52 protein-coding genes (1 of these 52 running past the window's edge) are annotated in these 56,384 nt (G+C 63.7%); 24 read left to right on the forward strand and 28 right to left on the reverse strand.

The genetic code is table 11. The annotated features are described in order from the left end of the window. The 4 genes in view from AC07UC_RS30615 to scpA are tightly spaced (at most 6 nt apart) and all read left to right on the forward strand, a layout consistent with a single transcriptional unit that may run on beyond the window. Positions 1–1,529: the 3' portion of an acyl-CoA carboxylase subunit beta gene (locus tag AC07UC_RS30615; protein ID WP_494908458.1), read on the forward strand. It extends 4 nt beyond the left edge of the window; 1,529 of the gene's 1,533 nt are visible here — the last part of the coding sequence; the start codon falls outside the window, past its left edge; the stop codon is at positions 1,527–1,529. 6 nt (positions 1,530–1,535) lie between these two features. Next, positions 1,536–1,748: a hypothetical protein gene (locus AC07UC_RS30620; protein WP_140774966.1), complete on the forward strand. Its 213-nt coding sequence runs from the start codon at positions 1,536–1,538 to the stop codon at positions 1,746–1,748. Next, on the forward strand, positions 1,748–3,751 hold the full coding sequence (locus AC07UC_RS30625; RefSeq protein ID WP_494908459.1) for an acetyl-CoA carboxylase biotin carboxylase subunit: 2,004 nt from the start codon (positions 1,748–1,750) through the stop codon (positions 3,749–3,751). The genes AC07UC_RS30620 and AC07UC_RS30625 overlap by 1 nt, the downstream gene beginning before the upstream one ends. Then, positions 3,748–5,886, forward strand: a complete 2,139-nt coding sequence (gene scpA / locus AC07UC_RS30630) for a methylmalonyl-CoA mutase (RefSeq protein ID WP_494908460.1) — start codon at positions 3,748–3,750, stop codon at positions 5,884–5,886. The genes AC07UC_RS30625 and scpA overlap by 4 nt, the downstream gene beginning before the upstream one ends. Positions 5,887–5,894: 8 nt before the next feature. Here scpA and AC07UC_RS30635 read toward each other — a convergent pair whose 3' ends face one another. Beyond that, complete coding sequence (locus AC07UC_RS30635) at positions 5,895–6,374, reverse strand: Lrp/AsnC family transcriptional regulator (protein ID WP_140775224.1); 480 nt, start codon at positions 6,372–6,374, stop codon at positions 5,895–5,897. 122 nt (positions 6,375–6,496) lie between these two features. Between AC07UC_RS30635 and AC07UC_RS30640 the strand changes: the two genes are divergently transcribed. Further along, positions 6,497–8,890: a thiamine pyrophosphate-binding protein gene (locus AC07UC_RS30640; RefSeq protein WP_494908461.1), complete on the forward strand. Its 2,394-nt coding sequence runs from the start codon at positions 6,497–6,499 to the stop codon at positions 8,888–8,890. Between the two features lie 114 nt (positions 8,891–9,004). Here the strand turns inward: AC07UC_RS30640 and guaA are convergent, their stop codons facing one another. The 5 genes from guaA to AC07UC_RS30665 all read right to left on the reverse strand — a co-directional run bounded on the left by guaA (position 9,005) and on the right by AC07UC_RS30665 (position 13,661). Beyond that, positions 9,005–10,567, reverse strand: coding sequence for a glutamine-hydrolyzing GMP synthase (guaA, locus tag AC07UC_RS30645; protein WP_056565210.1), 1,563 nt, complete (start codon positions 10,565–10,567; stop codon positions 9,005–9,007). Positions 10,568–10,622: 55 nt separating this feature from the next. Further along, positions 10,623–11,288 (reverse strand): 5'-methylthioadenosine/S-adenosylhomocysteine nucleosidase, encoded by a 666-nt coding sequence (locus AC07UC_RS30650; protein WP_494908462.1) that lies wholly within the window; start codon positions 11,286–11,288, stop codon positions 10,623–10,625. Continuing rightward, positions 11,288–11,746, reverse strand: coding sequence for a PaaI family thioesterase (locus AC07UC_RS30655; protein WP_023686843.1), 459 nt, complete (start codon positions 11,744–11,746; stop codon positions 11,288–11,290). Before AC07UC_RS30655 ends, AC07UC_RS30650 begins: the two co-directional genes overlap by 1 nt. A 98-nt stretch (positions 11,747–11,844) precedes the next feature. Next, a complete protein-coding gene (locus tag AC07UC_RS30660) occupies positions 11,845–12,297 on the reverse strand; it encodes a TspO/MBR family protein (RefSeq protein WP_202323824.1) in 453 nt (150 codons plus the stop codon). 74 nt (positions 12,298–12,371) lie between these two features. Further along, complete coding sequence (locus AC07UC_RS30665) at positions 12,372–13,661, reverse strand: RsmB/NOP family class I SAM-dependent RNA methyltransferase (protein WP_494908463.1); 1,290 nt, start codon at positions 13,659–13,661, stop codon at positions 12,372–12,374. A 302-nt stretch (positions 13,662–13,963) separates the two neighbouring features. On the opposite strand from AC07UC_RS30665, the gene AC07UC_RS30670 reads away from it, so the two are divergent. Continuing rightward, positions 13,964–14,641, forward strand: coding sequence for an MIP family channel protein (locus AC07UC_RS30670; RefSeq protein WP_140774951.1), 678 nt, complete (start codon positions 13,964–13,966; stop codon positions 14,639–14,641). Positions 14,642–14,713: 72 nt separating this feature from the next. Here AC07UC_RS30670 and katG read toward each other — a convergent pair whose 3' ends face one another. Next, entirely contained in the window at positions 14,714–16,912 is a 2,199-nt protein-coding gene (katG, locus tag AC07UC_RS30675; protein WP_140774950.1) for a catalase/peroxidase HPI, read from the reverse strand. A 162-nt stretch (positions 16,913–17,074) separates the two neighbouring features. Here katG and AC07UC_RS30680 point away from each other — a divergent pair, with 162 nt between their 5' ends. Further along, on the forward strand, positions 17,075–17,983 hold the full coding sequence (locus tag AC07UC_RS30680; RefSeq protein ID WP_202323827.1) for a hydrogen peroxide-inducible genes activator: 909 nt from the start codon (positions 17,075–17,077) through the stop codon (positions 17,981–17,983). A gap of 9 nt (positions 17,984–17,992) precedes the next feature. Here AC07UC_RS30680 and AC07UC_RS30685 read toward each other — a convergent pair whose 3' ends face one another. The 4 genes from AC07UC_RS30685 to AC07UC_RS30700 all read right to left on the reverse strand — a co-directional run bounded on the left by AC07UC_RS30685 (position 17,993) and on the right by AC07UC_RS30700 (position 21,757). Further along, positions 17,993–18,799, reverse strand: coding sequence for an amino acid ABC transporter ATP-binding protein (locus AC07UC_RS30685; protein ID WP_274609142.1), 807 nt, complete (start codon positions 18,797–18,799; stop codon positions 17,993–17,995). Next, the gene (locus AC07UC_RS30690) at positions 18,796–19,737 is read right to left on the reverse strand and encodes an amino acid ABC transporter permease (protein ID WP_494908464.1); all 942 of its coding nucleotides are present in this window, start codon (positions 19,735–19,737) and stop codon (positions 18,796–18,798) included. Before AC07UC_RS30690 ends, AC07UC_RS30685 begins: the two co-directional genes overlap by 4 nt. 57 nt (positions 19,738–19,794) lie before the next feature. Beyond that, positions 19,795–20,652, reverse strand: coding sequence for an ABC transporter substrate-binding protein (locus AC07UC_RS30695; RefSeq protein ID WP_494908465.1), 858 nt, complete (start codon positions 20,650–20,652; stop codon positions 19,795–19,797). A gap of 91 nt (positions 20,653–20,743) precedes the next feature. Beyond that, positions 20,744–21,757: an isopenicillin N synthase family dioxygenase gene (locus AC07UC_RS30700; protein WP_494908466.1), complete on the reverse strand. Its 1,014-nt coding sequence runs from the start codon at positions 21,755–21,757 to the stop codon at positions 20,744–20,746. A gap of 103 nt (positions 21,758–21,860) precedes the next feature. Between AC07UC_RS30700 and AC07UC_RS30705 the strand changes: the two genes are divergently transcribed. Next, entirely contained in the window at positions 21,861–22,805 is a 945-nt protein-coding gene (locus tag AC07UC_RS30705) for a nucleoside hydrolase (protein ID WP_494908467.1), read from the forward strand. 103 nt (positions 22,806–22,908) lie between these two features. After that, entirely contained in the window at positions 22,909–23,595 is a 687-nt protein-coding gene (locus AC07UC_RS30710) for a TetR/AcrR family transcriptional regulator (RefSeq protein ID WP_140774943.1), read from the forward strand. Positions 23,596–23,636: 41 nt separating this feature from the next. Here AC07UC_RS30710 and AC07UC_RS30715 read toward each other — a convergent pair whose 3' ends face one another. Then, positions 23,637–24,161, reverse strand: coding sequence for a DUF8737 domain-containing protein (locus AC07UC_RS30715; RefSeq protein WP_494908468.1), 525 nt, complete (start codon positions 24,159–24,161; stop codon positions 23,637–23,639). A gap of 12 nt (positions 24,162–24,173) precedes the next feature. Further along, complete coding sequence (locus AC07UC_RS30720; protein ID WP_494908469.1) at positions 24,174–25,004, reverse strand: class I SAM-dependent methyltransferase; 831 nt, start codon at positions 25,002–25,004, stop codon at positions 24,174–24,176. A 78-nt stretch (positions 25,005–25,082) separates the two neighbouring features. Here AC07UC_RS30720 and AC07UC_RS30725 point away from each other — a divergent pair, with 78 nt between their 5' ends. Further along, entirely contained in the window at positions 25,083–25,991 is a 909-nt protein-coding gene (locus tag AC07UC_RS30725; protein ID WP_494908470.1) for a LysR family transcriptional regulator, read from the forward strand. A gap of 48 nt (positions 25,992–26,039) precedes the next feature. Here AC07UC_RS30725 and AC07UC_RS30730 read toward each other — a convergent pair whose 3' ends face one another. From AC07UC_RS30730 to hisS, 5 genes are all read right to left on the reverse strand, one after another. Then, on the reverse strand, positions 26,040–27,143 hold the full coding sequence (locus AC07UC_RS30730) for a calcium:cation antiporter (RefSeq protein ID WP_494908472.1): 1,104 nt from the start codon (positions 27,141–27,143) through the stop codon (positions 26,040–26,042). A gap of 70 nt (positions 27,144–27,213) precedes the next feature. Beyond that, positions 27,214–28,986 carry an AMP-binding protein gene (locus tag AC07UC_RS30735; protein WP_494908473.1) on the reverse strand — a complete coding sequence of 591 codons (1,773 nt, stop codon included), beginning with the start codon at positions 28,984–28,986 and terminating at the stop codon, positions 27,214–27,216. A 103-nt stretch (positions 28,987–29,089) separates the two neighbouring features. Further along, the gene (gene hisG / locus AC07UC_RS30740; protein ID WP_494908474.1) at positions 29,090–29,788 is read right to left on the reverse strand and encodes an ATP phosphoribosyltransferase; all 699 of its coding nucleotides are present in this window, start codon (positions 29,786–29,788) and stop codon (positions 29,090–29,092) included. Continuing rightward, entirely contained in the window at positions 29,785–30,906 is a 1,122-nt protein-coding gene (locus tag AC07UC_RS30745; RefSeq protein ID WP_494908475.1) for an ATP phosphoribosyltransferase regulatory subunit, read from the reverse strand. The genes hisG and AC07UC_RS30745 overlap by 4 nt, the downstream gene beginning before the upstream one ends. A gap of 11 nt (positions 30,907–30,917) precedes the next feature. After that, positions 30,918–32,414: a histidine--tRNA ligase gene (hisS, locus tag AC07UC_RS30750; RefSeq protein ID WP_494908476.1), complete on the reverse strand. Its 1,497-nt coding sequence runs from the start codon at positions 32,412–32,414 to the stop codon at positions 30,918–30,920. A gap of 253 nt (positions 32,415–32,667) precedes the next feature. Between hisS and AC07UC_RS30755 the strand changes: the two genes are divergently transcribed. Both AC07UC_RS30755 and AC07UC_RS30760 read left to right on the forward strand, forming a co-directional pair. Continuing rightward, positions 32,668–32,919 (forward strand): hypothetical protein, encoded by a 252-nt coding sequence (locus AC07UC_RS30755; RefSeq protein WP_140774934.1) that lies wholly within the window; start codon positions 32,668–32,670, stop codon positions 32,917–32,919. Positions 32,920–32,975: 56 nt separating this feature from the next. After that, positions 32,976–33,365, forward strand: coding sequence for a hypothetical protein (locus AC07UC_RS30760; protein WP_494908477.1), 390 nt, complete (start codon positions 32,976–32,978; stop codon positions 33,363–33,365). A gap of 171 nt (positions 33,366–33,536) precedes the next feature. Here the strand turns inward: AC07UC_RS30760 and AC07UC_RS30765 are convergent, their stop codons facing one another. Continuing rightward, positions 33,537–34,175, reverse strand: a complete 639-nt coding sequence (locus AC07UC_RS30765; RefSeq protein ID WP_494908478.1) for a DNA-3-methyladenine glycosylase I — start codon at positions 34,173–34,175, stop codon at positions 33,537–33,539. A gap of 213 nt (positions 34,176–34,388) precedes the next feature. Here AC07UC_RS30765 and AC07UC_RS30770 point away from each other — a divergent pair, with 213 nt between their 5' ends. Next, entirely contained in the window at positions 34,389–35,132 is a 744-nt protein-coding gene (locus AC07UC_RS30770; RefSeq protein ID WP_494908479.1) for a L,D-transpeptidase, read from the forward strand. Positions 35,133–35,393: 261 nt separating this feature from the next. Beyond that, positions 35,394–36,314 (forward strand): bifunctional 5,10-methylenetetrahydrofolate dehydrogenase/5,10-methenyltetrahydrofolate cyclohydrolase, encoded by a 921-nt coding sequence (locus AC07UC_RS30775; protein WP_494908480.1) that lies wholly within the window; start codon positions 35,394–35,396, stop codon positions 36,312–36,314. A gap of 10 nt (positions 36,315–36,324) precedes the next feature. Here AC07UC_RS30775 and glcF read toward each other — a convergent pair whose 3' ends face one another. From glcF to AC07UC_RS30795, 4 genes are all read right to left on the reverse strand, one after another. After that, positions 36,325–37,650, reverse strand: a complete 1,326-nt coding sequence (glcF, locus tag AC07UC_RS30780; RefSeq protein ID WP_494908481.1) for a glycolate oxidase subunit GlcF — start codon at positions 37,648–37,650, stop codon at positions 36,325–36,327. Positions 37,651–37,715: 65 nt separating this feature from the next. After that, positions 37,716–38,921, reverse strand: coding sequence for an FAD-binding protein (locus AC07UC_RS30785; RefSeq protein ID WP_494908482.1), 1,206 nt, complete (start codon positions 38,919–38,921; stop codon positions 37,716–37,718). Between the two features lie 64 nt (positions 38,922–38,985). Continuing rightward, positions 38,986–40,482, reverse strand: a complete 1,497-nt coding sequence (locus tag AC07UC_RS30790; protein WP_202323842.1) for an FAD-linked oxidase C-terminal domain-containing protein — start codon at positions 40,480–40,482, stop codon at positions 38,986–38,988. A 124-nt stretch (positions 40,483–40,606) separates the two neighbouring features. After that, positions 40,607–41,929, reverse strand: a complete 1,323-nt coding sequence (locus AC07UC_RS30795; RefSeq protein ID WP_140774926.1) for a DUF3422 family protein — start codon at positions 41,927–41,929, stop codon at positions 40,607–40,609. A gap of 225 nt (positions 41,930–42,154) precedes the next feature. Between AC07UC_RS30795 and AC07UC_RS30800 the strand changes: the two genes are divergently transcribed. From AC07UC_RS30800 to AC07UC_RS30810, 3 genes are read left to right on the forward strand one after another with little or no spacing between them, the layout of a single operon-like run. After that, entirely contained in the window at positions 42,155–42,958 is an 804-nt protein-coding gene (locus AC07UC_RS30800; RefSeq protein WP_140774925.1) for an FCD domain-containing protein, read from the forward strand. A 25-nt stretch (positions 42,959–42,983) separates the two neighbouring features. Then, the gene (locus AC07UC_RS30805; RefSeq protein WP_140774924.1) at positions 42,984–44,120 is read left to right on the forward strand and encodes an alpha-hydroxy acid oxidase; all 1,137 of its coding nucleotides are present in this window, start codon (positions 42,984–42,986) and stop codon (positions 44,118–44,120) included. 37 nt (positions 44,121–44,157) lie between these two features. Beyond that, positions 44,158–44,925: a metallophosphoesterase family protein gene (locus AC07UC_RS30810; protein ID WP_494908484.1), complete on the forward strand. Its 768-nt coding sequence runs from the start codon at positions 44,158–44,160 to the stop codon at positions 44,923–44,925. A 35-nt stretch (positions 44,926–44,960) separates the two neighbouring features. Here the strand turns inward: AC07UC_RS30810 and AC07UC_RS30815 are convergent, their stop codons facing one another. Continuing rightward, positions 44,961–45,092 (reverse strand): hypothetical protein, encoded by a 132-nt coding sequence (locus tag AC07UC_RS30815; protein ID WP_013893872.1) that lies wholly within the window; start codon positions 45,090–45,092, stop codon positions 44,961–44,963. A 324-nt stretch (positions 45,093–45,416) separates the two neighbouring features. Next, the gene (locus AC07UC_RS30820) at positions 45,417–46,115 is read right to left on the reverse strand and encodes a type 1 glutamine amidotransferase (RefSeq protein WP_202323846.1); all 699 of its coding nucleotides are present in this window, start codon (positions 46,113–46,115) and stop codon (positions 45,417–45,419) included. Positions 46,116–46,203: 88 nt separating this feature from the next. On the opposite strand from AC07UC_RS30820, the gene AC07UC_RS30825 reads away from it, so the two are divergent. From AC07UC_RS30825 to AC07UC_RS30840, 4 genes are all read left to right on the forward strand, one after another. Beyond that, on the forward strand, positions 46,204–46,851 hold the full coding sequence (locus tag AC07UC_RS30825) for a hypothetical protein (protein WP_494908485.1): 648 nt from the start codon (positions 46,204–46,206) through the stop codon (positions 46,849–46,851). A gap of 31 nt (positions 46,852–46,882) precedes the next feature. Continuing rightward, positions 46,883–47,617, forward strand: a complete 735-nt coding sequence (locus AC07UC_RS30830; protein WP_494909011.1) for a 16S rRNA (uracil(1498)-N(3))-methyltransferase — start codon at positions 46,883–46,885, stop codon at positions 47,615–47,617. 144 nt (positions 47,618–47,761) lie between these two features. Beyond that, a complete protein-coding gene (locus AC07UC_RS30835; protein ID WP_494908486.1) occupies positions 47,762–49,135 on the forward strand; it encodes a glutamate--cysteine ligase in 1,374 nt (457 codons plus the stop codon). Between the two features lie 89 nt (positions 49,136–49,224). Further along, positions 49,225–50,223, forward strand: coding sequence for a DUF937 domain-containing protein (locus AC07UC_RS30840; RefSeq protein WP_202323849.1), 999 nt, complete (start codon positions 49,225–49,227; stop codon positions 50,221–50,223). 216 nt (positions 50,224–50,439) lie between these two features. Here AC07UC_RS30840 and AC07UC_RS30845 read toward each other — a convergent pair whose 3' ends face one another. Continuing rightward, positions 50,440–50,730, reverse strand: coding sequence for a DUF1127 domain-containing protein (locus AC07UC_RS30845; protein WP_056565295.1), 291 nt, complete (start codon positions 50,728–50,730; stop codon positions 50,440–50,442). Between the two features lie 234 nt (positions 50,731–50,964). Between AC07UC_RS30845 and AC07UC_RS30850 the strand changes: the two genes are divergently transcribed. The 3 genes from AC07UC_RS30850 to AC07UC_RS30860 all read left to right on the forward strand — a co-directional run bounded on the left by AC07UC_RS30850 (position 50,965) and on the right by AC07UC_RS30860 (position 54,717). Continuing rightward, the gene (locus AC07UC_RS30850; protein ID WP_056565299.1) at positions 50,965–51,921 is read left to right on the forward strand and encodes a LysR substrate-binding domain-containing protein; all 957 of its coding nucleotides are present in this window, start codon (positions 50,965–50,967) and stop codon (positions 51,919–51,921) included. Positions 51,922–52,012: 91 nt separating this feature from the next. After that, positions 52,013–53,578, forward strand: coding sequence for an exodeoxyribonuclease VII large subunit (xseA, locus tag AC07UC_RS30855; protein WP_494908487.1), 1,566 nt, complete (start codon positions 52,013–52,015; stop codon positions 53,576–53,578). 2 nt (positions 53,579–53,580) lie between these two features. Further along, positions 53,581–54,717 (forward strand): DmpA family aminopeptidase, encoded by a 1,137-nt coding sequence (locus AC07UC_RS30860; RefSeq protein WP_494908488.1) that lies wholly within the window; start codon positions 53,581–53,583, stop codon positions 54,715–54,717. 54 nt (positions 54,718–54,771) lie between these two features. Here the strand turns inward: AC07UC_RS30860 and AC07UC_RS30865 are convergent, their stop codons facing one another. Further along, positions 54,772–55,023, reverse strand: a complete 252-nt coding sequence (locus AC07UC_RS30865) for a DUF768 domain-containing protein (RefSeq protein ID WP_056565310.1) — start codon at positions 55,021–55,023, stop codon at positions 54,772–54,774. A gap of 396 nt (positions 55,024–55,419) precedes the next feature. After that, positions 55,420–56,109 carry an SDR family NAD(P)-dependent oxidoreductase gene (locus tag AC07UC_RS30870; RefSeq protein ID WP_494908489.1) on the reverse strand — a complete coding sequence of 230 codons (690 nt, stop codon included), beginning with the start codon at positions 56,107–56,109 and terminating at the stop codon, positions 55,420–55,422. Positions 56,110–56,384: the final 275 nt, after the last annotated feature.

Raw genomic sequence — 56,384 nt, forward strand, 5'->3', positions numbered from 1 at the left:
GCGCCGTTCTCGAACAGCTTGAAGCGCGCCGCGGCGAGGCCCGTCTCGGCGGTGGGCAGAAGCGCATCGATGCGCAGCATGCCAAGGGCAAGCTGACGGCGCGCGAACGCCTCGACGTTCTCCTCGATGAGGGGTCGTTCGAAGAATACGACATGTATGTCACCCATCGTGCGGTCGATTTCGGCATGGCCGGCCAGAAGGTGGCGGGCGACGGCGTCGTCACCGGTTGGGGCACGATCAACGGCCGGCTGGTCTATGTCTTCTCACAGGATTTTACAGTCCTTGGCGGCTCGCTGTCGGAGACCCACGCGCAGAAGATCTGCAAGATCATGGACATGGCGGTGCGCAACGGCGCCCCGGTGATCGGGCTCAACGACAGCGGCGGCGCGCGCATCCAGGAGGGTGTCGCTTCGCTCGCCGGTTATGCGGACGTGTTCAAGCGCAATGCCGATGCCTCCGGCGTCGTGCCGCAGATCTCGGTGATCATGGGCCCTTGCGCGGGCGGCGCGGTCTATTCGCCGGCCATGACCGACTTCATCTTCATGGTTCGTGACTCGTCGTACATGTTCGTCACCGGCCCTGACGTGGTGAAGACAGTCACCAACGAGGTTGTCACCGCCGAAGAGCTGGGCGGCGCGCGCACGCACACAACCAGATCGTCGGTTGCCGACGGCGCCTATGACAACGACATCGAAACGCTGGAGCGGGTTCGCGCCCTGTTCGACTTCCTGCCGCTCAACAATCGCGAAAGGCCTCCGGTCCGCCCCTTCCACGACGATCCGTCGCGGCTCGAAATGCGGCTCGACACGCTGGTGCCGGACAGCGCCGCCAAGCCCTACGACATGCGCGAGCTGATCCTGGCCATCGCCGACGAGGGCGATTTCTTCGAGATCCAGGAAGCCTTCGCCAGGAACATCCTCACCGGCTTCCTGCGCATCGAGGGCCAGACGGTCGGTGTTGTCGCCAACCAGCCGATGGTGCTGGCGGGCTGCCTGGACATAGACTCCTCACGCAAGGCGGCGCGGTTCGTGCGCTTCTGCGATGCTTTCTCGATTCCGATCCTGACTCTGGTCGACGTCCCCGGTTTCCTGCCCGGCACGGCGCAGGAATATGGCGGCGTCATCAAGCATGGGGCGAAGCTGTTGTTTGCCTACAGCCAGGCGACGGTGCCGATGGTGACGTTGATCACGCGCAAAGCCTATGGCGGAGCCTATGACGTCATGGCTTCGAAGCACATCGGCGCGGACGTCAACTATGCCTGGCCGACGGCCGAGATCGCAGTGATGGGCGCCAAGGGCGCGACCGAAATCCTCTACCGCTCCGAACTCGGCGACAAGGACAAGATTGCCGCGCGCACCAAGGACTACGAAGCTCGCTTCGCCAATCCCTTCGTCGCCGCCGAGCGCGGCTTCATCGACGAGGTGATCATGCCGCATTCATCGCGCAAGCGGATCGCGCGCGCCTTCGCGGCACTGCGCGGCAAGAACCTTGAGCCGCGCTGGAAGAAGCACGACACCATGCCGCTGTGAGGGCCCATGTGCACGCAGGTCCAAATTGACGGAATTCTCTGTTCGACCCCGCGGCAGCTGGCCGCCCGGCTTGGCGCCGAAGGACTGCTCGAATGGGTGGATCACCAAGGCGAGATGGACTGGTGCCTGTGCGTGATCGACGTGCCCAGGACATTGGAGCGTTCGGCGCTGAAATGGATACGCGAAGGGGAGTCGGAAATGTTTGTGGTCGAGCGATAATGTTCAGGAAAATCCTCATTGCCAATCGGGGCGAGATCGCCTGCCGTGTCATCCGCACGGCCCGCAAGCTCGGCATAGCGACAGTGGCGGTCTATTCGGATGCCGATCGCGACGCGCTGCATGTGAAGATGGCCGATGAGGCGGTCCACATCGGGCCATCGCCGTCGAGCCAATCCTACATCGCTATCGCCAAGGTCGTGGACGCGGCGAAGGCCGTGGGTGCCGATGCGGTGCATCCAGGCTATGGCTTCCTGTCGGAAAACGCCAATTTCGCCGGAGCCCTCAAGGACGCCGGCATAACCTTCATCGGCCCGCCGGTGGTGGCGATCGAGGCGATGGGTGACAAGATCACCTCCAAGCGCATCGCCGCCGCGGCCGGCGTTTCCACCGTGCCCGGTCATATGGACCTGATCGAGGATGCGGACGAAGCCGTGCGCATCGCAGCATTGATCGGCTATCCGGTGATGATCAAGGCGTCCGCCGGCGGCGGCGGCAAGGGCATGCGCATCGCCTGGAATGACCGCGAGGCGCGTGAGGGGTTCCAGTCATCAAGGAACGAGGCCAAGGCCTCCTTCGGCGACGACCGTATCTTTATCGAAAAGTTCGTCACCGAGCCGCGTCATATCGAGATCCAGGTGCTGGGCGACCAGCACCGCAACATCGTCTATCTCGGCGAGCGCGAATGCTCGATCCAGCGGCGCAACCAGAAGGTCATCGAGGAAGCACCGTCGCCGTTCCTCGACAAAGCCACCCGCAAGGCCATGGGCGAGCAGGCTGTCGCGCTGGCGCGCGAGGTCGGCTATTTCTCGGCCGGTACGGTCGAGTTCATCGTCGACGGCAAGAAGAACTTCTATTTCCTGGAGATGAACACCCGCCTTCAGGTCGAGCATCCCGTGACGGAGCTGGTGACCGGCCTCGATCTGGTGGAAGAGATGATACGCATCGCCGCCGGCGAAAGGCTGCGCTTTGGCCAGGACGACGTGAAGCTCGACGGCTGGGCGATCGAAAGCCGGCTCTATGCCGAGGATCCGTACCGTAATTTCCTGCCCTCCATCGGGCGCCTGACCCGCTACCGGCCGCCGGTCGAAGGGCGGCACGAGGACGGCACGGTCGTGCGCAACGACACCGGCGTGTTCGAGGGCGGCGAGATCTCGATGTACTACGATCCGATGATCGCCAAGCTCTGTGCCTGGGCGCCGGAGCGTGGCGGGGCGATAGATGCAATGGCGCGCGCGCTCGACGACTTCGAAGTGGAAGGTATTGGTCACAACCTGCCGTTCCTGTCGGCGGTGATGGCGCAGCCGCGCTTCCGCGAGGGCCGGCTGACCACGGCCTACATCGCGGAAGAGTTCCCGGACGGTTTTCAGGGCGTCGAGCCGAACGATACCCAGGCGCGTCTGCTGGCGGCCGTTGCCGCCTTCATCAATGCGAGGATCGTTCGCCGGTCGGCGCAGATTTCGGGTACGCTTGCCAACCATCCGCGCAGCATCGGCAAGGACTGGGTTGCGACGGTGGCCGATCGTGAATTCGCGCTCGTCATCGTTCAGGATGAAGCCAGCGACGTCATCGCCTTTGCCGATGGGCCGGGCCTGGCGGTGTCCAGCGACTGGCTGCCGGGCGACAGCCACGCAACCTTCGTCGTGGACGGCAAAGCGGCGGGCGTGAAGGTGTCGCTCAACGGCTCCGGCCTGCGCCTGCGCTGGCGGGGCATCGACGTCACCGCATTCGTGCGCTCGCCCCGCGTGGCCGAGCTTGCCCGGCTGATGCCGGTGAAAACGCCGCCCGACACGTCGAAGATGCTGCTGTGCCCCATGCCCGGCATCATCACCTCGCTCGCCGTGCAGGTGGGCGATACGGTCGAGGCCGGGCAGACGCTGGCGACTGTCGAGGCCATGAAGATGGAGAACGTGCTGCGTGCCGAGCGTCGGGCGGTGGTGAAGGCGCTCGCGACAAGAGCCGGCGCCAGCCTCGCCGTCGACGAACTCATCATGGAGTTCGAATGATGGCGGACGAGCTGGAACAGTGGCGCGCCCTCGCCGGGAGGGAAGTCAAGGCCGGCCCGGACACGCTTGTCTGGCGCACACCGGAAGGCATCGACGTCAAGCCTCTCTACACAGCACAGGATCTTGAGGGGAACGACTATCTCGGCGGCTTGCCGGGGCATAAACCGTTCCTGCGCGGGCCGCGCGCAACCATGTATGCCGGCCGTCCGTGGACCATCCGGCAATATGCGGGCTTCTCGACGGCGGAGGCCTCCAACGCCTTCTATCGCAAGGTGCTCGCCGCCGGCCAGCAAGGCGTGTCGGTGGCCTTCGACCTTGCCACCCACCGCGGCTATGACAGCGATCACCCGCGTGTCGAGGGCGATGTCGGCAAGGCGGGCGTTGCCATCGATTCCGTCGAAGACATGAAGATCCTGTTCGACGGAATCCCGCTCGACAAGGTGTCGGTGTCGATGACCATGAACGGCGCGGTGATCCCGATCCTGGCCAGCTTCATTGTCGCGGGCGAGGAACAGGGCGTACCGCGAGGGCTGCTTTCGGGAACCATCCAGAACGACATCCTCAAGGAGTTCATGGTCCGCAACACCTACATCTATCCGCCGGATCCCTCGATGCGGATCGTCGCCGACATCATCGAATACACGGCGAAGGAGATGCCTAAGTTCAACTCGATTTCGATCTCCGGCTATCACATGCAGGAGGCAGGAGCGACGCTGGTACAGGAGTTGGCCTTCACGCTCGCCGACGGGCGAGAATATGTCCGGGCGGCGCTGAAGAAGGGCCTCGACGTCGACGACTTCGCCGGCCGGCTGTCCTTCTTCTTCGCGATCGGCATGAACTTCTTCATGGAGGCGGCCAAGTTGCGGGCGGCCCGATTGTTGTGGACACGCATCATGGAGGAGTTCCGGCCGAGGAAAGCCTCTTCGCTCATGCTGCGCACGCACTGTCAGACATCCGGCGTGTCGTTGCAGGAGCAAGACCCTTACAACAACATCGTACGCACCGCTTTCGAGGCGATGAGCGCAGTGCTTGGCGGCACGCAGAGCCTGCATACTAATTCCTTCGACGAGGCGATCGCCCTGCCGACCGAGTTCTCGGCCCGCATCGCGCGCAACACGCAGCTGATCCTTCAGCACGAGACGGGCGTCACCAAGGTCGTCGATCCACTCGCCGGCTCCTACTATGTAGAGAACCTGACCAAAGAACTCGCCGACGCGGCATGGAAGCTGATCGAGGAGATCGAAGCGAAGGGCGGTATGACTAATGCTGTCATCGAGGGATTGCCCAAGCGCTTGATCGAAGAAGCGGCGACACGCAGGCAGGCGGCGGTCGACCGCGGCGATGAGGTGATCGTTGGCGTCAACCGGTACCGGCTCGACAACGAGGACAAGATCGACGTCCTCGACATCGACAACAAGGCGGTGCGCGGGGCGCAGGTGAAGCGCCTGGACCGGGTTCGCCGGCAGCGAGATTCCAGCCGGGTCGAAGCGGCGCTCGCCCAGCTGGAGAAGGTCGCCGTCACCGGCAAGGGCAACATGCTTGAAGCCGCAGTGGAAGCGGTGCGTGTTCGTGCAACGGTGGGCGAGATTTCCGATGTCTTGCGCGGGGCCTTTGGCGACCATGCGGCGACGCCCAAGGTCGTGCGCGGCGTCTACGGCCCGTCCTATGCCGGCGAACCGGAATTCACCACGCTGGTTGCGCGCCTGCAGGAGGTCTCGGCCTCGCTCGGCTCAAGGCCGAGGATCATGGTCGCGAAGCTCGGCCAGGATGGGCATGATCGTGGTGCGAAGATCATCGCCTCGGCCTTCGGCGATATAGGCTTCGAGGTCGTCACCGGCCCCCTGTTCCAGACGCCGGGCGAGGCGGCCGACCTGGCCATGGCCTCGAAGGTGCATGTCGTCGGCGTGTCTTCGCTGGCGGCCGGCCACAAGACGTTGCTGCCGCAGCTTGTCGAACTGCTGAAGCAAAGGGGCGCGCAGAACATTATCGTCGTCTGCGGCGGGGTCGTGCCGCGTCAGGATTATCAGTACTTGTTCGACCACGGGGTCGCGGCCGTGTTTGGTCCAGGCACCAATGTGCTGGATGCAGCGCGCGCCATCCTCGACCTGATGGAAGGAAAGCGCAGCAACATTTGATTTTGAATTTATCCGTGTTCGCTTATGGGAAGCGCCTGGGAGTGTTTCACCTGCCCTAGCGCAAAGCTCGACTCGATTGACGCAACTCCCTCCAAGCGTGTCAGCTTTTGCTTGAGAAAGCTCTCGTAGGCCTCGAGATCCTTCACAACGATCCGGAGCAGATAGTCTCGCTGCCCGGTCATGAGATAGCACTCGACAATCTCTGGCCAACGCATGACGGCCTTTGCGAACCGATCCAGTTCCTCTTCCCTTTGCCTTTCAAGTTTTATCGATGCGAACACGCTGATCGGCAGCCCAACTTTCACCTGATCGACAACCGCCACATAGCTCTTGATCACACCCGAGGCCTCGAGGTTACGAACCCGGCGCGCGCATGGTGACGGCGATAGTCCCACAATCTCGCTTAGCTTTTCGCTTGTCGCATGAGCATCGGATTGGAGAACTCCAAGGATTTTTCGGTCGATTTCGTCAATTTCTGCTTTTGACATATTCTGCCATTTTTTGAATGTAAATCGCTCAACCAGCCAATTTTACCAAAGCATCCGACCATATTTGGTCACACTCTGCTCATGTCGTCCAGTAGCTTATGTGCATTCGAAAGCGAGGGGCCATGGACAAACGGCGCTTGGAATTCCTGACGGAATTGGAGAAGAAGGTCCTGTGGCTGGCGACGTGGACGATCCATAACGCCAACCACCTTCGCTCGAGCGATGACGGGCTCAAGGTCGGTGGCCACCAGGCTTCGTCCGCGTCCTTGGCGACGATCATGACGGCGCTCTATTTCGCGATTCTGCGTCCCGAAGACAGGGTCGCCGTGAAGCCCCATGCAAGTCCCATCTTCCACGCTATCCAGTATCTGTTCGGCAACCAGACCCGCGAGAAACTCGAGGCCTTTCGCGCGTACAAGGGCGCACAGTCCTACCCATCCCGCACCAAAGACATTGATGACGTCGACTTCTCCACCGGCTCTGTCGGTTTGGGCGTCGCACAGACGCTGTTTTCATCGCTGGTACAGGACTATCTGCACGCGAAGGGCATGGCAGCGGATCTACCCGATGGAAAGATGGTGGCGCTTATCGGCGACGCCGAGATGGACGAAGGCAACATCTTCGAGGCGCTCCTTGAAGGATGGAAGCATGGGCTCCGCAACACGTGGTGGATCGTCGACTACAACCGCCAGAGTCTCGATGCCGTCGTCCGTGAAGGTCTGTGGGAACGATTCGAATCCCTTTTCCGGAATTTCGGATGGGACGTCGTCATTCTCAAATACGGCAGGCTGCTCGATGCCGCGTTCGCCGAACCCGGCGGCGAGGCGCTCCGACACTGGGTCGATACATGCCCAAACCAGCTCTATTCCGCGCTGACATTCCAGGGGGGCGCATCCTGGAGAAAGCGGCTTCTGGATGATATCGGGGATCAGGGCCCGGTATCGAAACTGATCGAAAGCCGTTCGGACGAAGAACTGGCACAGCTCATGGCCAATCTGGGCGGACATGATCTGCCGGCATTGCTCGACGCTTTCGAGGAAGCACGAACGCATGATCGGCCGGTGTGCTTCATCGCGTACACGATCAAGGGATTCGGGCTTCCGCTCGCCGGCCACAAGGACAACCACGCCGGCCTCATGACGGCGACGCAGGTCGAAGGATTGCGCGCCAGCCTCGGTGTGACACCTGGCCGTGAGTGGGAACCGTTCGAAGGCTTGTCATTGCCGGAAAGAGATCTGGTCGAATTCATAAAAACGGCGCCGTTCAACAGCCGCGGAACCCGTCGCTTTCAGGCGGCCAAGGTTGCCGTTCCGGAGAAGCTGCCAGCGCCGTCGCAGCCGTCCATGTCCACACAACAGGGCTTCGGACTGCTGATGCACGAGATTGCCAAGAGCGATACAGATCTTGCCGGCCGCATCGTCACCACGTCACCGGACGTCACCGTATCCACCAATCTCGGTGCATGGGTAAATCGCCGCGGGCTGTTTGCACGCGAGGAAATGGTCGATCTCTTCAGGAAGGAACGGATACCGTCCACCTTCAACTGGGAATTTTCGCCCAAGGGCCAACACATGGAACTTGGCATCGCCGAGATGAACCTGTTCATCATGCTGTCCGCTTTGGGACTGTCCCATTCTATTTTCGGCGAGCGGCTGCTGCCGGTAGGCACGCTCTATGATCCGTTTATCGAGCGCGGTCTCGACGCTCTCAACTATGCCTGTTACCAGGATGCCCGCTTCATCGTGGCGGCGACCCCTTCGGGCGTGACGCTTGCACCGGAGGGTGGCGCGCATCAATCCATCGCAACACCCCTGATCGGCATGGCGCAGGACGGCTTGGCCAGTTTCGAGCCAGCCTTTGTCGATGAACTCGCCACGATCCTGCGTTTCTCGTTCGATTATATGCAGCGATCCGGGGACAGCGAGCCAGACGCTGTGACATGGTTGCGGGATGCCGTTGGCGGGTCCGTCTACCTCAGGCTATCGACACGGTCGATCGAGCAACCGAAGCGTGAGGTCGATGGTGAACTTGCCGAAGCTATCGTCAATGGCGGTTATTGGATGCGCAGGCCTGGGCCCAATGCGCAGGCGGTCATAATCTATTCCGGCGCCGTGGCGCCTGAAGCGATCGAAGCTGTCGGGTTGATCGCCGAGGACCGGCGCGACGTCGGCCTGCTCGCTGTCACCTCGGCCGATCGACTGAATGCGGGCTGGACAGCGGCTCAACGCGCCCGCGAGCGCGGACTGATCCACGCACAGAGTCACGTTGAGCGTTTGCTGGCACCCGTGCCGGGACATTGCGGCCTCGTCACTGTGATTGACGGTCATCCGGCAACGCTGGCGTGGCTGGGCTCGGTTCATGGTCACCGAACCCGTTCGCTGGGCGTCGAGCATTTCGGGCAGACGGGCACGATCGCGGACCTCTATCGCCACTACGGCATCGATGCACAAGGTATAGCGACCGCGGCTCAAGCCATCGTACCAGGCAAGCCGATCAGACACATCCACGTGGTATAGCTGACCTGCCTGATCAGGGAGCTCGCTTTCCAAGCCGAGTGGCCCGCATTTACGATGCTGGCCACTCAAGGCACGAGAACGGCGCATCTCGGGTGGCGTTTGGGTGGGCTCAAATCACTCCCACTCGATCGTACCCGGCGGCTTCGACGTCACGTCGTAGACGACGCGGTTGATGCCTCGGACCTCGTTGATGATGCGCGTGGCGGCGGCGCCCAGGAAGGCCATGTCATAGTGATAGAAGTCCGCCGTCATGCCGTCGACCGAGGTGACGGCGCGCAACGCGCAGACGAATTCGTAGGTGCGGCCGTCGCCCATAACGCCGACGGTCTGCACCGGCAAGAGCACGGCAAAGGCCTGCCAGATGGCATCGTAGAGGCCAGCCTTGCGGATCTCGTCGAGATAGATGGCGTCGGCTTCGCGCAGGATCTCCAGCTTTTCGCGCGTGATGCCGCCCGGGCAGCGGATGGCAAGGCCAGGACCCGGGAACGGATGGCGGCCGATAAAGCTCTCGGGCAGGCCGAGTTCCTTGCCGAGCGCCCTCACCTCATCCTTGAACAGTTCGCGCAGCGGCTCGACCAGCTTCATGTTCATGCGCTCGGGCAGGCCGCCGACATTGTGGTGCGACTTGATGGTCACCGACGGACCGCCGGTGAAGGAGACGCTTTCGATGACGTCGGGATAGAGCGTGCCTTGCGCCAGGAAGTCGGCGCCGCCAAGTTTCTTGGCCTCTTCCTCGAACACTTCGATGAACAGCCGGCCGATGGTCTTGCGCTTCTTTTCGGGATCGACCTCGCCTTCCAGCGCCGAGATGAATTTTTCCGAGGCATCTACCAGGATCAGCGGCAGATTGTAGTGCTGGCGGAACATCGCCACCACGCCTGCCGCCTCGTCCTTGCGCATCAGGCCGTGGTCGACGAGTATGCAGGTGAGCTGGTCGCCGACCGCCTCGTGGATCAGCAGTGCCGCGACCGAGGAGTCCACGCCGCCCGACAGCGCGCAGATGACCTTGCCCTTGCCAACCTGCTTGCGGATCGCCTCGACCGCGTGCTCGCGGTAGGCGCGCATCGTCCAGTCGCCCTCGATGCCGGCGATGTTGTGGACGAAGTTCCTGAGCAGCCTCGCGCCATCGGGCGTATGCACAACCTCGGGATGGAACATGATGCCGTACATGCGGCGCTCGACGTTGCCGAAGATGGCGAAGGGCGAACTTTCCGACTTGCCGAAGACCTGAAAACCCGGCGGCAGGGCGATGACGCGGTCGCCATGGCTCATCCAGACCTGGTGCCGCTGGCCCGTCGCCCACAGGCCCTCGAACAGCGGGCTGTCCTTCTCGATCTCGACGAAGGCGCGGCCGAATTCGCGATGGTTGGAACTTTCGGCGACACCGCCCATCTGCACGCACATCGCCATCTGGCCGTAGCAGATGCCAAGCACCGGCACGCCGGCATCGAAGACGATCTGCGGCGCGCGCGGGCTGCCGATATCCGATGTCGAGGCCGGACCGCCGGACAGGATCACGGCTTTGGGATTGATGCGCTTGAACGCGGCTTCGGCCGACTGGAACGGCACGATCTCGGAAAACACGCCGGCCTCGCGGATGCGGCGGGCGATGAGCTGCGTAAACTGGCTGCCGAAATCGACAATCAGGACGGTGTCGGGGTGATTGGCTGTTGTCATGGCGAGCGTTTAGAGAAAGAAATGAGTCTGCGCAATGGGTTGCGTAGCCTGACTTTCAGACGGGTCTGGCCTGGTCGTTGGATGGAGCAGTCCGCAACAAGCCCGACCCGATCGCCTGTTCGAGGCGCATGACGGCCTCGGCCAGCTTCTCGTCGATGACGTGCAGATATTCCGTCCAGTCGCCGACATGCCTGAGATCAGCCGCGCCGTCTGAAATGCCGCGCAGCCCGATCAGGGGCAAATCGAACAGTTGGCAGGCGCGCAGGCAGGCGAAGGTTTCCATGTCGACCATGTCGGCCGCGATCGTGTCGTAGGCCGCACCGGTGATGATCGCGCCGCCGGTGGACAGCGTGGCTTGCCTGATTTCGGGTATCCGCAGCGGCAGCGGCACGATGACCGGCAGGTCGAGGAACGGCGTCGCGCCTTTCTCGAAACCCAAGGGCGAAGCATCGATGTCGCGATAACCGACCGAGACGGCCTGATAGATTTCCGTCTGTTCCAGGGTCCGGCTGCCGGCCGAGCCGAGCGACACGACGAGGTCCGGCAACGCCTTTTCCGACTTCAGCCAGGACAGCTCGGCGCCGAGCCGGACGGCGGCCTCGACAGGGCCGACACCCGTCATCAGCGGCGTGAACAGTTTTTGCAGATGGGGGCCATATTCGGCCTGCGCCGCCATGACGAAGAGGACATCCTTGCCGCCAATTCGCGTAACATTAGCCATCAGCCCGCAATCCCATCGCGGCCTACCACCGTCATCATCGTCCCCGTCATGGTCGCGATCAGCTTGGCTTCGCCGTCGGCGGCAAAGGCATAGGCCTGGCCATCGGCGACGATGATGGTGCGGCCAGGCTTGGTCACCGAGCCGCGAAACAGGAAGCGCTCGCCCCTGCCCGGCGCCAAAAGGTTGACCTTGAATTCGATGGTGAGCACGCCGGAATTTTCCGGCATCAGGGAAAAGGCCGCATAGCCGCAAGCCGAATCCAGCGCCGTCGAGATGACGCCGGCATGCAGGAAGCCGTGCTGCTGGGTCAATGCCGCCGAATAGGGCATCTCGATTTCGATGATGCCGGGCGTCACCAGTGTCAGTTCGGCGCCGATCGTGGCCATCGCCTGCTGGCGCGCGAAAGACGCCCTGACGCGATCCTCATAGTCCGGAGCCGGTACGATCTTTGCTGCCATCGCAATTGCCTTCAGTTTTGCCGGAGAAGCTTATCGCAGAGGCACGGGCGGCAGGCAAATGCTTTTGCTGCACTGCAACAAAACGACATTGGAGGGGCCTAGTTCAACCAGACAAGCGAGGCGTTGAGCACGGTGGCGAAGGCCACCCATGCCGCATAAGGCACGAACAGCCAGCCCGAAAGCCGGTCGCGGTTCCAGGCTCTCACGATGAACAGCACGATGCTGGCGAGAAGAAGCATGATGACGACCAAGGCGGGTCCCATCATCCTTGCTCCGAAGAAGGTTGGCGACCACAGGAAATTCAGGGCGAGCTGGACGCCCCAGATCTTCATCGCCGCTCCCGCCGGTGCTCGCTCCCACGTTCGCCAGCCGGCCACCGCGATCAGCACGTAGAGCAGTGTCCAGACGGGCGCGAAAACCCAGTTGGGCGGATTGAAGGGCGGTTTGACCAGCGATGCATACCAAGCGCCCGGCAACGTCGCATAGCCGATCAGCAAGCCTCCACCGATCACCAGGACAAGGAAAGGCAGCAGCGACAGATATTTTTTCAAGAATCCCACCCCAGAGCGACACGGCGCCGCGCATCTGCAACTGGGGCACTAGCGCTCCTTGTCAACGGCAGCGTTCAACTCGCCTTGCGCATGGCGCAGAAGTAAAACCCGTCAGTGCCGCTCAGTGCCGGTGACAGCGAAATATCCTCGCCAGTGCCGACCCGCGCTGCAGCCTCGTGCCCCGGAAAATGGCCACCCCACAAAGCGCGGTGATCGAGCGGGGCAAAGCCGCTGTTGCGCTCGCGAAACGCGGCGACCTGTTCGCCGTTCTCCTCGTCGAACACCGAGCAGGTGATGTAGACCAGCAGGCCGCCGGGTTTCACATACGCCTTGGCCGCATCGAGGATCGCCGACTGCTCACCCTTGCGGGCGTCGAGCTGCCTTTGCGTCAGCCGCCATTTCGCATCGGGACGGCGCCGCCAGGTGCCGCTGCCGGTGCAGGGCGCGTCGACCAGCACGACATCCATATGGCCAGAGAGCGGAGCGAGTTCGGCCGGCTTGGTGACGACCTGCACATTGCGGTTTTCCGAGCGGCGGATGCGGTCGAAGATCGGCGCCAGCCGCGCCTTTTCGGCATCATGGGCAAAGATCTGGCCTGTATTGCCCATCGATGCCGACAGCGCCAGTGTCTTGCCGCCGGCGCCGGCGCAGAAGTCCAGCACCTGCATGCCGGCCTCGGCGCCGGCAAGCGCGGCCGCTATTTGCGAGCCCTCGTCCTGCACCTCGAACCAGCCTTTCTGGAAGGCCGGCTCGGACTGTACGTTCGGGTGCCTGCCGTCGCCATCGATCGGCGGAATGCGGATGCCGAGCGGCGCGATCCGCGCGGCCCGCGCCCCGGTATCGGTCAGCTCCTTGAGGACCTTGGCACGATCGGCCTGCAGCGTGTTGACCCTGATGTCGAGCGGCGGGCGGGTCGCCAGCGCCGCGCCCTCCCCGACCCATGCCTCGCCAAAGGCCCGTTCGAAAAGCGGTTCGCACCAATCGGGTATGTCGGCCTGCACCGCAGGTGGGGCATCGGCAAGCCGGCGACCGGCGATCGTCTGCAGCTCGGTGGTGCTGAGCAGCGGAGGTGCGAACTTGTCACCGTCGAGCGCGTCGTTGAGCGACTGCGCCGTCTGGCTCCATTCGAGCAGCAATGCGCCGAAGCCGATGGCGCGCGGCGTGTCTTCGCCGAGCAGCCAGCCGGCGGAGCGTTTGTGGCGCAGCGCGTCGTAGACGATGTTGCCGATGGCCGCGCGATCACCGCCGCCAGCGAAGCGATGTGACAGGCCCCAATCCTTCAGCGCATCGGCCACCGGCCGGTGACGCCGGCCAATGTCCTCCAGCACTTCGATGGCCGCAGCCAGCCGTCCGCCCAGTCGCATCGGTCATTCCATCAAATCGTGATCTATCGCCTGCTCTTAGAGCCTTTCGCGTCCGGATTGAACCCCGCTCCGTCTCGCGACGAAGAGGCAGCCTGAAATCCGTCCGATCAATACATCTCGCGGACCGGCAACAGCAGATCGATCAATAAATGCAAGGTGTCTAATGTTCGTAACTGCCGACTGCAAGCACGACCTGTGGGGCAACCGCTCTGCTTTCCAAGTTTTTCGGTTGGTAATACTCTTCACACCATGATTCGCGGCGTGGAAAACGCGGACCGGCGGATCGCTACGAGGAGAGGGCAATGAAAACTTATTTGGCGGAAGTTCTAGGCACATTTCTGTTGGTGTTCATCGGTACGGCATCGGTGGTGACGGGCGGCTTCGGCGGCGCGCTGCCGCTCGGCCAGGAAGGCATCGGTCTGGCATTCGGCATCGGCCTCATCGCCGCTGCCTACGCGATCGGCCCGATTTCGGGCGCGCATCTCAATCCGGCGGTGACGCTCGGCGTCTTCCTCGCCGGCCGGCTGCCGGCCAAGGACGTCATCCCCTACTGGATCGCGCAGGTCATCGGCGCCATCCTGGCTTCGCTGGCACTGTGGATCATCGTTTCCGGCAAGACCAGCGAACCCATCACCAACTTTGGCGCCAATGGCTGGGACGTGGCGAAATGGGGCATGAGCTCGGCCTTCCTGTGGGAGCTGATCGGCACCTTCACCTTCGTCACGGTGATCCTGGGCGTTACGGCTGAAAAGCACTCGACGGCGTTTGCCGGCCTGGTCATCGGCCTGACGCTGGCCGGCATCCACTTCGCCATGATCCCGGTCACCGGCACCTCGGTCAATCCGGCCCGCTCCATCGGCCCGGCGCTGTTCACCGGCGGTGCCGCGCTCAGCCAGCTCTGGCTGTTCATCGTCGCCCCGCTGATCGGCGGCGCCATCGCCGGCGTCGTCGCCAAGGCGCGCGTCTTCGAGAAGGATTGATCTCAAGAGCTTGAATGCAAAAGGCGCGGGCCATGGCCCGCGCCTTTTTTGTTGGATAGAGCTCTTTCCGGATCAGCCGGCGATGTCGAAGCGGTCGGCGTTCATCACCTTGGTCCATGCCACGACGAAGTCTTTCGCGAACTTCGCCTTGGCGTCCGCGGTCGCATAGACTTCGGCAAGAGCGCGCAGCTGCGAGTGTGAGCCGAAGATGAGGTCGGCACGGGTGCCGGTCCACTTGACTTCACCGGTCTTGCGGTCGCGGCCTTCGAACACGTCCTTGGCATCGGACGTCGCCTTCCATTCCGTGCCCATGTCGAGCAGGTTGACGAAGAAGTCGTTGCTCAGCGTCTCTGGCTGTTTGGTGAAGACACCATGCTTGGACTGCCCGGCATTGGCGCCGAGAACGCGCAGTCCACCGACGAGGACGGTCAATTCCGGCGCCGTCAGCGTCAGCAACTGCGCACGGTCGACCAGCGCCTCCTCGACGGTCAGCCGCTGCTTGCCGCTGACATAATTGCGGAAACCGTCAACGGTCGGTTCCAGCGGCGCGAAGGAGTGGATGTCGGTCTGCTCCTGCGAGGCGTCCATGCGGCCCGGCCAGAAGGGAACGTCCACATTGTGGCCGGCGGCCTTCGCGGCTTTCTCGATTGCCGCGTTGCCGCCGAGAACGATCAGGTCGGCAAGCGAGACCTTCTTGCCGCCGGTCTGTGCGGCGTTGAAGTCCTTGGCGACCGCTCCGAGCTTGTCGAGCACCTTGGCGAGCTCGGCAGGCTGGTTGACGGCCCAGTCCTTCTGCGGGCTGAGGCGGATGCGCGCGCCATTGGCGCCGCCGCGCTTGTCGGAACCACGGAAGGTCGAGGCCGAAGCCCACGCCGCCGAGACCAGCTGCGACACCGACAGGCCGGAGGCCAGGATCCTGGCCTTGAGCGCTTCGGCATCCTGCTCGTCGATCAGCACATGATCGACCGCCGGGATGATGTCCTGCCAGGGCAGCTCTTCCTTGGGGACGAGCGGGCCGAGATAGCGCGCGACCGGGCCCATGTCGCGGTGGGTCAGCTTGTACCAGGCGCGGGCGAATGCGTCGGCGAACTGATCCGGGTTCTCGTGGAAGCGCCGCGAGATCGTCTCGTAAGACGGATCGAAGCGCAAAGCGAGGTCGGTGGTCAGCATGGAGGGCGCGTGGCGCTTGGCCGAATTGTGCGCGTCCGGCACCGTGCCGGCGCCCGCGCCACCCTTCGGCGTCCACTGATGCGCGCCGGCCGGGCTCTTGGTCAGCTCCCATTCGAAGCCGAACAGATTGTCGAAGAAGTTGTTGCTCCATTTGGTCGGCGTCGTCGTCCAGATGACTTCCAGACCGCTGCCGATGGCGTCACCGCCCTTGCCGGTGCCGAATTTGCTCGCCCAGCCAAGACCCTGCTGCTCGATGTCGGCACCTTCCGGCTCGACGCCGACAAGTGCCGCATCGCCAGCGCCATGGGTCTTGCCGAATGTGTGGCCACCGGCGATGAGCGCGACGGTTTCCTCATCGTTCATCGCCATGCGGGCGAAGGTGTCCCTGATATCGCGCGCCGAAGCCAGCGGATCGGGCTTGCCGTTCGGCCCTTCCGGGTTGACGTAGATCAGGCCCATCTGCACGGCACCGAGCGGGTTCTGCAGGTCACGGTCGCCGCTGTAGCGCTCGTCTGCCAGCCACTTGCCTTCGGGGCCCCAGTAGACGTCCTGCTCGGGCTCCCACACATCGGCGCGGCCGCCAGCAAAGCCAAAGGTCTTGAAGCCCATCGATTCCAGCGCGACGTTGCCGGTCAGGATCAGAAGGTCGGCCCAGGAGATCTTGCGGCCATATTTCTGCTTGATCGGCCACAGGAGCCGGCGGGCCTTGTCGAGGTTGACGTTATCCGGCCAGCTGTTCAGCGGCGCGAAACGCTGCTGGCCGGCTCCGGCGCCGCCGCGGCCGTCGGCGATGCGGTAGGTGCCCGCGCTGTGCCACGCCATGCGGATGAACAGCGGCCCGTAATGGCCGAAGTCGGCCGGCCACCATTCCTGCGAATCCGTCATCAACGCATGCAGATCCTTGATGACAGCGTCGAGGTCGAGGCTCTTGAATTCCTCGGCATAGTCGAACGCCTCGCCCATCGGGTCGGACAGAGACGATTGCTGATGCAGGATCTGGACATTCAGCTGGTTCGGCCACCAGTCACGGTTGGTCCGGCCGGCGGATCCATGCGCCACAGGGCATTTGCCCGCGCTGTTGTCGTCGGTTTTCGCGTCCATCTTACTGCTCCGATTTTGCCGAGGTTTGACTTTGCCGAGGTTGATTTTTGCCAAGATCTTGGGGCCGGCCAGCGACCGCACCAATCTGGAACGATTCCAGACTAGGCCGCATTGCTGATAAAAACAAATTGCCTTTCCTGTTCATTTCGATAGGCTTTTCTTATGATAGGCTTGACTGTCCGACAGATGCACTATTTCGACGCGCTGGCGCAGACGCTGCATTTCGGACGCGCGGCAAAACTCGCCGGTGTCAGCCAGCCGGCGCTGTCCTCTCAGATCGCGGAGATGGAGCAACGGCTGAACTGCCGGCTGTTCGAGCGCGGCGGCAAGTCGGTCCGAATGACCGACGAGGCGGTCGCCCTTTTGCCGCGTATCGAACGCATCCTGGCCGACATACGCGACGTCGAAACGACAGCCCGGCGCGGCCGCACGGCCATGGAGGGGCGCTTCCGGTTGGGCATCATCCCGACTGTCGCGCCCTATCTTCTGCCGCGCGCCCTGCCCGAACTGAAGAAGCATTTTCCGGCCTTGCTGCTCGAATTGCGCGAGGCCGTCACAACCTCCCTGGTCGAGGACACCGCATCGCGCAAGCTCGACGCTTTCATCGCGGCACTTCCGCTCGATCATCCTGGCCTGACCACCGAGGCACTGTTTCCCGACCGGTTTTTCCTCGCCGTGCCAGCTGGCGATCCGGCCTTCGCCTCGCCGCCGGTTCCGCCTGAAAGCCCGGCACTGGAGCGGCTGATGCTGCTGGAGGAAGGGCATTGCCTGCGCGAACAGGCGCTGGCGGTCTGCGGCAATGTGCGTCCGGTGGCGATGGCAAGCTACGGCGCCACCAGCCTGACCACGCTGTTGCAGATGGTGGCGCATGGCCTCGGCGTCACGCTCATCCCCGAAATGGCGGCCGGACCCGCCGGCACCATCCCCGACCTCAAGATCGTGCCGTTCCAGGAGCCGATGCCGCAACGCATGATCTGCCTTGCCTGGCGGCGCAACAATGCAAGGCATGGGGAGTGCGTCGAACTCGCCAAGATCATCCGCAGTCTCGGCACGGCGGTGTTGGCCGCATGAAGCCAGGCGTCACAGAACCCGGGACAGGAACTCGCGGGTGCGCGGCGATTTCGGGCTGGCGATCATCTCGCGCGGCGCGCCGCGCTCGACGATCACGCCGCCATCCATGAAGACGAGCTGATCGCCGATCTCGCGGGCAAAGCCGATCTCGTGGGTGACGACGACCATCGTCATGCCGCTCTCGGCCAGATCACGCATCACCTGCAGCACCTCGCCGACAAGTTCGGGGTCAAGCGCCGATGTCGGCTCGTCGAACAAAAGCACCTTCGGCTTCATCGCCATGGCACGCGCGATCGCCACGCGCTGCTGCTGGCCGCCGGACAGTTCGCGCGGATAGCGGTCGACCTTGTCGGCAAGGCCGACGCGGCGCAGCAGCACTTCCGCCTCGGCCGTGGCCTGGTCGACGGGGATGCGCCGCACCTGTGTCGGCGCCTCGATCAGGTTCTCCATCACCGTCATGTGCGAGAACAGGTTGAACGACTGGAACAGCATGCCGATCTCGGCCCGGCGCTGACACAGGAGATCGTCCTTGACCTCGTAGAGCTTGTCGCCCTGGAGGTCGTAGCCGACGAACTGGCTGTCCACCAACAGGATGCCGCCGCTGAGTTTTTCCAGATGGTTGATGCAACGCAGGAACGTGCTCTTGCCGGATCCCGACGGACCGATGATGCAGGCCACCGTTCCCTCGGCGACGTCGAAGTCGACGCCCTTGAGCACTTCAAGCTGGCCATAGGTTTTGCGCACGCCGCGCGCGAACACCATGGAATCAGCCGGGACGCCGAAGCGGGCGCGATTTTCGGACTTCACGTCGCTCATCGGGCAACGCCGCGCAGGCTGATCAAGTTGCGCAAGGCGCGCATCGTCAGGGGATCCCGGCGCGTGTCGCTGCGGCCGAAATGGCGCTCCAGGAAATGCTGTCCGACCGACATGATGCTGACCACGGCGAGGTACCAGAAGGCGACCACGATCAGGAGCGGGATCGTCTCGAAGGTACGGGCATAGATGCTTTGCGCCGTATAGAACAGGTCATCAACGGCGATGAACGTCACCAGCGAGGTCATCTTCAGGAGGTTGATCGCCTCGTTGCCGGTCGGCGGCAGCACGAAGCGCATGGCTTGCGGCAGGGTGATGCGCTTCAGGATCATGCGGTAAGGCATGCCGAGCGCGCTCGCCGCTTCCGACTGGCCCGACGGCACGGACTTGATGCCGGCGCGGATGATCTCGGCCATGTAGCCGGCCTCGCACAGCGAAAGCGCAACGACAGCGGAGAAGAACGGGGTCATGAAATCATTGGTGCGTACGGAAAACAGCGTGCCCAGGAAAGGCAGAGTGAGCGAAATTTCGCGCACCAGCAGCGACAGGTTGAACCAGAAGATCAGCTGGATCAGGGCCGGGACACCCCGGAAGAACCAGACATAGACGCCCGCGAAGGCGCGCAGCACCTGACTTGGCGATACCCGCATGATGGCGATGACAGTGCCGACCACGATCGCCAACACCATGATGATGACGGTGAGCACCAGCGTGTTGCCAAGGCCACGCATGATCGAGGGGTGGAAGAGATAGCCGCCGGCCGTGCTCCAGGCGAAGGCCGGATTGCTGGCGAAGGCGCGAATGATGAGGAACGCCAGCAGCAAGGCGAACGCCGTGCCGATCCAGATGCCATAACGGCGCTGCGGCACGACGGTCAGTCGTGACACGGCAGCGGCAACGCCCGGCTCGACGCCGATCTCGGTCGGGTGGGCCACGCCCATCAATCGTCTCCTGATTGCTGGCCGGCGCCTGACCGACGGTCAGGCGCCGGGTCGTTTCTATTCGGCGCGCAGCGCGTCCATGGTCCCGACGAAGTAGGGTTCCTTGATGGCGTAAGCGCCCATGCCGTATTTGTCGAGGATAGCCTTGTAAGTGCCGTTCTTGAACAGCTCGGCGAGCGCGCCCACCATCATGTCGGCGGTTTCCTTGTCGTCCTTGGCGATCGCCATGCCGAGCGGCGCGACCTCGTAAAGCGTCGGCAACACCACCAGCTGACCCTTGCTCGTCACCTCGAAATAGCTCGACGCGGTCGCATCGTCCATGCGGGCGTCGACACGGTCGGACAGCACGGCCTGGACGATATCGGTCGAGGAGTTGAAGACCGACTTCTCGATGGCCGCCTGGCCCTTGTCGGTGCACTCCTTGCCGAGCTTGTCGACCAGGAAGTCGGAGGCGCTGCCGGCCGAAACGCCGATCCGCTTGCCGCAGAGCGGCGTGTCGCTGCTGAAGCTCGCCTTCTTGTCGGGCGACGTCGATACGGCAAGGCCGGCCTTCAGGAACATGACGAAATCGACCTGTTTCAGCCGTTCGGGCGTGGCCGAGAACGTCTCCCAGGCGATCTTGAAGCGGCCTGCGGCCAGGCCGGGGATCATCGAGGGGAATGGCGTGCGCTGAACATCAAGCTTGGCGTCGACCAGCTTGGCCACCTCGCCCGCGAGTTCGATGATGATGCCGGTCTGCTTGCCGTCGGCATCGAGATATTCAAACGGCGCATAGTCCAGCGTGTTGGCGACAGCGAGCGTGCCGCTCTGCTTGACGTCGGTCGATTTCGCAACCTCGGCGGCCCGGGAAACCCCGCCCCAGGCCATGGTGGATATCGCCAGCGCAAGGCTGGCCGTTCGCAGATATGCATTCATTGCTGTTCCCCTTTCTTGCTTGTTTGCAGTCTTCACCAGGCAAAGCCCGAGCCGGCCTCCGTTCTGGGACCGGCTCGGGCTCGACATTCGCTTACACGCCTGCCGCTTCGGCCGCCTTCTTCTTGCGATAGTGGTAGTTCTTGTCGATGCGCTCCATCAGATAGTCGCCGTAAAGCACCGGTGCGTATTTCGGCTGCGTGCCGGCCGGCACGCAGACCGGCAGCGCTTCGATCGTCTCGTCCATGGAGGGATCGAAGAAGAAGGGTTGCGAATAGCGCTCGCGTCCCGACCGGTTGATGACGCGGTGCGGCGTCGAGACAAACTGGTCGTTGGACCAGCGCGCAAGGATGTCGCCGACATTCATCACGAAGGAATCCGGGACCGGAGGCGCCGGAACCCAATCGCCCGCCTTGTTCTTGACCTCGAGGCCGCCGACATTGTCCTGAGCCAGCAAGGTGATGAAGCCATAGTCTGTATGCGGCGCCGAACCGAAGAGCCCTTCTTCCTGAGGCTGGGTCGGATAGTGCAGCAGCCGCAGGAAGGTCGTCGGCCGCTCGAAATAGCGGTCGAGGCTGTCGGAAGGCAGTCCCAGCGAGAGTGCGATGGCGCGGACCATCTTGCGGGCTAGCGTGCCCATCTCATCGACATAGCGCTCGATCGTCTGCCTGAAGCCCGCCACGGTGGCCTCGTCCGGCCACTGGTTGGGGCCTTGCAGCGGCTTCTCGGCCAGGGCCCTGGGATCGTCGGCGCCGACCTCGTGCATGAAGAAGATCGATTCGCTCTGGTTCGGCTTGCTGACGGTCGCCACCGACGAGGTCACGATGGTCGAGCCGGCAAAGGGCAGGAAGCCGCGGAAATTCTTGTCGATCTTGAGCTTCGCCTTTTCCTCCTCGGGCAAGGCAAAGAAGCGCTTGGAGGCTTCGCGGACGGCTTCGACGTCGGCGCGCGGAATGGGATGGCCGGTCACGTAGAGGAAGCCGATCGTCTCGAGATAGCGGCGCAGCGTCGCGGCCGTTGCCCGGATCGCGCCTTCGTCGTCGCCATAGAGCGCCGAAACGTCGAGGATCGGAATTTCGGAAAAATCACCGCGCTCTTGTGCATCCATTTTCGAACACCCTGTCTTGAACATAAGATACAGTACTGTATTTCTACACATCCGAACGGCCTCATCAATAGGCTTTCGACGGCAAAAGGAGAGTCGCGGCATCATGGCACCACGCAAGATCATCATCGACACCGATCCGGGCCAGGACGACGCGTTCGCCATCCTTTTCGCACTGGGCTCTCCGGCCGAGCTCGACGTGGTCGGCATCACCACGGTCGGTGGCAATGTGCCGCTGGCCCTGACGTCGAAGAATGCACTCAAGGTCGTCGAGCTTGCCGGGCGCGCGGACGTGCCGGTCCATGCCGGATGCCCGGCGCCGATGGTGCGCAAGCTGATCACGGCCGAGTATGTCCATGGCGAAACCGGTCTCGACGGCGCCGACCTCCCCGAACCGGTGACGCCGCTGCAGGACGAACACGCCATCAACTACATGGTGCGCACCATCATGGATGCGCCGGAGGGCGAGTTGACCGTCTGCACGCTCGGGCCGATGACCAATCTCGCCATGGCCATGACCATGGAGCCGAGAATTGTGCCCCGGCTGCGCGAAGTCGTGCTGATGGGCGGTGGCTTCTTCCAGGGCGGCAACGCCACACCCGCGGCCGAGTTCAACATCTTCGTCGACCCGCATGCGGCGCACAAGGTTTTCGACAGCGGCGTGCCGGTGACCATGGCGGGCATAGACTGCACCTACACCGCGCTGATGACGCCCGAGTGGCTCGATCGCCTGCGCGCCACCGGCAGCCGCGCCGCGATCGAGGCCGCCAACCTGGCCGACTTCTTCCGCCAGTACGGCACGCACAAATTCGAGACGCCGGCGCGCCCCATCCACGACGCCTGCGTCACCGGCTATCTGCTGGCGCCGCAGATCTATGAGCAGCGCCAGTGCGCGGTGACGGTCGACATCGTCTCGCCGGAGACGATCGGCATGACCGTCGTCGACTGGTGGCACGTGACCGGCCGGCGCAAGAACTGCAACGTGCTGCGGCGCATCGACCCGGCGCCGTTCTTCGAACTCATGCTGGAGCGGATCAGCGCATTGCCCTGAGCCCGGCGTTCCGCGATAGATGGACACTCGAAGAGTCGCGAAGCGCATCGGAGCCGGCAAACAGATTGCAGGCGTTGGGCATGGCGATGAAGGTCTTGATCAGATGAAAGCGGACAGCACCCCTGCCAGAGGCAAGAGACCGTCCAAAGCCGCCCCGCCTGCGAAGGCGGCGCGGCAGACGCTGAGCCGCGAGGCCTGGATCGCGGCGGCGCGCAAGGTGCTGGAAAAGCGCGGCATCGGCGAGGTCAAGATCGACCGCCTCGCCCAACAGTTCAAGGTGACGCGCGGCTCCTTCTACTTCCACTTCGCCAGCCTGGCCGACCTTCGCGACAGCCTGCTGCAGGAATGGCGCAACACCAATTGCGCGCCGTTCTGGGCGATGCGCGACATGCACGACATAGACGGCCTGCAGTTCTTCACCGACATCGTGCATGTCTGGGTGGACGAAGCGCCGTTCAGCCCTCTGCTTGATCTGGCCGTACGCGACTGGTCGCGCACGTCGAAGAAACTGACGCAGGAGGTGAAGGACATGGACGACCTGCGCATCGCGCTCTTGATCCGCTCCTTCCGCGCCATGGGCTATCCCGAGGATGAAAGCCTGGTCAGGGCGCGCATCACCTATTTCCACCAGATCGGCCAGTACGCGCTGTCCTTCAAGGAGGATCCGGCGGTGCGCAGAAGCTACCAGCCGCTGTTCGGAGAGGTGCTGCTTGGACCGCTCGTGCAGGAGCCGGGTTCGGCGCCGCGACCGAGCGAAATGCGGACCGGCCGTCGCCAGCAAGGGGCGTAGCGGCGGCAGGTTGCGGGACGCCCAGCCGATCTCCAAACAATCTACGAAGCAGTCGCCTCGTTGGCGATGGCGCGTGTCGCGTTCTGGTGCGGGCGCAGCAGAAAATAGAATGCGGTGATGTGCGTGATCATCAGCAGCGGCACGTAGATGACGGGGATGGCATAGGTGGCGCCAAACAATCCCGCATGGGCCGGGAGGTTGGCCTGGATGGCTTGGTAATAATCGACGATGAGGTCGACCATCCCGATAATATTGAAGGCGACGACGAACGGCCAGAAGAGCTGGCGTATCCGTACCGTGAGCATCGCCAGCATGGCCAGCACACCCGTTGCGAAGTCGCCATAAGCGGCGAAGGTGGCAAAGCTGGCGGGCAGATCTGGGCTGACGACGCCCGGAAGGATGAAGACGAGCCCGAAGAAGCGGAAACTGTGCAGTGTGGCGATCGCGCGTTGCGCCGCGACGCGGTCCATCGAGCTCAGCCAGGGCCAGATATACGCAACGAAGCAAAGCAGCCATGCGACATAGCCCAGGACGAGATGGGTCTGGAAAAGGATTTCCGTCGACATTGCGGTCTCCTGTCAGCTGTTGGTGGATGCGGCCTCGAACACCGCGGTCAGGATGCCGAGCCGGCCTTCCATGAGATTTCGCCCCAGATTGGCTGCAAGCTCGGCAAAGTCCGGTCCCATCACTACGCCGAGATTTGGCGACGGCGGCGGACCCGACGCACGCAACTGCCCGAACCAGGTCTTGGCGGCCTCCGTGTCGTCTTGCCATGCCAGCATATGGAAGCCGGCCGGTTCGATCGCCTCGCGCGTCGCGTCGCTTGTCAGGAGGAAGCTCGTCGCCGGTGTTCGCGCCCAGGGAAGCGGATAGTGCGGCGGGCCGCTCCCCAACACGACATCGAAAGTTGCAAACCTGCCGCCTGACTTCAGCACGCGCCGAATCTCGCGGTAGAGCCGCGCCCGGTCGGAGATGTTCATCGCCACATGCTGCAGCAGCACGACGTCGAAGCGGCCATCATCGAACGGAAGCTCCAGGGCACTGGCGGTCTGGAACGACAACTGCCCGCCCTGCCCCGTGCGCCCGGTCAGATAGCGCGCGGCATCCACGAAAGGCTCGCTGAGATCCACGCCGATAACCCGGCAGCCATAGGTCGCAGCCAGGAAGCGCGCCGGCCCGCCGACGCCCGAGCCGACGTCCAGAACCGACATGCCGGCGGTGATGTCAGCCAATTGGGCAAGCTCGGCCGTCGCGGCAAGCCCACGGGTGTGAAACTGGTCGAGGGCGCCGAGCTGCTGCGGAGTGAGAAGCTGATCCTCCGGGCCGAGGTCGGCCAGCACCGCCTTCAGCCGCTCGGTCAGGCCAGTCGCGCGATAGTGGTCGCGCACTCCATCAAGTTCATCGGTCATGGCAAGATGCTCCTGTCTCGGGCCTCTTACCTAAACCTGCTTCCATCGTTCGACTATCCGCTATAATCATAACAACCCATGAAGCAGAACTACACAATCCGGCACGGAGCGCTGGAGGGCGTCGAGGTGTTCCTGGCTGTCGCCAGGCGCCGCAACTTCCGCCGCGCCGCCGCCGATCTCGGCGTGACGCCGTCGGCCGTTAGCCAGGCGGTACGCGCGCTGGAAGCGCGGCTCGGTGCGGCGCTGTTTGTCCGCACGACACGAAGCGTCGGCCTGACCGAGGCCGGCCAGCGGTTCCTCGACCGTGCCGGCCCTGCCTTCGAGGAGATCGTCGCGGCCGGCGAGGCGGCGCGTGATGTCGGCCAGCGGCCGACCGGCCTGCTGCGCCTGTCCGTGCCGCGCGCCGTCGTGCCGTTGATCCTGGAGCCGGTGATCGCGTCGTTCTGCCAGGCCTATCCCGAAGTCGAACTGGAGATCGCCGCGAGCGACGAGATGGTCGATCTGGCGACCGGCGGGTTCGATGCCGGTATCCGCCTCGGGCAGTTCATCGCAACCGACATGGTCGCGGTGCGGCTGACCCCGTCGTTCTCGTTCGTCGTCGTCGGCAGTCCTGACTATCTCGCCCGCCATGGCCGCCCCGAGCGTGTCGACGATTTGCGCCACCACGCCTGTCTGCGCCTGCGCCGTTCGAACGGCGCCATCGCGCCCTGGTCCTTCGTCGACGGCAATGAAGCGATCGAGGCCATGGTCTCAGGCCCGCTGATCGCACATGACTACCCGACATTGCTGGGAGCCGCGATGCGCGGGATTGGCTTGGCGCAGATCCCTAGACCTGTCGCCGAAGCTTCGATTGCCCAGGGAAAACTCGAGCCCGTGCTGGACACCATCGCGGCAACGACGCCGGGCATCTTCCTCTATCATCCCGGCAAGCGCCAGATCCTGCCGAAGCTGCGCGCCTTCATCGACCACTTGAAATCCGGGATCTGAGATAGCGAAGGATCTCGGAGCCTTGGCGCTTCGCTTGCACCAAAGCGCTCACGGTATAAATATCAGAAATACATAAGTAAAAAATACCACGAGATGGACCATTCCGGTCAGGAACGTCGTTCTTTCGGTGCTGAAGCTTACATTGCATATGAAAAGCGCCAGGACCAAAAGGACCGCATTGGCGGCCGGCAGCCCCAGGGTCAGTCCTCTCCCCGTCAGCAGGCTGGCGGCTGCGACTCCCGGTATGGTCAGGCCGATCGTGGCGCAAGCCGACCCCATCGCCACATTCAAGCCGCGCTGCAACTCGTTGTTGAGTGAAGCGCGCACCGCCGAAATGGCCTCTGGCATCAACACCAGCCCCGCGATCATCGCCCCCACAATGCCGTCGGCCTGGGTCACCTGATAGGCAACGAGCGTATCTTCGACGCTGGCCGCGACCTGCTCGGCGAGCATGACAATTCCGATCAGCCCGGCCATCAGCAGCAGAGCGCTGGCAGAGATGTTCTCTTGAGGGGCAGCGCGCACCGAAACGTCGTGTGGTTGTCCCTGGGTAAAGTCTTCCCGGTGCCGGACGGTCTGCGCGAACACGAAGCTTGCATAGAGCAGCACTGAAAGGACGCTGACGAAACCAAGTTGGGCTGCCGAAAACGTGCCGGGGTCCGTGGTCTGGGTGTAGGTCGGCAGAATAAGTGTCATGACGGTCAGCGCGATCAGAACCGCCAGATAGGCACTGGTCCCTTGCCGCACGATGGCCTGCTTGCGATGACGCCAGCCGCCAAGCGCGAGACACATGCCGACAACGCCGGTGGATGTGATCATCACGGTGGAGAAGACGGACTCCCGTGCCAGCGTCGGGTTGTTCTCTCCATGCAGCATCATGGAAACAATGATCGACACTTCGATTGCCGTGACGGCGAACGTCAGCACCAGCGTGCCGTACGGCTCTCCTACCCGCCGAGCCACCGCCTCGGCGTGGTCGAGCACCACGAAAATGGTGACGAACATGATCGCACACGACAGCGCACCGACAAGGATCCGGGCGTTCAGCGAACCCTGGTCCACCGACAGTCCGCTGGCTCTGACCGCGACAGCCATCGCCAGCGCAGCCAGCGGCATCGCGTAGGAAATCGCCGATCGTCCGAGACCCGTCATTCAAGCCCCTGTGCGCTTCTGCGAACCTTGGCTGCATTCACGCACCGGCAGATCGAAGCGTTCACCCCTTTCACGCCGTCTTCTGCGTCACCAGCCCCAGTTCCTCCACCATCGCCTGGCGCATCAAAAACTTTTGCGGCTTGCCGGTCACCGTCATTGGCAATTCTGCGCGGAAGCGGATGTGGCGCGGGATCTTGTAGTGGGCGATCTGGCCGGCGCAGAAATTTCTGATCTCCTGTTCGGTGGCGATCTGGCCAGGCTTGAGCACGATCCAGGCGCACAGTTCCTCGCCATACTTTTGGTCGGGAATGCCGAACACCTGCACTTCCCTGACCTTGGGATGGCGATAGAGGAATTCCTCGACCTCGCGCGGATAGACATTCTCGCCGCCACGGATGACCATGTCCTTGACCCGGCCGACGATGTTGCAATAGCCCTCGGCATCGATGGTGGCGAGGTCGCCGGTGTGCATCCAGCCGTCGCTGTCGATCGCCTCGCGGGTCTTTTCGTCGTCGTCCCAATAGCCCTTCATGACGGAATAGCCGCGGGTGCACAGTTCGCCCGGCGCGCCGACGGTAACGGTGGCGCCGTCAGAATCGACGGCCTTGACCTCGACATGAGGGTGGATGCGCCCAACCGTCGAAACGCGCTTTTCCAGCGGATCGTCAACGCCGCTCTGGAATGAGACCGGGCTGGTCTCGGTCATGCCGTAGGCGATGGTCACCTCGGACATATGCATCAGCGACACCACCTTCTTCATCACCTCGATCGGGCATGGCGAGCCGGCCATGATGCCGGTGCGCAGGCTGGAGAGATCGAAGGCGCTGAAATCGGCATGATCGAGCATGCCGACGAACATGGTCGGCACACCATAAAGGCCGGTGCAGCGCTCCTGCGCCACGGCCTTCAGCGTCGCGCCAGGATCGAAACCCTCGCCCGGGAAAACCATGGTGGCTCCCTTCGACACGCAGCCCATCGTGCCCATCGACATGCCGAAGCAGTGATAGAGCGGCACCGGGATGCAGAGCCGGTCGTCGACGGTGAGCTTGATCGCCGAGGTGACGAAATTGCCGTTGTTGACGATGTTCAAATGGGTCAGCGTCGCGCCCTTGGGCGCACCCGTCGTGCCCGAGGTGAACTGGATGTTGATCGCATCGTTCGGCTTCAGTCCCTCTGAAATGCGGTCGAGACTGTCATGCTCGTCGCGACCGGCCATGGCCAGCACGTCGGCGAAATTGAACATGCCTGGCGAATTGTCGTCGCCCATGCGGATGACGATCCTGAGCGACGGCAATTTGCTTGCCTTGAGCTTGCCCGGTGTCGCCTTGGCAATCTCCGGCGCCAGCGTCTCAACCATGCCGAGATAGTCCGAGGTCTTGAAACTGGCGGCCGTCACCAGCGCCTTGCAGCCGACCTTGTTCAGCGCATATTCGAGTTCGGTCAGCCGGTAGGCCGGATTGATGTTGACCAGGATCAGGCCGATGCGTGCCGTGGCGAACTGCGTCACCAGCCATTCCCATCTGTTGGGCGACCAGATGCCGACGCGGTCGCCTTTTTCCAGACCCAACGCCAGGAACCCGGCGGCCAGCGCATCCACCGTGTCCGACAGTTCGCTCCAGGTGAAGCGCTTGTCCTGGCCGACGAAAACGGCAGCATCCTGCGTGGCGTATTTGCTGGCGGTGTCCGAGAAAAGTGCCGGAATGGTCTTGTCGAGCAGCGGTACCTTGCGCTCGCCCGAGACATGCGCCCTGCCATCGACGGGTGCGATAAAGACGCTGCCGGCGCGCGCGCCGCGGCCACGCAGATTGGTGGCGTTCTTCAGCTCGTCGAGATTGACCGGCATCGCTGTCTCCTCCCAGGCCGCATCGAGCCTATCAGCCTGCCGGGACGGTGGAAATCCCGCCGATGGTACTGAAGTTCTGTCCCCATGGAGGGAGGAGTTATCGTTACCCGACCGCCGCCGCCATCTTCGTGACGATGTCGTGCAAGATGGCTTCATCGCCTGCGGCACGCGCCTTCTTCGATGCGACCAGACAGGCCTGCGACTTCAACACGACGCCGTCGCCCAGCACCTTGAGGTGGTTGGCCCGCAGCGTCGAGCCGGTCGTGGTGATGTCGACGATGACATCGGCAAGTCCCGCCGCCGGCGCGCCTTCGGTGGCACCCAGGCTTTCGACGATGCGATAGACCTGGATACCATGCTTCTGCGAGAAGAATTGCTGCGTCAGCCGCCAGTATTTGGTGGCAATCCTCAGCCGCCTTCCATGGCGCTGGCGGAAATCGGCGGCAACGTCGTCGAGGTCGGCCATGGTGTCGACATCGAGCCAGATTTCGGGCACGGCCACCACGACGTCGGCATGGCCGAAGCCGAGACGGGCGACGATCTCCGCGCGCGCCTCCCAGTCGGCCAGGTTTTCCCGCACAAGGTCCTCGCCGGTGATGCCGAGATCGACCGCGCCCTGGCCGATCTCGCCCGCTATTTCGGAAGCTGAGAGGAAAGCGACCTCGACATTGTCCAGGCCCTCGACGCGGGCATGATATTTGCGCTCGTCGCCGGGCAGGCTGATGGCGAGGCCGGCCTTGGCCAGCACCTCCAGCGCCTGCTCTTTCAGCCGGCCCTTCGACGGGATCGCCAGCGTGATCATGGTGCCGTCTCCCGCAACGCCTCGATGCGGTCGAGCCAGACCGAAAAGCCGACGCCGGGGATGGCCGTCTTGGCGCCAAGCAGCGTCAGCAGCCGGTCATAACGGCCGCCGCCGGCCAGAGGCCGCTCGCCACCTTGCGCCGCGATTTCGAAGACCACACCGGTGTAGTAATCGAGCGGACGGCCAAAGGCGGCGTCATAGCGGATGTTTCCGGCCGGCAAGCCATGTGCCTCGATCGCCCTGGCACGGGCGGCGAATTTCTCCAGCGCGGCACCCAGTGAAAGCCCAGCACCGGCGGCGAAGGTCTCCAGCGCCTCGGCCGCGCCATCGAGTGGCACGTCGATCGCCAGAAAGCTTTTCAATGCCGCGAAGGCCTCGTTCGACAGCCTTATGCTGCGCAATTCGGCCTTCTCGATCAATCGCCGCGCAATGTCGGAGGGCGAGCGCCCGGCCGTTGCCGAAAGCCCAGCCTCTTCCATGCCGCCGGCGATGTGGGTCGAGAGACCTTCGAGATCGCCATCTAGGACAAGCGCGGCGACATCGCCAGAGAGCTGGCCGTTGCGCGGCGGGTTGGCGAGGTCGGCAAGTGCCGCCTGCAACATCGGTGCGGAGCCGAAGGCACGAGCCAGCCGCATGCGCCAGCCGCGCGGCAGGCCGAGTGCGGCCAGGACCGCTTCGAAGATGCCCTGGTCGCCAAGCGTGACCGTCAGCGGCTGGCCGGGCAGCACAAGCGACAGCAGCGCATGCGCATCGGCCACGGAGCGGGCATCTGCCTGCGCCGTGTCGCGGTCGCCAAGGTCCTCGATGCCGGCCTGGAAGAATTCATTGCCGCCTTCGCGGCGCTGGCGGAACACTTCACCCAGATAGGAATAGCGGCGCGGCGTGCCGGCCTGCGAGCTTATGTGGTCGAGACAGACCGGAATGGTGAATTCCGGCCGCAGGCACAAGGTCTGTCCGGTCTCGCTTTCGGTGAGGAAAATGCGGCGGCGCAGATCCTCGCCGGCCATGTCGAGGAACGGGTCCGCCGGCTGCAGGACGGCGACCTCGACCGCGTGCGTGTCGCGCGCGGCGAAGAGGCTGGTGATGTCGGCTGCGATGGCGGGGTAGCGCGAAGTCACTGGCCGCGCTCTTATTTCGCGCGATCGGCAGCCTGCGCCGCCAGGATCTTCTTCACCTCGGCGACCAGTTCACTTTCCGCCACCGTGACCTGCGCCGGGCGGGCGGCGCGCCATTCGGCGTTGTCGGTAATTTCGGCGGACATGCGCGCGCCTTCGATCAGGTCCTTGATCTGCAGCTCGCCCTTGGCGCGCTCGTCGCCGCCCTGGATGATTGCGACCGGGCAGCCGCGCCTGTCGGCATATTTGAGCTGCGCCTTCATGCCGGCGCCGCCGAGATACATTTCGGAGCGGATGCCGGCGGCGCGCAATTCGCTCACCATCTTCTGGTAGCGGCCGAGGCTCTCGGTATCCTTGTCCATGACCAGCACGACGACCGGTGCGATCACATCGGCGCTGTCGAGCTTGCCGAGGTTCTTCAGCGCCGTCATCAGTCTGGAGACGCCAATGGAGAAGCCCGTCGCCGGCACCGGTTCGCCACGGAAGCGCGAGACGAGACCGTCATAGCGGCCACCACCACCAACCGAGCCGAAGCGCACGATCTGGCCGTCCTCATTGGGGATTTCCGCCAGCAATTCCGCCTCGAAGACAGGGCCCGTGTAATATTCGAGGCCACGCACCACCGAACGATCCATGGCAATGCGATCCTCGGCATATCCCGCGGCCCGGACCAGGGCTTCGATTGTCGAGAGTTCGCCAACGCCTTCCTGGTAGGTCGCGTTTGAACTGACCATTGAGTCCTGGCCGACCTGTGCATTTCTAGCCGTCGCTTGAAGAACCGCGTCGGCTTGCCCATTGTTCAGCCCGGCACCCTTGGCGAAATCGCCCTCGCCTTCCTTGCCGCCATCCCAGCGGCCGGGCCCAAGCAGGAGCTTCACCCCTTCCGGCCCGAGCTTGTCCAGCTTGTCGATTGCGCGCAGCACCGTCAGCCGGCGGCCGGCATTCTCGTCGCCGCCAAGGCCGATCGCCTCCAGCACGCCATCGAGCACCTTGCGGTTGTTGACGCGGATGACATAGTCGCCGCGCTTGATGCCGAGCGCTTCCATCACGTCGGCCATCATCATCGCCATTTCGGCGTCGGCGGCGACGCCCGGCGTGCCGATCGTGTCGGCGTCGAACTGCATGAACTGGCGGAAGCGGCCGGGGCCGGGCTTCTCGTTGCGGAACACCCAGCCGGAGCGGTAGCTGCGATAGGGTTTTGGCAGGCGTTCGTAATTCTCGGCGACGAAACGCGCCGTCGGCGCGGTCAAATCGTAACGCAGCGACAACCACTGGTCGTCATCATCCTGGAAGGAGAACACGCCTTCATTCGGCCGGTCCTGGTCGGGCAGGAATTTTCCAAGCGCATCGGTGTATTCGATCAGCGGCTGGTCGGCGGGCTCGAAACCATAGAGCTCATAGACCGAGCGGATCGTCGCCATCATCTTCTCGACGGCGCGAATGTCCTCGGCGCTGCGGTCGGCAAAACCGCGCGGCAGCCGCGCTTTCGTCTTTTCCGATTTATCGGCCATGAGATGTTTGCCCGGAGTTTCGTGATGCTTGCAGGTCAACAATGTTGCGATCTTCGCAACGCGCGTGTCCTAACCGATGAAGCCCAGAGCGGCAAGGGTCGCCGCCTCGGACCCGCCCGGATCAAGAGAAGACAGAAGCGAACTTGCGTGAAACAAAAACGCACTAAAAATGAAACAATCCCGCCATGAGCGCGGCATCGTACCGACACAATCGGAGCCGATATAGCGCATCGACATGAAGGGGTTCGGGAACATGACCAGCGCAGTGAAATTCCATGCCGATAGCGATGCTGGCGCGTTGCCGGCGCGACTGCGCCCGGCGGGCATCCACGCACCGAAAATGCTTGGCCAGGCGGCCGGCCCGTTCGATGTGCCGGCCGCCACGGACAACGGGACTTCCCTGCGCGACGCGTTGGTGACCGGTCTGCTGGTCATCTATCCGACGGTGGCCACGGTGGTGGCAATCGTTGCCGGACTTTTCCTGGCCAGCGCCAACGGCACCTGAACCTCCCGCTTCGTCGGGAGCGATATCCAAGAATTTTCTCGATCGGGGGATTGAGCATGCGACCGGGCTACGCATACGCGCTTGGCTGCGCACTTCTTATTGGAACGGCAAATCCGGCCAGCGCCGCAAGTTGCAAGCCCGGCGATGCCGGCCTTGCCGGCCACTACTACCTGCGCGGCGTCATGGAGGTTGGCTCCGAATTGCTGCTCAGGAAGGACGGCAGCTTCGAGTTCATGCTCGCCTACGGCGCCAACGACCAGTACGGCAAGGGCTGCTGGGTGAAGAAGGGATCAACCGTCGAGGTGATTCCGGCCGGACGCGGTTCGGCATCGACGCATCACACACCCGACGACAGCGGCTTCAGCGGTCTGGTGCTGACCATTTCCGGCCGCGGCCTGGTGTGGGACATCAATGGCAGCGGACACAAGGGACGGTTTGAGAAGTAGTGGCTCCGCTCTTCCATCTCCCCTTGTGGGAGAAGGTGGATCGGCGCGCAGCGCCGAGACGGTTGAGGGGTGGGTGACGGAGTGCTGTCGGCGCCAAGCTGGAGCACCCCTCATCCGACTTCGCTTCGCGAGGCCACCTTCTCCCACAAGGGGAGAAGGGAAAACTGAGCCCTACTCCGGCCGCTTGAACGCCTTGCGTTCCTTCTCGACCTGCTTGCGGCAGACGCAGCCTTCGAGATGGTCGTTGACCAGGCCCATGGCTTGCATGAAGGCATAGACGGTGGTCGGGCCGACAAAACTCCAGCCGCGCTTCTTCAAGTCCTTCGAAATCCGCACCGACACCGCCGTGGTCGGATTGGCGCGCAAATGGGCGAGATCGACAATTCTGGGCCGCTCCTCCTTGCCGGGTTCGAATTTCCAGAACCAGGCGGCGAGAGAGCCGAACTCGTCCGCCATCTCGCGGGCGCGTTTGGCGTTGTTGATGGTCGAGACGATCTTGCCGCGATGGCGGATGATGCCGGCATTGCCGAGCAGGCGCTCTACATCCTTGTCGGTGAAGGCGGCGACCTTGTCGAAGTCGAAGCCGGCGAAGGCCTCGCGAAAATTCTCGCGCTTGCGCAATATGGTCAGCCACGAGAGGCCCGACTGGAAGCCTTCGAGGCAGATCTTTTCGAACAGCCTGCGGTCATCGGCCACCGGCCGGCCCCATTCATGGTCATGGTAGTGGAGATAGTCGGGCAGGTTGCCGTGCCAGAAGCAGCGCGTGACACCGTCGGGACCGGCGAGCAGGCCGGTGTTTTCATTGCTCATCGCGAAAATCCATCCGTTAACGCGCTTCCGCGCCGCTTTTACCGTGGCTTTACCAGATTCCTGAACCGGGCGGTAACCACACCAAAAGGTTTACTGACAGAACCGCATTTTACGCATTCCGATTCATGTTTCGGTTGCTGCTTGCGCGCCAATGATCGCTGAACCGGGGAGCGTTTCCGCCCGGTTGTATCAGACGATCAAGGTGCGTCCCCGATGAAGAGAGTTTTGTTTTCCGTGCTCGGCGCCGTGGCTGTATTTGCCGGCGTCACCCCCTCGGCCGCTGGCGACCGCTATGCCGACAGGCCACCGGTGATGGTGAGCCCCGATCTTTCCGCCCCCTGGGTGCTGCAGCTTGGCCGCGCGCCCGGCATCGTGCGGCAGAACCGCCAAATCGTGCAGCAGCAGCCGCGCCTGCGCACCGCGCAACCGGCACAGCCCGACCGGGTGCAGACGGCCGCCGTGCAGGCGCCGGCCAAGCGCATGGTGATGCGCCCGCAGATCAACCCGGTCTACCTGCCGCAGGAAGTCGCCTATGACGGCCCGCAGAAGCCGGGCACGATCGTCATCGATACGACGCAGAATTTCCTCTTCCTGGTCGAGAAGAACGGCAAGGCGCGGCGCTATGGCGTCGGCACCGGCAAACCCGGCTTCGAATGGTCGGGCACGCACAAGATCACCAACAAGCGCGAGTGGCCGGACTGGCGTCCGCCGACGGCAATGATCAAGCGCGAGGCCGCCAAGGGCCGTTATCTGCCGACCTACCTGGCCGGCGGCATCGAAAATCCGCTCGGCGCCCGTGCGCTCTATCTCGGCACGACCGAATACCGTATCCACGGCACCAACCAGCCATGGACGATCGGCGGGGCGGTGTCGTCGGGCTGCATCCGCATGCGCAACGAGGACGTCGTCGATCTCTATGAACGGGTCAATGTCGGAACCACGGTTGAGGTGATATAATAGCTCAAGCGAATCACCTGACCCGGAAATACATCGTTTCCGGAAGTTGGAAGGAATAACGGGGGACGGGCCGTATGGGGATGCGGTCGGTCGAGAAGGGCAGTGCGGGAGACCGCGCTGCCCTTTCTTTTTGATCGGCGTCCGGGCCTGCGGCACGGCCCGCGTCGTTGCGTCGCGCAAAGGGCATGGCGGTTCGCTTTCGTGCTGCCATCTTCGATGTTCTTTTGCTATGTCGGCGCCAACGAAAGAAAGAGTTCACCCATGTCCCTGTCCGATGACAGCCGCTACCTCAAGGGCGGCCCGGTTGCCCAGCGCATCATCGCCGCCGTGCGCGAGGATGCGGCAATTGCCAAAGCCGAGGGTTTTCCGCCCAAGCTGGTCTCGATCACCGTCGGCGATACCGACGCGGTTGACGTCTACGTGCGCAACCAGCGCGCCAAGGCTCAGCTCGCCGGCATCGATTTCGAGGAACGGCGTTTTCCCGCCACCATCACGTCAGGTGAGCTGGAGGCGGCAATCCACGGGCTGAACGCGGATCCACGCGTCACCGGCATCATCATCCAACGGCCGGTGCCCGCCCACATCCCGATCAAGACGCTGCAGGCGGCGGTGCATCCGCTGAAGGACGTCGAGGGCATGCATCCGGCCTCGATCGGCAATATCGTCTACAATCAGCTCGATCTGGCGCCCTGCACGGCGGCGGCCTCGGTCGAGCTGCTCAAGGAAACCGGCCTCGACCTCAAGGGGCTGGAAGTCGTCATCGTTGGCCATTCGGAAATCGTCGGCAAGCCGATCGCGTTCCTGCTGATGAGCGAAGGCGCGACGGTGACGGTCTGCCATCACATGACGCGGTCGGTCGCAGCACATGCGCGCCGCGCCGACGCGCTGTTCGTCGCGGTGGGCAAACCCCGGCTGATCAAGGCGGACATGGTGAAGCCGGGGGCGGCCGTTATCGATATCGGCATCAATTCCGAGATCGGACCGGATGGGACGAGCCGCATCGTCGGCGACGTCGACACCGAAAGCGTGCGTGAAGTCGCCTCCTGGATCACGCCGGTGCCCGGCGGCGTCGGTCCGATCACGGTGGCAATCCTGCTGCGTAACACGATGGTGGCGCTCAGCCGCCAGCGCGCGCTCTACGAGGCGACCTACGGCACGGCTGACAGGCTCGCGGCGGAATAAGCGCCGGCCCCTACTCGGCGGCGATCAGGCTCTCGTCCAGAACGCCGTCCGGCTTTGGCCCGCCATAGGCCCAATCGAGCAGTTTTACCGTGTGCACCACCGGCATGCTGGCGGCGGAGGCAATTTGCGTGATGCAGCCGATGTTGCCGGTGGCGACGATGGAAGCTCCCGTCGCCTCGATGTTTTTCACCTTGCGGTCGCGCAGCTTGGCCGAAATCTCGGATTGCAGGATGTTGTAGGTGCCGGCCGAGCCGCAGCACAGATGGCCCTCGCGCGGCTCGCGCACGATGAAGCCGGCCTTGGCCAACAGTTCCTTCGGCTGGCGGATGATCTTCTGGCCGTGCTGCATGGAGCAGGCCGAGTGATAGGCAACGACCGTGCCCGGCTTGCGCACCGGCTCGGGCAGGTCAAGACCGGCCAGATATTCGGTGATGTCCTTGGCCAGCGCCGACACACGCGCGGCCTTGTCGGCATAGGCCGGATCAAGGCGCAGCATGAAGCCGTAATCCTTGATCGTCGTGCCGCAGCCCGAGGCGGTGATGATGATGGCATCGAGCCCACCCTGGCCGATGGCGCGCGTCCAGGCGTCGACATTCCGCCTTGCCGAGGCAAGGGCCGCCTCTTCGCGCCCCATATGGTGGACCAGCGCGCCGCAGCAGCCCTCGCCCGGCGGCACCACCACCTCGACGCCGAGGCGCGTAAGCAGCGAAATCGTCGTATCGTTGATGGCTGGATCGAGCACCGATTGCGCGCAACCGGTGAGGATGGCGACGCGGCCTTTTCTTGCCCCCTGTCCGGCATGGATGCCCGGCTTGGCCGTCGGCGAAGCCGCCGGGATCGATGCCGGCGCGAGTTTGAGCATCGCACCCATTGGCTTCAGCGCCGGGATTGTCTCCAACAGCCCGATGAAAGGCCTTCCCAGTTTCGCCAGTTTGAGCGCGGCGCGAAATCGCTTGGGATAGGGCAGCACAAAGGCCAGCATGGCGCGGGTCAGGCGGTCGGGCAGCGGCCGCTTGTAGGTCTCCTGGATGTGGGCGCGCGCATGGTCGACCAAATGCATGTAGTTGACGCCCGACGGACAGGTGGTCATGCAGGCCAGGCACGACAGGCAGCGGTCGATATGGGTGACGATCTCCTTGTCGGCGGGCCGGCCGTTCTCCAGCATGTCCTTGATCAGGTAAATGCGCCCGCGCGGTGAATCGAGCTCGTTGCCCAGCGTCACATAGGTCGGGCAAGTGGCGGTGCAGAAACCGCAATGCACGCATTTGCGCAGGATCTTTTCCGATTCCGCGACATGCGGATCGGCAAGCTGGGCAAGTGAAAAATTGGTCTGCATTGCTGACGCTCTGTTTTGACGCAATTCCGGACGGAAAACCGTTTCACACTTTTCCTGGAACTGCTCTAGGCCATACGGCCGGGATTGAGGAGGTTCCTCGGGTCGAACTCCTGCTTCAGCCGTTGGCTGAGCGCGGCCAGTGCCGGCGCCTGCGGCTCGAATACCGGCAGGGCGGCGCGATGAGCGGGGGCGGCGCGCACCAGCGTCGCATGGCCGCCGCCATGTTTGCGCAACAGTCCGCGCAGCAGAGCGGCTTCCGGGTCGCCCTCTTCCATGCGCAACCACACCAGTCCGCCCTGCCAGTCGTAGAAGGCGCTGACGGCAGCCTGCATGCGGAGCGTCAGGACCATCAGGTGACCCTGGGAAGGTGTCATCGAGACACGCCAGACCGGTTTCTCGCTGCCGTCGGCGAAGGGCCTGATATCGCGCACATCTTGCCAGATCAGCCGGGAAGCCTCGCCCGAAATCTCCTCCAGCGGCCCGGCCCTGCCGAGCAGCGCCTTGAGCGCGGCGATGCGATAGGCGACGGACGGGCCAAAACCTTCGACCCGAAGCAAGGTGGCGGCTTCACTGCCGAGCGCGCCTCCCGCGACTCGCGAGGCTATCCGCTCGGGCAGATGGGCGGCACTCGACACTTCCGCGCTGGAGCCGAGCGCCAAGGCCATGGCGCTTGACGCGGCATCGTCGAGCAGGCCACGCACGGCGAGCGTCACCTCGGTTTCGGCGGCCGGCAGCACCTTGAAGGTAACGTCCGTGAACACGGCCAACGTGCCCCAGCTGTTGGCCATCAGCTTCGACATGTCATAGCCTGTGACATTCTTGACCACGCGCCCGCCGGACTTGAAGGCCTCGCCCCGGCCGGACACGACATTGATGCCGAGGATATGATCGCGCGCCGCCCCCGCCTTCAGCCGGCGCGGACCGGACAGGTTCGCGGCCAGCACGCCGCCGATCGTGCCTTTGCCCGGCTTGCCGCCGAGCAGCGGGCCGTAGTCCATCGGCTCGAAGGCCAGTTGCTGGCCGTTTTCCGCCAGCAGCTTCTCGATTTGGGCCAGCGGCGTGCCTGCTTTTGCCGACAGCACCAGGTCCGCGGGTTCGTAAAGCGTGACACCGGTGAGTTTCGACAGGTCAAGCGTGTGCTCCGTCTGCAGCGGACGGCCGATGCCGCGCTTGGAGCCGTAACCAAGGATCTCGATCGGCGACTCTTCCACCACCGCTGAGGTAACGGAGGACAGGACTTCGTCTGACGTGGTCGGGGTGAAGGTGGTCATGGCCGTCCCTGGTTCCTCGCCCCTGCTTTGCGGGGCGAGGAACCCCCGTTCTGACAGGCCATCCTCAAAACCTCGGAATATCCGGGAACGCCACCTGTCCCCGGTGCACATGCATGCGCCCCAGTTCCACGCAGCGGCGCAGTTGCGGGAACACTTTTCCCGGATTGAGCAGATGGTTGGGATCGAAGGCGCATTTGACGCGCATCTGCTGGTCGAGATCGGCCTGGTTGAACATTTCCGGCATCAGGTCGCGCTTCTCGACCCCCACCCCATGCTCGCCGGTGAGCACGCCGCCGACCTTGACACAGAGACGCAAGATATCGGCGCCAAAGCTTTCGGCCTTGTCGAGTTCACCGGGCACATTGGCATCGTAGAGGATCAGCGGATGCAGATTGCCGTCGCCGGCATGGAAGACGTTGGCGACGCCAAGCCCGTATTTTTCCGACAGCTCGCGCATGCCGGCCAGCACGCGCGGCAATTCCTTGCGCGGGATGGTGCCGTCCATGCAGTAGTAGTCGGGCGAAATGCGGCCAACGGCGGGGAAGGCCGCCTTGCGTCCGGCCCAGAAAGTCAGCCGCTCCTGCTCGGATTGCGAGATGCGACAGGTGGTCGAACCATTGCGGATGGCGATCGCCTCGACCTCGGTGATGAGATGATCGACCTCGACGCCCGGCCCATCGAGTTCGACGATCAGCAACGCCTCGACATCCAGGGGATAGCCGGCATGGACGAAATCCTCCGCCGCATGGATCGCCGGCCGGTCCATCATTTCCATGCCACCCGGAATGATACCGGCGCCGATGATGTCGGCAACGCACTGGCCGCCCTGCTCGCTGGTCGGGAAACCGATCAACAGCGCGCGCGCCGTCTCCGGCCGCTTGAGGATGCGGACCGTGACCTCGGTGACGACGCCGAGCAGGCCTTCCGAACCCGTCATGACGCCAAGCAGGTCGTAACCTTCGGCGTCGAGATGGCTGCCGCCCAGCCGCACCACCTCGCCATTCATCAGCACCATCTCGATGCCGAGCACATTGTTGGCGGTAAGGCCGTATTTCAGGCAATGCACGCCGCCGGAATTCTCCGCGACGTTACCGCCGATCGAGCAGGCGATCTGGGAGGATGGATCAGGGGCGTAATAGAAGCCCTCCTGCTCGACGGCGATGGTGATGCCGAGATTGGTGACGCCCGGCTGGGCGACGACGGTGCGGTTGGGATAGTCAATCGCAAGGATGCGGTTGAAGCGGCTCATGACCAGCAGGACCGCGTCTTCGAGCGGCAGCGCGCCGCCGGACAGCGAGGTGCCGGAACCGCGCGGCACGACACGGATGTTGCGGTCGTTGCAGTATTTCAGCACGCGCGAGACCTGCGCCACCGTTTCGGGCAGCACGACGACCAGCGGCAATTGCCGATAGGCGGTCAGGCCATCGCTCTCGAAAGCGCGCATTTGATTGGTCGCGTCAACGACGCCCTCACCCGGCACGATGATGCGCATATCCGCGATAATCTCGTCGCGCCGACGCATCGTGGCGTCGTCTGGTTTCGGCATGGCCAAGCCGGACATCAGCAGCCCCCATTCGCTTGACTGGTCAACATCTTTTACCAGTTAAGCGAGCCGGTTGCAAATGCCGCGGTGTGAAGACGCTCGTCCAAGGCCCGGGACGAGCTTCCGTAGCGGCAATCTGCCGCTATTCGCCTGGGTGCTTCGCCGGCTCGGAATGCAGCCGGCGCACGCGGCGCACGCCCCACCAGACCAACAGGATGGCCACCGGCACCGAAGCGGCGGTGACGACCTCCGGCGCGAAGGCGTGGCCGAAGATCGAGGCGCCCTTGGCGACATAGCCGATGAGGCCGACGACATAATAGGAGACGGCGGCGACCGAAAGACCTTCGACGGTCTGCTGCAGGCGCAATTGCAGGCGAGCGCGGTTGTTCATCGAGGCGAGCAGGTCACGGTTCTGTTTCTCGACCTCGACATCGACCCAGGTGCGCAGCAGCGTCGTGGCGCGGGTCAGCTTTCGTGACAGATTGGCCTGGCGCTCCTCGACCGAGCGGCAGGTGCGCATGGCTGGCGCAACGCGGCGCTGCAGGAACCCGCCCCAGGTGTCGTAGCCCGGTACGGCCTCTTCCTCGAGCGCTTCCAGCCGCTCGACGACGATGCCGTCATAGGCGCGGCTGGCGCCGAAACGGTAGAGGCTGGAGGCAGCGTCCGCCTCGAGTTCGGCTGCGAGTTCGGTCAGGTCCGCCAGCAACGTCTGGCTGTCGCGTGTCTCGGCGACCTTCATTTCCAGCGTGGTCTGGGCCAGCCTGTCCTCGATGCGGCGGGCGCGGCCCGACAGGGTCAGGGCCAGCGGCAGGCCGAGCATGGCCAGCGTGCGGTAGGTCTCGATGTCGATCAGCCGCTGCGACAGTGCCCCGGTACGGGCCGGTGTCAGCCCGCGATCAAGCACCAATATACGGGTCATGCCGTCGCCATCCTGGCGAAAATCGGTGACGATCGCCGCGTTGCCGCGCTCGACCAGCGAGTAGCACAGGCTGGTCGGGTCGAAAGCCGCGATCAGCCGCTCGCTGACTTGCGTCCATTTGCGGATTTCGAGCCGGATGCCCGAGATGACGGTTCCCGGCGGCGAAAAGCCGTTGCCGAAGGGCGAATCCTCCTGAGTCCTGCCATTTTCAGAAAGCGGCCCCTCCCACAGATAGGTCGAGAATTCGGTATGCCGCTCCCAACGCAGCGAGCCCTTGCCCCATTTCATCGCATGGTGGCGGGCCTGGCGATCGGGCGCGGCGATGCCAAGGCGCCGCGACAGTTCGGAAAGCACGGCGTGGTCGACGCCGGAGCCGCCCTCCGTCATGAAGGCGAGTTGCACGAGGACGCGCGGCTTTTCAATGAGCGGATGCGGCCGGGCGTGGACCTCGCCGAGTGCGCCGGGCCGGCCCTCATGCGCGGGAAAACCCATGACGCTGCCCTTGGCGCGTGGCTGGAACTCGAGATTGGACGGGTCGTCTGACACGGCTTGTCCCCCGGGTTTCTCTGAACCCTCTTTCTTTGACCCTTTTTGGCGTTCGCGTCCCTCTAGGGCCAATCGCCGGACGACGCAAACAGCAAAGTTTAGCCGAAGATCATAGAGCGGCGGGCGGCGAAACCGACGCCCTTCGACCAATTGGATAAATAATTTGACCAGTTGGCGACGCAGGCTTTATCCTGTGCGACACCGGTTCACCTTCCAGGCATTCTGTTGAGCGACATTTTTTCCAGGATCGAGCATTCGCGCACCGCCGACGAGGTGGTGCAACAGATCGAGAGCCTCATCCTCGAAGGCGTACTGCGCACGGGCGATCGCTTGCCCGGCGAGCGCGAGCTGGCACGCCAGTTCGACGTGTCGCGGCCGATCCTGCGCGATGCCCTGAAGGCCCTCGAAGGGCGCGGGCTGCTGACGACCAAGGCCGGCGGGGGCACGCATGTCGCCGACATTATCGGCCAGCTGTTCACCAAGCCGGTGGCCGACCTGATCTCGATGCATCGCAAGGCGGTGACCGATTATCTGGAATACCGCCGCGAGATCGAAGGCATCGCCGCCGAATATGCGGCGCGGCGCGCCACCCCGGAGGACCTTGCGCTGCTCGACCGCATCATGGCGCGCATGGACGAGGCGCACCGCACCGGCGATTTCGACGACGAGGCTGAAATCGACGTCGAGTTTCATCACGCGATCTGCGAATGCGCGCACAACATCCTGCTCCTGCACACGCTGCGCTCCTGCTATCGGCTGCTGTCGGAAGGCGTGTTCCAGAACCGGCTGCTGGTGTTCACCGTGCCCGGCGCGCGCGAGGCGCTGCTTGCGCAGCACAAGGCAATCCACGGCGCGGTGAAGGCCGGCGATCCCACAGCTGCCCGCCAGGCGGCGATGGACCACATGATTTATGTTGAGCGATCCATGGCCGAAGCCGAGCGCAGCGGCGACTGGCAACGGGTGTCGCGGCTGAGGCTGCGGCAGCGTTCGGAAGCCGGCGATAGCGAACCAGCACGCAGACGCTCCTAGTCATTTCGATTAAGCGGGGACCATCATGAGCGACATTCTCACCATCGCAGACCTCAAGGATCTCGCCCGCCGGCGCGTGCCCAAGATGTTCTTCGACTATGCCGATTCCGGCGCCTGGACCGAGAGCACCTATCGAGCCAACGAAGAAGACTTCCAGAAGATCAAGTTCCGCCAACGCGTTCTGGTCGACATGAGCAACCGCTCACTGGAATCGACCATGATCGGCGAGAAAGTGTCGATGCCCGTGGCGCTGGCGCCGACCGGCATGACCGGCATGCAGCACGCCGACGGCGAGATGCTGGCCGCGCGGGCGGCCGAGGAATTCGGCGTGCCCTTCACCCTGTCGACGATGAGCATCTGCTCGATCGAGGATGTCGCCTCGGTGACGAAGAAACCGTTCTGGTTCCAGCTCTATGTGCTGCGCGACAAGGATTTCGTGCTCGACCTGATCGACCGGGCGAAGGCGGCAAAGTGCTCGGCCCTGGTGCTGACGCTCGACCTGCAGATCCTCGGCCAGCGCCACAAGGATGTCCGCAACGGGCTTTCGGCGCCGCCCAAGATGACGCTGGCCAACATCATCGACCTGGCCAGCAAGCCGCGCTGGTGCCTGGGCATAGCCGGCACCAAGCGCCGCACCTTCCGCAACATCGTCGGCCACGCCAAAGGTGTCGGTGACGTCTCTTCGCTATCGTCCTGGACGACGGAGCAGTTCGATCCGCAACTGTCATGGAAGGATGTCGCCTGGATCAAGGAACGCTGGGGTGGCAAGCTGATCCTGAAGGGCATCCTCGACAAGGAAGATGCACTGATGGCGGCCAAGACCGGCGCCGACGCGATCGTGGTTTCCAACCATGGCGGGCGCCAGCTCGACGGCGCGTCGTCGTCGATCATGGCGCTGGAAGAGATCGCGGACGCGGTTGGCGACAAAATAGAAGTGCACATGGACGGCGGCATCCGCTCCGGCCAGGACGTGTTGAAGGCGCTCTGCCTCGGCGCCAAGGGCACCTATATCGGCCGGCCATTCCTCTACGGCCTGGGCGCGCTCGGCAAGGAAGGGGTTACCAAAGCGTTGGAAATCATCCGCAAGGAGATGGACATCACGCTGGCGCTGTGCGGAAAGCGTCTGGTCACGGACATGGGCAAGGACCAGCTCCGGCGCTAGGGTCCGATGACAGCCTGACCACGGAGACCACGAGGCCTTGGCGGAACCCGGCATCCATTTTCTCGACGCGCATGGGCCGAACGATGTGCGCCTTTACGCAATCGGCGACGTGCATGGCAGGCTTGACCTGCTGGCCGCCATGCACCGGCGGATCGAGAGCGAGCTGGAGTGGAAACCGGTTCGCGACTGGCGGGTGATCCATCTCGGCGACTATGTCGACCGCGGGCCGGAGTCCAAGGGCGTCATCGATTTTCTGATCGAAGCCCGAAAACGCGACCCGCGCAACCTGATTCTGGCCGGCAACCACGACATCGGCTTTCTCGATTTTCTGGGAAACCCTGAACCGGAAGGGCTCTTCATGCGCTATGGCGGCGTCCAGACGGCGCTGTCCTACGGGGTCTCCCTCACCGCGGACGCCAGTTGGTTCGGCAAGACGGAGACGATGAGACGCGGACATCAGGCATTGCTCGAAGCCGTGCCGCAAAGCCATGTCGATTTCCTGCGGTCGCTGCCGTTCTCGGTGACATCAGGCGACTTCTTCTTCTGCCACGCCGGCATCAGGCCGGGCATTGCGCTGGACAAGCAGAGCCCGCAGGACCTGATCTGGATCCGCGACATTTTCCACGATTACACCGGCCTTTTCCCGAAGATCGTGGTGCATGGCCACACACCCGTCCCCGAGGCCGAAGTGATGGCCAACCGCGTCAACGTCGACACGCTTGCCTGGCAATCAGGCATGCTTACCGCGCTCGTCGTGGACGGAGCGGACAAACGCATCCTGGAAATGACAATAAAAGAAGCTTGAGCCGCGCCGCAGGAAGCGTCGCCAGCGAGCCGGCTTTAGCGAAGCGAGGCGGTAACGCCGTAGCCGTCGACGGCGTTGTGGTTGTTGGCGGCATCGGCGGCATAGATGCCGAGACCGCAAAGCACGATGGCGGACAACATGGCAAAGGACAGAAGCGCTGCTTTCACGGAGGTCATCTCTTGTTGAGCTTTCTGCATCTGTGCACCAGGCGGTTACCAATGCGTTGAAACGGAGAATTCGCTTCAAAGTTTCGACGATTTCGCGCTTCTAGGCGCGTTCTGTATCGACGGTGTGTCGCACGGGTCACACAAAAGGTTCATCGCGGTTGCACTTCAGATGCAGAGCGCGCGCCTTCTAGAATGGCGGGCGGACACAAGCCAAGAATGAAAGAGGTTTTCCCCAGCCGGTTTCACGGCCGCGTGCCAATTATGTCACGCGCAGGAATGGACGCTCAGAGACTGTTTCGAAATTCGCCCTGGCGAGCGGGTGTCTCAGATGGTCGCCACCCAGGCGCGGGCGATGGCCAGCCCGGCGGCATCGGCGTCGGGTCCGTTGCGGGCCATTTCGCCATCGAGCTTGCCGGCCCAGTCGGGATGCCGCGCGGCAATGGTGGGGGCGAAGGAGGTGCACCAGTCCTTCACCATCGGCCGATCGGCCTCGAAATGGAACTGGAAGCCATAGACGGCGCGGCCGACACGGAACGCCTGGTTTTCGGCGACATCATTGCCGGCGAGCCGCACAGCGTTTTGCGGCAGTTCGAATGTGTCGTCGTGCCACTGGAAGATCGGGAATTTTTCCGGCAGTTCAGCCAGCACCGGATCGGCCTTGGCATCCCGCGTCAGCGAGACGCCGCGCCAGCCGAATTCGTTGGCGGCGCCGATGCGGTTCTCGCCCCCGAAGGCGCGGGCGACGAGTTGGCTGCCAAGGCAGATGCCGAGCACGGCGCGGTCCTTGCCGGCAAAATCGCGGGTCAGTTCAAGCAACGCCGGGAAATAGGGATATTCATCGTCGGCCAGCGCATTCTGGCCGCCGCCGAGCACCACCATGGCATCGTGCCCGGCCGCATCCTGCGGCAGCGGGTCGCCCTTGTAGGGGAGCCGCACATCGAGATCGGCACCCGCTTCCGCGAGTGCGGCACCAACCTGGCCGAGGCCGGTATTGTCGTAGTTCTGGACCACCAGCACCCGCATCGCAAAATCCTGCTGACATGAAAATGGTGCGACGAGCGATATCATGCCGCCCGCACAGCAGCCAAGATGCGTATCCCAGGAGAGAACTATGCCACTGCAGAACCGGGTCGATCCGTTCGGCGCCATCCACGCCGTGCCCGAGCGCGGCCTGTTCACCGGCAATCGCGGCATCATCCATGATCCCGAAACCAAGACTCTGTTGAAGAAACGCTGGGCGCTTCAGGCCTGGATCATCTGCGTGTGCCAGTTCCGCAATGTGCGACGCGAGCCGATGGGCCGCAACAGGCCCGGCGGCAAGGCCGGCTGGACCGAGCTTTTCTTCCTCGACGAGGTTACGGCCCTGGCGGCGGGACACCGCCCCTGCTTCTTCTGCCAGCGCGAACGGGCCAAGGAGTTCGTCCAGCGCTTCGGTGAAGCCTTCGGCATTGCCGAGCCGCGCGCCCCGCAGGTCGACAAACGTCTGCACAAGGAGCGGCTGGCTTCGGGGGGCAAGCCGCCTGTGGCTGTCGTTGAAGACCTTGGCGGCCTGCCGGACGGCGCCATGGTTGCGGACGGCGGTTCAGCCTATGCCCTGCGCGGCGGCCAGGCACTGCGCTGGTCGTTCGCCGGTTATGGCCCACCCGCCGATTTCGGCTCACTCGGCGAAAAGATGCTTTTGCTGCTCACGCCAGCGACAACGCTCAATGTTCTGCGACATGGCTTTCAACCTGTTTGGCATGCATCGGCCGAGACTTGACGCAGGCGACCGGCTCGCTCATTCCTCGGCGATGCGCGCCAATTACAAGATGCAACGCCTGTTCGTGCCCGACGACCTCGGGGCGGATGCCGAATTCGACGCCGGTCAGCAGCAAAGCCATTATCTGATGCATGTGCTCCGGCTTGGCGAAGGCGCCGAGATCCTGGTCTTCAATGGCCGCGATGGCGAGTGGTCGGCGGCCATCGCGGCGAAGTCGAAGAAAGCGGTCAAGCTCAGGGTGCTGGCATTGCAGCGGCCGCAGCCGCCACTGCCCGACCTCATCTACTGTTTCGCACCGCTGAAGCAGGGGCGGCTCGACTATCTCGTGCAGAAGGCGGTCGAGATGGGCGCGGGCATCCTGCAGCCGGTCATCACCCAGCATACGCAAGTCGCCAAGCCGTCCATCGACCGGCTGCGCGCCAATGTCGTCGAGGCCGCCGAACAATGCGGCATCCTGGCGGTGCCGGAGGTTCGCGAGGCGGAAAAGTTCGAACGCGTGCTGACCGGCTGGGACAAGGAGAGGCGGCTGGTTTTCTGCGACGAGGACGCCTCGACCAACAATCCGCTGCCTGCCCTGCGGCAGGTGAAGGAGAAGAAGCTTGCGCTGCTGGTCGGGCCCGAGGGCGGCTTTTCCGATGACGAGCGCAAGATGCTGCGCGCCCTGCCCTTCGTGACCGCCATTCCGCTTGGACCGCGCATCCTGCGCGCCGACACGGCGGCCGTGGCGGCACTTGCGGTGATGCAGGCAACTGTCGGAGACTGGTAGGACGTCACTTCCTGCAAGGGGATGGCCCGGATCGTGGCCTTCAATTCCTCTTGACCTGTGGCTCAGGATTTTTCGCTTGATCGGCTACTGACATTTCGTCCATTTACCGCCGGCGGTCGCTCGACCGCCTCTGAGGGCTGAACCATGGCGCGCGACACAACCGATTTCCGGCCGATCGAAGACATCGACGAACTCGTCGAGCACCTGGCCGAAGGCAACAAACCGCGCGACAAGTGGCGCATCGGCACCGAGCACGAGAAATTCCCCTTCTATGTCGATGGCAACGCGCCAGTGCCCTATGGCGGCGAGCGCGGCATCCGCGCCATCCTCGAAGGCATGCAGTCAAAGCTGGGTTGGGACCCGATCATCGACGACGGCCGCATCATCGGCCTGGTCGAGCCGACGGGCCAGGGCGCGATCTCGCTCGAGCCCGGCGGCCAGTTCGAGCTTTCCGGCGCGCCGCTGGAGACCATCCATCAGACCTGCCGCGAAGGCAATGCGCATCTGGCGCAGGTGCGCGAGATCGCCGAACCGATGGGCATCCGCTTCCTCGGCCTCGGCGGCAGCCCGAAATGGTCGCTGGCCGAGACGCCGAAAATGCCGAAGTCGCGCTATGAGATCATGACGCGCTACATGCCCAAGGTCGGCACCAAGGGCCTCGACATGATGTACCGCACCTGTACGATCCAGGTTAACCTCGACTTCGAGAGCGAAGCCGACATGCGCCGCAAGATGCAGGTCTCGCTGAAGCTGCAGCCGCTGTCGACGGCGCTGTTCGCCAACTCGCCCTTCACCGAGAGCCGGCCGAACGGACTGCAGAGTTGGCGCGGCGACATCTGGCGCGACACCGACAACCAGCGCTCCGGCCTGCTCGAATTCTGCTTCTCGCCCGAGTTCGGTTTCGCCGACTATGTCGAATGGGCGCTCGACGTGCCGATGTATTTCGTCATCCGCGACGGCCATTATCACGACATGACGCACATCACCTTCCGCCAGTTCATGGCCGGCGCCGCTCGCAACGAAGTGCCGGACGGGCTGCCGACGATGGGCGACTGGGCGAACCACCTGTCGACGCTGTTCCCCGACGTCAGGCTGAAGCGTTTCCTCGAAATGCGCGGCGCCGATGGCGGCCCGTGGCGGCGCATCTGCGCGCTGCCGGCATTCTGGGTCGGCCTGCTCTATGACGAGGCGGCGCTCGGCGCGGCCGAGGCATTGACCTCGAGCTGGACCTACAAGGAAGTGCTGGCCATGCGCAACGCGGTGCCGGAGCTGGGCATTTCCGCGCCCTTCCGCAACGCCACGCTGCGCGAAATGGCGCGCGATGTGCTGGCAATCTCGCGCACAGGGCTGAAGAACCGCGGCAAGAAGAACCGTGACGGCTACGACGAAACCTCGTTCCTCAACACTTTGGACGAAGTGGTTGCGCGCGGCACGACCAGCGCCGAGGAGATGCTTTCGGCCTACCACACGCGCTGGGGCGGCTCGATCGAGCCGGTGTTCATGGAATACGCCTATTAACCGCGCGCGTTAAGGAACGGCAAAAGCCGCTTCAATCGAGTGTTGAAACGAATTAGGCTCTCTTCCAAGGAATTCAGGAGGAGAAGCCGATGCCTACCTTGTTCGACATGCTGACCCAGGCCCAGAACGGCAACGGCATGCAGGCGCTTGCCCAACAATATGGGCTTTCGATGCAGCAGACACAGGCGGCGGTCGCAGCACTGCTGCCGGCCTTTTCGCAGGGGTTGCAACGCAACACCGCCGATCCCTACGGTCTCGGCGCCTTCATGACGGCCATGGCAAGCGGCCAGCACGCCAAATATTTCGAAGACGCGACCCGGGCGTTCTCGCCGCAAGGCGTCGATGAAGGCAACGGCATTCTCGGACATCTGTTCGGGTCCAAGGACCTGTCACGCGCCGTGGCCAGCCAGGCTGCGCAAGCGAGCGGCGTCAGCCAGCAGGTCCTGCAGCAGATGCTGCCCGCGATCGCCTCGATGGTGATGGGCGGCCTGTTCAAGCAGACGACAAATCAGATGCAGTCCGCGGGAGGCTTCGGCGGTGGTGGGAACAATCCGCTCGGCGAGATCATCGAGCAGATGATGCGGCAAGGCGGCATGCAGGCCCCGGCACCACCACAGCGTCAGGCTCCGCCGCCCCAGAACCCGATGGACAACCCGCTCGGCAAGGTCTTGCAGGACATGTTCGGCGGGCAAAGCCAGCCGCAGCAAGCGCCCAACCCTTATGGTGAAAATCCGCTCGGCAAGGTGCTGCAGGACATGTTTGGTGGCGGCGCGCCGCAGCCGCAAGCCCGACCGCAGCCACAGCAGACGCAGAGCCCCTATGGTGACAATCCGCTGGGAAAGATCTTCGAGGAAATGCTGCGGCAGGGCGGCGGCGGATTGGGCGGCGGGCAGCCGGCGCCTCAACCTCAGGCACCGCAGCAGCGCCAGGCGCCGCAACCACAGACCAACCCGAGCGGCAGGCCGAGGAACCCGTTCGACGATTTGTTCGGCAAGATGTTCGAGACCGGCGCCCAGCAGCGCGATGACTATCAGAAGGGCGTGGAAACGATCTTCGATCAGTTCAAGCGCGACATGGATCGCAGGTAGGATTTCGCGATCGTCATCCTGGGGCGAAGCAAGGAGCAAAGCGACGCGTCGCTACGCCCAAGGATGACGAAGCAGAGGCAAAGAAAAGCCCGGTCCTTGGGGGGACCGGGCAACGTGCAGGCAGGCCGGCGGGGAACCGGCAGGGAGTGGGAAGCCTGCAGAACCTTTGGTCGCGCTGAGCCCTGAAAAGGTTCAACGCGACCGAAACTCAACCGATCAGGCCACCTTGCGGGCAAGATCCTCGATCGTCTCCACGCGATCGCTGGCGATTTCACGCAGCATCGCCGTCGGGTCGCGGCCAAACGGCACGTCGATGGCGACATGCAGGTCGGCGCGCGTCAGGCCGATATCGGCGAGCTCGGCGTCCGACATCTCGCCAAGACGGTAGAAGGCGCGGCGGTTTTTCCAGGCGCGGTAGAAGTTGAAGACGGTATTGGCCACGCGCATCGCAACGGCCGGACGCGAGGTGATGCGCGAGGTCTCGGTAGCGAAATCGATCGTGGTCATGTCGGCCTCCTTCAAGCTTCGAACGGACAAAGCCAAGCAGTCGGCGCTGGCGACAGCGGCCGTTCCGGCTTCGATTCACTTTCAAAGATGCATGTCGCTGCCCCAAAACCGGTGTCCACTTTTGGGTGACATGCATTGGGTTGATGTGGACGATACCAATTTGCCATCGGCCGATTGATTAATCCAACGAATGTTTCTAATCTTTAGCATCAACATCAATGATGGATTGGACCGATGAAAGCGCCGCTCGATCTCGATCAGTTGCAAACCTTCATCTCGATCGCCGATACCGGCAGCTTCACGCGGGCAGCCGAAGAGGTGCACCGCACCCAGTCGGCGGTGTCGATGCAGATGCGCCGGCTGGAAGAGCGGATCGGCAAGCCGCTGTTCGAGAAGGAGGGGCGCAGCAACAGGCTGACGGAGGAAGGCGACAAGCTGCTCTCCTATGCAAGACGGCTGCTCTACCTCAACCGCGAAACGCTGGCCGCCTTCGATGACCAGCGGCTCGAAGGCACGATCCGCATCGGCACGCCGGACGATTACGCCGATCGTTTCCTGCCTGAGATCATGGCGCGCTTCACGCGCTCCAATCCGCGCGTCGAACTGACTGTCATCTGCGAGCCGACGCCGGGACTGGTCGAACATATCAAGCGCGGCAATCTCGACCTGGCGCTGGTGACGCACAATGATGTGCGCGGCCAGTCGGAAGTGGTGCGGCGCGAACCGCTGCTTTGGGTCACCTCGGCCAACCATGCGACACATGAACAGGTAACGCTGCCGATGGCCTTTGGCCGGCCGAACTGCATCTGGCGGCGCGCCGCCGTCGATGTGCTGGACCAGCAGAACCGCGACTATCGCATCCTGTTCACCAGTTTCTCGGCGACCGTCATCACCGCCGCCGTGCTTTCGGGGCTGGCGATCTCGGTGCTGCCGGAATGCGCGCTCAGGCCCGGCATGCGGGTGCTGGGCGAGGCCGACGGTTTCGGCGCCCTGCCCGACTGCCGCATCGGCATCATGCGCGGCCAGACCTCGCGGCCGGAGATCGTCGATGCGCTTGCCCGCCACATCTCGGAGAGCCTGGACAACATCTCGGTGCCGCTTGGCGAGGAGACGGGAACATTCGACTTCGCCGCGCTCGCCTTTGCCAAGATGAAGCGGACGAGACCGAACCAGATCCTGCCCGGCTGGTAGACCGGCTGGCAGGGAAGAATCGAGGCGCCTTGAGCGCGTGGCCGGATACGGGCGCCTTGACGTGGGGCGCCAACCAGCCCCCAATCGGCCGATGAGCGAAGCAGCATCCGAATCACGCACCAACGCTACCGAATACACGGTGAGCGAGATCTCCGGCGCGCTGAAGCGCACGGTCGAGGACGTCTTCGGCAATGTGCGGGTGCGCGGCGAAATCTCCGGCTATCGGGGCCCGCACTCCTCCGGCCATGCCTATTTCGCGCTGAAGGACGACCGCGCCCGGCTCGACGCCGTGGTGTGGAAAGGCACGATGAGCCGGCTGAAATTCCGTCCCGAGGAAGGGATGGAGGTGATCGCCACCGGCAAGCTCACCACTTATCCCGGCAAGTCCAACTACCAGATCGTCATCGACAATCTGGAGCCGGCCGGCGCCGGCGCGCTGATGGCGCTGCTGGAGGAACGCAAGCGCCGGCTGCAGGCCGAGGGGCTTTTCGACGCCGGCCGCAAGCGCCGGCTGCCCTTCATGCCGCGCGTCATCGGCGTCGTCACCTCGCCGACCGGGTCCGTCATCCGCGACATCATCCACCGCATCAAGGACCGCTTTCCGCTGCATGTGCTGGTCTGGCCGGTGCGCGTGCAGGGCGAAACATCAGGCGTGGAAGTGACCAATGCCGTCGCCGGCTTCAATGCACTGGCCTGGGATGGCCCAATCCAACGTCCCGATCTCTTGATCGTCGCGCGCGGCGGCGGCAGCCTGGAGGATCTGTGGGGGTTCAACGACGAGGCGCTCGCCCGCGCCGTTGCCGCCTCCGGAATTCCGGTGATCTCCGCGGTCGGCCACGAAACCGACTGGACACTGATCGACCTCGTCGCGGATGTGCGGGCGCCGACACCAACGGGCGCGGCCGAAATCGCCGTGCCGGTGAAGGCCGACCTCGAAGCGACGCTTGCCAGCCTTGGCGCGCGGCTCAAGGCGGCCATCTCACGCAATTTCGAACGCAAGCGGCAGGCCGCGCGCGCGGCGGCGCGCGCACTGCCCTCGCCCGATCAATTACTGGCGCTGCCGCGCCGGCGCCTCGATGAGGCGACGAGCCGGCTCGGCCGCGGCCTGTCCGTCAGCGTCGATCGCAAGCGGGCGCGTCTCCAGGGCCAAAGGCTGACGCCGGCCACACTGTCGCGGCGCATCAACGAGGCGCGCACGCTGACCGGCCGTGACCTCGCCCGCGCGCAGGCGGCGTTCTTTGCAATCGTGCGCGAACGGCGCGCGCGCTTTGCGCGCACCGCGACGCGGCTGTCGCCGGCACCGATCGCACGAAGGCAGAAGCAGCAGGCCGATGCACTGGCAGCGCTCGCAAGGAGGCAGGATCGTGTCATCTCGCTGCGGCTCGAGCGGCTGCGCGGCCAGTTGAGCCAGGCAGAGCGCCTGCTGACCACGCTGTCGCACAAGGCCGTGCTGGCGCGCGGCTTCGCGCTGGTGAAGGATGCCGATGGCGCGGTCATCAAGCAGGCCGCCGACGTGACATCGGGGATGGCGCTTTCGCTGGAGTTCGCCGACGGCACGGCGGATGCGGTGGCAACCAGTGGTGCGGCGCGGCCGAAGCCGGCTGCCAAGCCAGCGGCCAAGGCGAAAGAACCCGGCAATCAGGGATCGCTGTTCTGACCATGACCGGAAATCCGCACCATCTGGCCACGCCCAGCGGCAAGCCGCGCGCGCGGAGCTTCGGCATAGGCTTCGACGGAACGCCCGGGCCGTTCAACGCAATCACCGATGTGTCCGGCGTCGCTGTCGGCTATGCGACGTTGATTTCCGGGGACGGTGCGCTCGTCGTCGGCAAGGGGCCAGTGCGCACCGGTGTCACCGCGATCCTGCCCAGGCCGCGCGCCGATCTGGCCACGCCGGTCTTCGCCGGTATCTTCAGCCAGAACGGCAATGGCGAACTGACCGGCTCGTACATCGTCGAGGAAACCGGTGCCTTCAACTTCCCGATCACCATCACCAACACGCATTCCTGCGGTGTTTCGCGCGACGGCACGCTGCGCTGGATGCATCAAGTGCTGCCGGCCGCGCTCGACAGCGGCTGGGGCCTGCCGGTGGCGGCGGAGACCTATGACGGGTTTCTCAACGACATAAACGGCCACCATCTGACCTTTGAGCACGTGACCGAAGCCCTTGACGGCGCAACCGGCGGGCCGGTCGAAGAAGGCAGCGTCGGCGGCGGCACAGGCATGATCACCTTCGGCTTCAAGGCCGGGTCGGGCACGGCGTCGCGCGTCGTTGAATGGCAGGGACATTCCTATACGGTCGGCGCCTTCGTGCAGTCGAATTTCGGCCAGCGCCACAATTTCACCCTTCGCGGCCTGCGTGCCGGGCCGGAACTCACGGAACCGGCGATCCGTGAAGGCACGACCCGCGCCGAAAAGGGTTCTATCATCGCCGTTGTCGCCACCGATGCGCCATTCCTGCCGCACCAGATGAAGCGGCTGGCTCGCCGTGTGCCGCTCGGCGTCGCCATGACCGGCGGCTTCGGCTATCACAGCTCGGGCGATATCTTTCTCGCCTTCTCGACAGCCAACCCTGCCGCCGCATTGGCCCCGTCGGGCCGAATCGCCAACGCCGATTTCATTCCCGATACGGACATCGATCCGTTCTTCGATGCGGTGATCCAGACCGTCGAGGAATCGATCCTCAACGCCCTGGTCGCCAATGACGATATGACCGGGCGCGACGGCAATTTCGTGCCGGCACTGCCGAAGGCCTGGTTGAAAGAAAAATTCGGGCTGAAAGAAAAGTTCGGCTGAGACGAAAACGCGGGCCGACGGGCCCGCGCATTCAGACAGAATGACCGTTAAAATCTATTCCGCAGCCTTGCTGGAGGCCTGCTGGTGCTCGTCGGCCTCGGCCGCTTCCTCGAGCCGGGAAGCAATGAGTTCCTGGATATCGCCGACTTCTTCCTGGATGTCCTCCAGCGGGATGCCGACCTCGGCCGCCTTGGCGGCGCATTCCCTGGCCAATGTCTCGGCCTGCTTGTCGATCCTGGCCTGGGACTGGCAATGGACCTTTTCGCCGATCCATCCCCGCAAGAACTCGATGGCGTGTTCACTCATACTGCTGTTCCCTGGCGGCAAAGCCGGTTGGTAATCATAAACGTCGGCATCCCGCAAAGGATGCATGCTCCCATTCCAGCCGAGTCGCGGCCAGCCGGCAAGTCAATGCCGTGCAGGGTCCACAGAGCCGAAGGAAATCGAGGGGTGAAGAACATTTTCTGATTCTGAAGGACTGTACCGTTGGCGGGATCTGGCCCGCTCCGAGCAATTGCTTCTACCTTTTACGGCTTTCAGTCCGTTTCTTAGTCTCAATGGCTGTCGCTACAGCCGCCTTTTACGTTGCGCCTCAAGGCACCAGCCAACGAGGCCGCCGGTATATAGTGATATCCTCATCCAATGTCGACTCCTCCCAACCGTGCCCACAGGTTGCACCAAAGTCGCACCCCCGCGCACCCATCAGAAGGTTTCGACCCAGGGCCTCAGCTCCATTTCCCAGGTCCAGGCGCTGCGGTGCTGGCGATGGATGGAGAGATAGGCCTCGGCGATGTCGTCCGGAGACAGCCGGCGATCCGGCGGCCCGGACTCCTGTCCGGACGTGGCCGAGGCGATGGCGCCATCGATGATGAAGTGCGCGACGTGGATGTTCTTCGGCGCCAGTTCACGGGCCATGGACTGGGCCAGTCCGCGCAAGCCGAATTTGGGTATCGCAAAGCCGGCGGAGCCGGCGAAGCCCTTCACGCTTGCTGTCGCGCCGGTGAAAAGGATCGAGCCCGAACCTAGAGCCACCAGCCGGCGTGCCGCCTGCTGGCCGACCAGGAACCCGCCATAGGCCCCAACCAGCAAAGCCTGCCGGACCGCCTCGGGATCGAGCTCGGCTATCGGCCCGCGAGCGCGTCCGCTGGCGTTGAAAACCACAAGCGAGAGCGGACCGGCCTTGTCGGCGACATCGAACAGACGCTCCACCGACGCAGGATCGGAGACATCCGTTGCCACGGCCTGCGCGCCTGTCTCAGCCTGCAATGCACCGAGTTTCTCAATGTTTCGGGCGGCCAGAACGACGCTGAACCCTTCCTTGGCGAGGAGGCGCGCCAGCGAGGCGCTCAAGCCGGAGCCCGCACCGGCAATGACGGCGACATTGGATGTCATGGGACCTTTCCTTCCTTGCACGAATTGCGGTCGATGGCTTGCGAATGAACGGTGTTGAAGCTTGCCGGATCAGCGCGGCGGCGGCAACGCCGAGGCACCTGGAATTGCTCCAGAAAAATGGCCGGGCGCGAAAGCGGCCCGGCCAAAAAGAAGGTCATAACCTTCAGAGGGGAACACCGCTCAGTGAAATGGGAGGAAAACACCGAACGGATTTTTCTCTTTTGAACCGATTCTCGGACAGATACGACGGATGATTTTCTAAAGATTGGTCAGAA

Source organism: Mesorhizobium sp. GW821-FHT04C10 (assembly GCF_059420305.1).

Coding starts and splice junctions, on each gene's coding strand:
- AC07UC_RS30620 (WP_140774966.1), top strand. CDS start 1,536: ATGTGCACGCAGGTCCAAATTGACGGAATTCTCTGTTCGACCCCGCGG.
- AC07UC_RS30625 (WP_494908459.1), top strand. CDS start 1,748: ATGTTCAGGAAAATCCTCATTGCCAATCGGGGCGAGATCGCCTGCCGT.
- scpA (WP_494908460.1), top strand. CDS start 3,748: ATGATGGCGGACGAGCTGGAACAGTGGCGCGCCCTCGCCGGGAGGGAA.
- AC07UC_RS30635 (WP_140775224.1), bottom strand. CDS start 6,374: ATGTCAAAAGCAGAAATTGACGAAATCGACCGAAAAATCCTTGGAGTT.
- AC07UC_RS30640 (WP_494908461.1), top strand. CDS start 6,497: ATGGACAAACGGCGCTTGGAATTCCTGACGGAATTGGAGAAGAAGGTC.
- guaA (WP_056565210.1), bottom strand. CDS start 10,567: ATGACAACAGCCAATCACCCCGACACCGTCCTGATTGTCGATTTCGGC.
- AC07UC_RS30650 (WP_494908462.1), bottom strand. CDS start 11,288: ATGGCTAATGTTACGCGAATTGGCGGCAAGGATGTCCTCTTCGTCATG.
- AC07UC_RS30655 (WP_023686843.1), bottom strand. CDS start 11,746: ATGGCAGCAAAGATCGTACCGGCTCCGGACTATGAGGATCGCGTCAGG.
- AC07UC_RS30665 (WP_494908463.1), bottom strand. CDS start 13,661: ATGCGACTGGGCGGACGGCTGGCTGCGGCCATCGAAGTGCTGGAGGAC.
- AC07UC_RS30670 (WP_140774951.1), top strand. CDS start 13,964: ATGAAAACTTATTTGGCGGAAGTTCTAGGCACATTTCTGTTGGTGTTC.
- katG (WP_140774950.1), bottom strand. CDS start 16,912: ATGGACGCGAAAACCGACGACAACAGCGCGGGCAAATGCCCTGTGGCG.
- AC07UC_RS30680 (WP_202323827.1), top strand. CDS start 17,075: ATGATAGGCTTGACTGTCCGACAGATGCACTATTTCGACGCGCTGGCG.
- AC07UC_RS30685 (WP_274609142.1), bottom strand. CDS start 18,799: ATGAGCGACGTGAAGTCCGAAAATCGCGCCCGCTTCGGCGTCCCGGCT.
- AC07UC_RS30690 (WP_494908464.1), bottom strand. CDS start 19,737: ATGGGCGTGGCCCACCCGACCGAGATCGGCGTCGAGCCGGGCGTTGCC.
- AC07UC_RS30695 (WP_494908465.1), bottom strand. CDS start 20,652: ATGAATGCATATCTGCGAACGGCCAGCCTTGCGCTGGCGATATCCACC.
- AC07UC_RS30700 (WP_494908466.1), bottom strand. CDS start 21,757: ATGGATGCACAAGAGCGCGGTGATTTTTCCGAAATTCCGATCCTCGAC.
- AC07UC_RS30705 (WP_494908467.1), top strand. CDS start 21,861: ATGGCACCACGCAAGATCATCATCGACACCGATCCGGGCCAGGACGAC.
- AC07UC_RS30710 (WP_140774943.1), top strand. CDS start 22,909: ATGAAAGCGGACAGCACCCCTGCCAGAGGCAAGAGACCGTCCAAAGCC.
- AC07UC_RS30715 (WP_494908468.1), bottom strand. CDS start 24,161: ATGTCGACGGAAATCCTTTTCCAGACCCATCTCGTCCTGGGCTATGTC.
- AC07UC_RS30720 (WP_494908469.1), bottom strand. CDS start 25,004: ATGACCGATGAACTTGATGGAGTGCGCGACCACTATCGCGCGACTGGC.
- AC07UC_RS30725 (WP_494908470.1), top strand. CDS start 25,083: ATGAAGCAGAACTACACAATCCGGCACGGAGCGCTGGAGGGCGTCGAG.
- AC07UC_RS30730 (WP_494908472.1), bottom strand. CDS start 27,143: ATGACGGGTCTCGGACGATCGGCGATTTCCTACGCGATGCCGCTGGCT.
- AC07UC_RS30735 (WP_494908473.1), bottom strand. CDS start 28,986: ATGCCGGTCAATCTCGACGAGCTGAAGAACGCCACCAATCTGCGTGGC.
- hisG (WP_494908474.1), bottom strand. CDS start 29,788: ATGATCACGCTGGCGATCCCGTCGAAGGGCCGGCTGAAAGAGCAGGCG.
- hisS (WP_494908476.1), bottom strand. CDS start 32,414: ATGGCCGATAAATCGGAAAAGACGAAAGCGCGGCTGCCGCGCGGTTTT.
- AC07UC_RS30755 (WP_140774934.1), top strand. CDS start 32,668: ATGACCAGCGCAGTGAAATTCCATGCCGATAGCGATGCTGGCGCGTTG.
- AC07UC_RS30760 (WP_494908477.1), top strand. CDS start 32,976: ATGCGACCGGGCTACGCATACGCGCTTGGCTGCGCACTTCTTATTGGA.
- AC07UC_RS30765 (WP_494908478.1), bottom strand. CDS start 34,175: ATGAGCAATGAAAACACCGGCCTGCTCGCCGGTCCCGACGGTGTCACG.
- AC07UC_RS30770 (WP_494908479.1), top strand. CDS start 34,389: ATGAAGAGAGTTTTGTTTTCCGTGCTCGGCGCCGTGGCTGTATTTGCC.
- AC07UC_RS30775 (WP_494908480.1), top strand. CDS start 35,394: ATGTCCCTGTCCGATGACAGCCGCTACCTCAAGGGCGGCCCGGTTGCC.
- glcF (WP_494908481.1), bottom strand. CDS start 37,650: ATGCAGACCAATTTTTCACTTGCCCAGCTTGCCGATCCGCATGTCGCG.
- AC07UC_RS30785 (WP_494908482.1), bottom strand. CDS start 38,921: ATGACCACCTTCACCCCGACCACGTCAGACGAAGTCCTGTCCTCCGTT.
- AC07UC_RS30790 (WP_202323842.1), bottom strand. CDS start 40,482: ATGTCCGGCTTGGCCATGCCGAAACCAGACGACGCCACGATGCGTCGG.
- AC07UC_RS30805 (WP_140774924.1), top strand. CDS start 42,984: ATGAGCGACATTCTCACCATCGCAGACCTCAAGGATCTCGCCCGCCGG.
- AC07UC_RS30820 (WP_202323846.1), bottom strand. CDS start 46,115: ATGCGGGTGCTGGTGGTCCAGAACTACGACAATACCGGCCTCGGCCAG.
- AC07UC_RS30825 (WP_494908485.1), top strand. CDS start 46,204: ATGCCACTGCAGAACCGGGTCGATCCGTTCGGCGCCATCCACGCCGTG.
- AC07UC_RS30830 (WP_494909011.1), top strand. CDS start 46,883: ATGCGCGCCAATTACAAGATGCAACGCCTGTTCGTGCCCGACGACCTC.
- AC07UC_RS30835 (WP_494908486.1), top strand. CDS start 47,762: ATGGCGCGCGACACAACCGATTTCCGGCCGATCGAAGACATCGACGAA.
- AC07UC_RS30840 (WP_202323849.1), top strand. CDS start 49,225: ATGCCTACCTTGTTCGACATGCTGACCCAGGCCCAGAACGGCAACGGC.
- AC07UC_RS30845 (WP_056565295.1), bottom strand. CDS start 50,730: ATGACCACGATCGATTTCGCTACCGAGACCTCGCGCATCACCTCGCGT.
- AC07UC_RS30850 (WP_056565299.1), top strand. CDS start 50,965: ATGAAAGCGCCGCTCGATCTCGATCAGTTGCAAACCTTCATCTCGATC.
- xseA (WP_494908487.1), top strand. CDS start 52,013: ATGAGCGAAGCAGCATCCGAATCACGCACCAACGCTACCGAATACACG.
- AC07UC_RS30860 (WP_494908488.1), top strand. CDS start 53,581: ATGACCGGAAATCCGCACCATCTGGCCACGCCCAGCGGCAAGCCGCGC.
- AC07UC_RS30865 (WP_056565310.1), bottom strand. CDS start 55,023: ATGAGTGAACACGCCATCGAGTTCTTGCGGGGATGGATCGGCGAAAAG.
- AC07UC_RS30870 (WP_494908489.1), bottom strand. CDS start 56,109: ATGACATCCAATGTCGCCGTCATTGCCGGTGCGGGCTCCGGCTTGAGC.